General features: G+C 71.4%; 62 protein-coding genes (1 of these 62 cut by a window edge). 39 read left to right on the top strand and 23 right to left on the bottom strand.

The window, feature by feature from the left end:
- The 3 genes from Sya03_RS29755 to Sya03_RS29745 form a co-directional block, all read right to left on the bottom strand.
- Nucleotides 1–885, bottom strand: the 5' portion of a protein-coding gene (locus Sya03_RS29755) for an MFS transporter (protein ID WP_239107943.1). 360 nt of this gene lie to the left of the window's left edge; only the first 885 of its 1,245 coding nucleotides appear in the window; the start codon lies at nt 883–885; its stop codon lies beyond the left edge, outside the window.
- A gap of 20 nt (nt 886–905) precedes the next feature.
- Nucleotides 906–2,429, bottom strand: a complete 1,524-nt coding sequence (locus Sya03_RS29750; RefSeq protein ID WP_370872173.1) for an NAD(P)-binding domain-containing protein — start codon at nt 2,427–2,429, stop codon at nt 906–908.
- Between the two features lie 273 nt (nt 2,430–2,702).
- Nucleotides 2,703–2,852: a hypothetical protein gene (locus Sya03_RS29745; RefSeq protein WP_203941770.1), complete on the bottom strand. Its 150-nt coding sequence runs from the start codon at nt 2,850–2,852 to the stop codon at nt 2,703–2,705.
- Nucleotides 2,853–2,932: 80 nt separating this feature from the next.
- Between Sya03_RS29745 and Sya03_RS29740 the strand changes: the two genes are divergently transcribed.
- Nucleotides 2,933–3,310: an ArsR/SmtB family transcription factor gene (locus Sya03_RS29740; protein ID WP_203941769.1), complete on the top strand. Its 378-nt coding sequence runs from the start codon at nt 2,933–2,935 to the stop codon at nt 3,308–3,310.
- A 183-nt stretch (nt 3,311–3,493) separates the two neighbouring features.
- On the opposite strand, the gene Sya03_RS29735 is transcribed toward Sya03_RS29740, so the two are convergent.
- From Sya03_RS29735 to Sya03_RS29725, 3 genes are read right to left on the bottom strand one after another with little or no spacing between them, the layout of a single operon-like run.
- Nucleotides 3,494–5,143, bottom strand: a complete 1,650-nt coding sequence (locus Sya03_RS29735; RefSeq protein WP_203941768.1) for a copper resistance CopC/CopD family protein — start codon at nt 5,141–5,143, stop codon at nt 3,494–3,496.
- On the bottom strand, nt 5,143–6,099 hold the full coding sequence (locus Sya03_RS29730; RefSeq protein WP_203941767.1) for a M56 family metallopeptidase: 957 nt from the start codon (nt 6,097–6,099) through the stop codon (nt 5,143–5,145). The genes Sya03_RS29735 and Sya03_RS29730 overlap by 1 nt, the downstream gene beginning before the upstream one ends.
- Nucleotides 6,096–6,467 (bottom strand): BlaI/MecI/CopY family transcriptional regulator, encoded by a 372-nt coding sequence (locus tag Sya03_RS29725; RefSeq protein WP_275411492.1) that lies wholly within the window; start codon nt 6,465–6,467, stop codon nt 6,096–6,098. Before Sya03_RS29725 ends, Sya03_RS29730 begins: the two co-directional genes overlap by 4 nt.
- A gap of 240 nt (nt 6,468–6,707) precedes the next feature.
- Here Sya03_RS29725 and lnt point away from each other — a divergent pair, with 240 nt between their 5' ends.
- Nucleotides 6,708–8,252, top strand: a complete 1,545-nt coding sequence (gene lnt / locus Sya03_RS29720) for an apolipoprotein N-acyltransferase (RefSeq protein WP_239107942.1) — start codon at nt 6,708–6,710, stop codon at nt 8,250–8,252.
- Here lnt and Sya03_RS29715 read toward each other — a convergent pair.
- On the bottom strand, nt 8,198–8,698 hold the full coding sequence (locus tag Sya03_RS29715) for a hypothetical protein (RefSeq protein WP_203941764.1): 501 nt from the start codon (nt 8,696–8,698) through the stop codon (nt 8,198–8,200). The two genes, lnt and Sya03_RS29715, sit on opposite strands and share 55 nt — an antisense overlap.
- A gap of 66 nt (nt 8,699–8,764) precedes the next feature.
- Here Sya03_RS29715 and Sya03_RS29710 point away from each other — a divergent pair, with 66 nt between their 5' ends.
- From Sya03_RS29710 to lspA, 11 genes are all read left to right on the top strand, one after another.
- Complete coding sequence (locus Sya03_RS29710; protein WP_203941763.1) at nt 8,765–9,238, top strand: hypothetical protein; 474 nt, start codon at nt 8,765–8,767, stop codon at nt 9,236–9,238.
- A gap of 51 nt (nt 9,239–9,289) precedes the next feature.
- Nucleotides 9,290–9,958 (top strand): thioredoxin-like domain-containing protein, encoded by a 669-nt coding sequence (locus tag Sya03_RS29705; RefSeq protein ID WP_203941762.1) that lies wholly within the window; start codon nt 9,290–9,292, stop codon nt 9,956–9,958.
- Between the two features lie 3 nt (nt 9,959–9,961).
- Complete coding sequence (locus Sya03_RS29700; protein WP_203941761.1) at nt 9,962–10,624, top strand: DUF305 domain-containing protein; 663 nt, start codon at nt 9,962–9,964, stop codon at nt 10,622–10,624.
- Between the two features lie 10 nt (nt 10,625–10,634).
- Nucleotides 10,635–11,081 carry a hypothetical protein gene (locus Sya03_RS29695; protein ID WP_203941760.1) on the top strand — a complete coding sequence of 149 codons (447 nt, stop codon included), beginning with the start codon at nt 10,635–10,637 and terminating at the stop codon, nt 11,079–11,081.
- Nucleotides 11,082–11,340: 259 nt separating this feature from the next.
- Complete coding sequence (locus tag Sya03_RS29690; RefSeq protein ID WP_239107941.1) at nt 11,341–12,303, top strand: coiled-coil domain-containing protein; 963 nt, start codon at nt 11,341–11,343, stop codon at nt 12,301–12,303.
- 59 nt (nt 12,304–12,362) lie between these two features.
- A complete protein-coding gene (locus Sya03_RS29685) occupies nt 12,363–12,947 on the top strand; it encodes a M23 family metallopeptidase (RefSeq protein WP_203941758.1) in 585 nt (194 codons plus the stop codon).
- Nucleotides 12,948–12,960: 13 nt separating this feature from the next.
- Nucleotides 12,961–13,644, top strand: a complete 684-nt coding sequence (locus Sya03_RS29680) for a hypothetical protein (protein WP_203941757.1) — start codon at nt 12,961–12,963, stop codon at nt 13,642–13,644.
- A 38-nt stretch (nt 13,645–13,682) separates the two neighbouring features.
- Entirely contained in the window at nt 13,683–14,186 is a 504-nt protein-coding gene (locus Sya03_RS29675) for a PH domain-containing protein (RefSeq protein ID WP_203941756.1), read from the top strand.
- 102 nt (nt 14,187–14,288) lie between these two features.
- Entirely contained in the window at nt 14,289–14,660 is a 372-nt protein-coding gene (locus Sya03_RS29670; RefSeq protein WP_239107957.1) for an ArsR/SmtB family transcription factor, read from the top strand.
- Nucleotides 14,657–15,313 (top strand): cation diffusion facilitator family transporter, encoded by a 657-nt coding sequence (locus Sya03_RS29665; protein ID WP_203941755.1) that lies wholly within the window; start codon nt 14,657–14,659, stop codon nt 15,311–15,313. The genes Sya03_RS29670 and Sya03_RS29665 overlap by 4 nt, the downstream gene beginning before the upstream one ends.
- On the top strand, nt 15,300–15,821 hold the full coding sequence (lspA, locus tag Sya03_RS29660) for a signal peptidase II (protein ID WP_203941754.1): 522 nt from the start codon (nt 15,300–15,302) through the stop codon (nt 15,819–15,821). The genes Sya03_RS29665 and lspA overlap by 14 nt, the downstream gene beginning before the upstream one ends.
- 44 nt (nt 15,822–15,865) lie before the next feature.
- Here the strand turns inward: lspA and Sya03_RS29655 are convergent, their stop codons facing one another.
- Genes Sya03_RS29655 through Sya03_RS29635 form a run of 5 tightly spaced genes read right to left on the bottom strand, consistent with a single transcriptional unit; the run spans nt 15,866 to nt 17,944 of the window.
- Nucleotides 15,866–16,204, bottom strand: coding sequence for a YnfA family protein (locus tag Sya03_RS29655; protein WP_203941753.1), 339 nt, complete (start codon nt 16,202–16,204; stop codon nt 15,866–15,868).
- 34 nt (nt 16,205–16,238) lie between these two features.
- Nucleotides 16,239–16,520, bottom strand: coding sequence for a mercuric ion transporter MerT (gene merT / locus Sya03_RS29650; protein ID WP_203941752.1), 282 nt, complete (start codon nt 16,518–16,520; stop codon nt 16,239–16,241).
- Entirely contained in the window at nt 16,504–16,947 is a 444-nt protein-coding gene (locus Sya03_RS29645; protein ID WP_203941751.1) for a MerR family transcriptional regulator, read from the bottom strand. Before Sya03_RS29645 ends, merT begins: the two co-directional genes overlap by 17 nt.
- The gene (locus Sya03_RS29640; RefSeq protein ID WP_203941750.1) at nt 16,944–17,276 is read right to left on the bottom strand and encodes a hypothetical protein; all 333 of its coding nucleotides are present in this window, start codon (nt 17,274–17,276) and stop codon (nt 16,944–16,946) included. Before Sya03_RS29640 ends, Sya03_RS29645 begins: the two co-directional genes overlap by 4 nt.
- Nucleotides 17,277–17,329: 53 nt before the next feature.
- A complete protein-coding gene (locus tag Sya03_RS29635; protein WP_203941749.1) occupies nt 17,330–17,944 on the bottom strand; it encodes a methyltransferase family protein in 615 nt (204 codons plus the stop codon).
- A gap of 109 nt (nt 17,945–18,053) precedes the next feature.
- Here Sya03_RS29635 and Sya03_RS29630 point away from each other — a divergent pair, with 109 nt between their 5' ends.
- Both Sya03_RS29630 and Sya03_RS29625 read left to right on the top strand, forming a co-directional pair.
- Nucleotides 18,054–18,383, top strand: coding sequence for an ArsR/SmtB family transcription factor (locus Sya03_RS29630; protein ID WP_203941748.1), 330 nt, complete (start codon nt 18,054–18,056; stop codon nt 18,381–18,383).
- On the top strand, nt 18,383–19,096 hold the full coding sequence (locus Sya03_RS29625) for a cation diffusion facilitator family transporter (protein WP_203941747.1): 714 nt from the start codon (nt 18,383–18,385) through the stop codon (nt 19,094–19,096). Before Sya03_RS29630 ends, Sya03_RS29625 begins: the two co-directional genes overlap by 1 nt.
- 11 nt (nt 19,097–19,107) lie before the next feature.
- Here the strand turns inward: Sya03_RS29625 and Sya03_RS29620 are convergent, their stop codons facing one another.
- The 6 genes from Sya03_RS29620 to Sya03_RS29595 form a co-directional block, all read right to left on the bottom strand.
- The gene (locus tag Sya03_RS29620; RefSeq protein WP_203941746.1) at nt 19,108–19,851 is read right to left on the bottom strand and encodes a cytochrome c biogenesis CcdA family protein; all 744 of its coding nucleotides are present in this window, start codon (nt 19,849–19,851) and stop codon (nt 19,108–19,110) included.
- Nucleotides 19,844–20,446, bottom strand: coding sequence for a TlpA disulfide reductase family protein (locus Sya03_RS29615; protein WP_203941745.1), 603 nt, complete (start codon nt 20,444–20,446; stop codon nt 19,844–19,846). The genes Sya03_RS29620 and Sya03_RS29615 overlap by 8 nt, the downstream gene beginning before the upstream one ends.
- A 25-nt stretch (nt 20,447–20,471) precedes the next feature.
- Entirely contained in the window at nt 20,472–22,001 is a 1,530-nt protein-coding gene (locus tag Sya03_RS29610) for a cytochrome c biogenesis protein ResB (protein WP_203941818.1), read from the bottom strand.
- A 106-nt stretch (nt 22,002–22,107) separates the two neighbouring features.
- The gene (locus Sya03_RS29605; RefSeq protein ID WP_203941744.1) at nt 22,108–22,743 is read right to left on the bottom strand and encodes a vitamin K epoxide reductase family protein; all 636 of its coding nucleotides are present in this window, start codon (nt 22,741–22,743) and stop codon (nt 22,108–22,110) included.
- Nucleotides 22,740–23,384: a DsbA family protein gene (locus tag Sya03_RS29600; RefSeq protein ID WP_203941817.1), complete on the bottom strand. Its 645-nt coding sequence runs from the start codon at nt 23,382–23,384 to the stop codon at nt 22,740–22,742. The genes Sya03_RS29605 and Sya03_RS29600 overlap by 4 nt, the downstream gene beginning before the upstream one ends.
- A 699-nt stretch (nt 23,385–24,083) precedes the next feature.
- Nucleotides 24,084–24,839: a GNAT family N-acetyltransferase gene (locus Sya03_RS29595; protein ID WP_203941743.1), complete on the bottom strand. Its 756-nt coding sequence runs from the start codon at nt 24,837–24,839 to the stop codon at nt 24,084–24,086.
- A 149-nt stretch (nt 24,840–24,988) separates the two neighbouring features.
- On the opposite strand from Sya03_RS29595, the gene Sya03_RS29590 reads away from it, so the two are divergent.
- From Sya03_RS29590 to Sya03_RS29580, 3 genes are all read left to right on the top strand, one after another.
- Nucleotides 24,989–26,083 (top strand): hypothetical protein, encoded by a 1,095-nt coding sequence (locus tag Sya03_RS29590; RefSeq protein WP_203941742.1) that lies wholly within the window; start codon nt 24,989–24,991, stop codon nt 26,081–26,083.
- A 66-nt stretch (nt 26,084–26,149) separates the two neighbouring features.
- The gene (locus Sya03_RS29585) at nt 26,150–26,386 is read left to right on the top strand and encodes a hypothetical protein (protein WP_203941741.1); all 237 of its coding nucleotides are present in this window, start codon (nt 26,150–26,152) and stop codon (nt 26,384–26,386) included.
- 186 nt (nt 26,387–26,572) lie between these two features.
- Nucleotides 26,573–27,619, top strand: a complete 1,047-nt coding sequence (locus tag Sya03_RS29580) for a DUF4240 domain-containing protein (RefSeq protein ID WP_203941740.1) — start codon at nt 26,573–26,575, stop codon at nt 27,617–27,619.
- Between the two features lie 535 nt (nt 27,620–28,154).
- Here Sya03_RS29580 and Sya03_RS29575 read toward each other — a convergent pair.
- Complete coding sequence (locus Sya03_RS29575) at nt 28,155–29,504, bottom strand: tyrosine-type recombinase/integrase (protein ID WP_203941739.1); 1,350 nt, start codon at nt 29,502–29,504, stop codon at nt 28,155–28,157.
- Between the two features lie 1,580 nt (nt 29,505–31,084).
- On the opposite strand from Sya03_RS29575, the gene urtA reads away from it, so the two are divergent.
- The 14 genes from urtA (at nt 31,085) to Sya03_RS29505 (ending at nt 43,471) form a co-directional block, all read left to right on the top strand.
- The gene (gene urtA, locus Sya03_RS29570; protein WP_239107939.1) at nt 31,085–32,488 is read left to right on the top strand and encodes an urea ABC transporter substrate-binding protein; all 1,404 of its coding nucleotides are present in this window, start codon (nt 31,085–31,087) and stop codon (nt 32,486–32,488) included.
- An 85-nt stretch (nt 32,489–32,573) separates the two neighbouring features.
- Nucleotides 32,574–33,458, top strand: a complete 885-nt coding sequence (gene urtB / locus Sya03_RS29565) for an urea ABC transporter permease subunit UrtB (RefSeq protein WP_203941738.1) — start codon at nt 32,574–32,576, stop codon at nt 33,456–33,458.
- Nucleotides 33,455–34,564, top strand: coding sequence for an urea ABC transporter permease subunit UrtC (gene urtC / locus Sya03_RS29560; RefSeq protein ID WP_203941737.1), 1,110 nt, complete (start codon nt 33,455–33,457; stop codon nt 34,562–34,564). Before urtB ends, urtC begins: the two co-directional genes overlap by 4 nt.
- Nucleotides 34,561–35,373, top strand: coding sequence for an urea ABC transporter ATP-binding protein UrtD (urtD, locus tag Sya03_RS29555; protein ID WP_203941736.1), 813 nt, complete (start codon nt 34,561–34,563; stop codon nt 35,371–35,373). The genes urtC and urtD overlap by 4 nt, the downstream gene beginning before the upstream one ends.
- A gap of 1 nt (nt 35,374) precedes the next feature.
- Nucleotides 35,375–36,058: an ATP-binding cassette domain-containing protein gene (locus Sya03_RS29550; protein WP_203941735.1), complete on the top strand. Its 684-nt coding sequence runs from the start codon at nt 35,375–35,377 to the stop codon at nt 36,056–36,058.
- 95 nt (nt 36,059–36,153) lie between these two features.
- A complete protein-coding gene (locus Sya03_RS29545; protein WP_203941734.1) occupies nt 36,154–37,833 on the top strand; it encodes a purine-cytosine permease family protein in 1,680 nt (559 codons plus the stop codon).
- Nucleotides 37,833–38,399, top strand: a complete 567-nt coding sequence (locus tag Sya03_RS29540) for a TetR family transcriptional regulator (protein ID WP_203941733.1) — start codon at nt 37,833–37,835, stop codon at nt 38,397–38,399. Before Sya03_RS29545 ends, Sya03_RS29540 begins: the two co-directional genes overlap by 1 nt.
- Nucleotides 38,396–38,971 (top strand): TetR/AcrR family transcriptional regulator, encoded by a 576-nt coding sequence (locus Sya03_RS29535; RefSeq protein WP_203941732.1) that lies wholly within the window; start codon nt 38,396–38,398, stop codon nt 38,969–38,971. Before Sya03_RS29540 ends, Sya03_RS29535 begins: the two co-directional genes overlap by 4 nt.
- 16 nt (nt 38,972–38,987) lie before the next feature.
- Nucleotides 38,988–39,290 (top strand): urease subunit gamma, encoded by a 303-nt coding sequence (locus Sya03_RS29530; protein WP_203941731.1) that lies wholly within the window; start codon nt 38,988–38,990, stop codon nt 39,288–39,290.
- Complete coding sequence (locus Sya03_RS29525; protein ID WP_203941730.1) at nt 39,287–39,592, top strand: urease subunit beta; 306 nt, start codon at nt 39,287–39,289, stop codon at nt 39,590–39,592. Before Sya03_RS29530 ends, Sya03_RS29525 begins: the two co-directional genes overlap by 4 nt.
- Before the next feature lie 52 nt (nt 39,593–39,644).
- Nucleotides 39,645–41,348, top strand: coding sequence for an urease subunit alpha (locus Sya03_RS29520; protein WP_203941729.1), 1,704 nt, complete (start codon nt 39,645–39,647; stop codon nt 41,346–41,348).
- Entirely contained in the window at nt 41,348–42,028 is a 681-nt protein-coding gene (locus tag Sya03_RS29515; RefSeq protein ID WP_203941728.1) for an urease accessory protein UreF, read from the top strand. Before Sya03_RS29520 ends, Sya03_RS29515 begins: the two co-directional genes overlap by 1 nt.
- Nucleotides 42,018–42,731, top strand: coding sequence for an urease accessory protein UreG (gene ureG / locus Sya03_RS29510; protein ID WP_306891973.1), 714 nt, complete (start codon nt 42,018–42,020; stop codon nt 42,729–42,731). The genes Sya03_RS29515 and ureG overlap by 11 nt, the downstream gene beginning before the upstream one ends.
- Entirely contained in the window at nt 42,731–43,471 is a 741-nt protein-coding gene (locus Sya03_RS29505; RefSeq protein WP_203941726.1) for an urease accessory protein UreD, read from the top strand. Before ureG ends, Sya03_RS29505 begins: the two co-directional genes overlap by 1 nt.
- A gap of 281 nt (nt 43,472–43,752) precedes the next feature.
- On the opposite strand, the gene Sya03_RS29500 is transcribed toward Sya03_RS29505, so the two are convergent.
- The gene (locus Sya03_RS29500) at nt 43,753–44,727 is read right to left on the bottom strand and encodes a glycoside hydrolase family 6 protein (protein ID WP_203941725.1); all 975 of its coding nucleotides are present in this window, start codon (nt 44,725–44,727) and stop codon (nt 43,753–43,755) included.
- A gap of 245 nt (nt 44,728–44,972) precedes the next feature.
- On the opposite strand from Sya03_RS29500, the gene Sya03_RS29495 reads away from it, so the two are divergent.
- On the top strand, nt 44,973–47,225 hold the full coding sequence (locus Sya03_RS29495) for a glycoside hydrolase family 9 protein (protein ID WP_203941724.1): 2,253 nt from the start codon (nt 44,973–44,975) through the stop codon (nt 47,223–47,225).
- A 52-nt stretch (nt 47,226–47,277) separates the two neighbouring features.
- Here the strand turns inward: Sya03_RS29495 and Sya03_RS29490 are convergent, their stop codons facing one another.
- Nucleotides 47,278–48,222: a hypothetical protein gene (locus Sya03_RS29490; protein ID WP_203941723.1), complete on the bottom strand. Its 945-nt coding sequence runs from the start codon at nt 48,220–48,222 to the stop codon at nt 47,278–47,280.
- Here Sya03_RS29490 and Sya03_RS29485 point away from each other — a divergent pair.
- The 4 genes from Sya03_RS29485 (at nt 48,208) to Sya03_RS29470 (ending at nt 53,463) form a co-directional block, all read left to right on the top strand.
- Nucleotides 48,208–49,005, top strand: coding sequence for an MmyB family transcriptional regulator (locus tag Sya03_RS29485; protein WP_306891970.1), 798 nt, complete (start codon nt 48,208–48,210; stop codon nt 49,003–49,005). The two genes, Sya03_RS29490 and Sya03_RS29485, sit on opposite strands and share 15 nt — an antisense overlap.
- A 251-nt stretch (nt 49,006–49,256) precedes the next feature.
- On the top strand, nt 49,257–52,472 hold the full coding sequence (locus Sya03_RS29480) for a hypothetical protein (protein ID WP_203941722.1): 3,216 nt from the start codon (nt 49,257–49,259) through the stop codon (nt 52,470–52,472).
- On the top strand, nt 52,454–52,864 hold the full coding sequence (locus Sya03_RS29475) for a hypothetical protein (RefSeq protein ID WP_203941721.1): 411 nt from the start codon (nt 52,454–52,456) through the stop codon (nt 52,862–52,864). The genes Sya03_RS29480 and Sya03_RS29475 overlap by 19 nt, the downstream gene beginning before the upstream one ends.
- A gap of 326 nt (nt 52,865–53,190) precedes the next feature.
- On the top strand, nt 53,191–53,463 hold the full coding sequence (locus Sya03_RS29470; RefSeq protein ID WP_203941720.1) for a 2TM domain-containing protein: 273 nt from the start codon (nt 53,191–53,193) through the stop codon (nt 53,461–53,463).
- Between the two features lie 74 nt (nt 53,464–53,537).
- Here Sya03_RS29470 and Sya03_RS29465 read toward each other — a convergent pair whose 3' ends face one another.
- Nucleotides 53,538–53,729, bottom strand: coding sequence for a DUF1918 domain-containing protein (locus tag Sya03_RS29465; protein WP_203941719.1), 192 nt, complete (start codon nt 53,727–53,729; stop codon nt 53,538–53,540).
- Between the two features lie 160 nt (nt 53,730–53,889).
- Nucleotides 53,890–54,261, bottom strand: a complete 372-nt coding sequence (locus tag Sya03_RS29460) for a VOC family protein (protein ID WP_203941718.1) — start codon at nt 54,259–54,261, stop codon at nt 53,890–53,892.
- Between the two features lie 232 nt (nt 54,262–54,493).
- On the opposite strand from Sya03_RS29460, the gene Sya03_RS29455 reads away from it, so the two are divergent.
- Both Sya03_RS29455 and Sya03_RS29450 read left to right on the top strand, forming a co-directional pair.
- Nucleotides 54,494–54,697 carry a hypothetical protein gene (locus Sya03_RS29455; protein WP_203941717.1) on the top strand — a complete coding sequence of 68 codons (204 nt, stop codon included), beginning with the start codon at nt 54,494–54,496 and terminating at the stop codon, nt 54,695–54,697.
- Entirely contained in the window at nt 54,678–55,763 is a 1,086-nt protein-coding gene (locus tag Sya03_RS29450; RefSeq protein ID WP_203941716.1) for a baeRF10 domain-containing protein, read from the top strand. Before Sya03_RS29455 ends, Sya03_RS29450 begins: the two co-directional genes overlap by 20 nt.
- Nucleotides 55,764–55,774: the final 11 nt, after the last annotated feature.

Raw genomic sequence — 55,774 nt, 5'->3', positions numbered from 1 at the left:
GCTGAAGACGCCGGCGGTGACGGTGGTGGTCCGGTAGCGGCGTTGCAGGCCGGTGGTGAGCACCCGGCCGGCCACCGAAAGCACTCCGAGCAGCCCGGCGATGCTTGCCGCGAACGCCGGTCGGTGCCCCCAGGAGACAAGCGCGGCGACGAGGTGGACGGTCAACGCACTGATCGCGGCGGTGTGCGCGGTGAATCCGATCGCCAGCAGCCAGAACCCGCGGTCGGTGAGCGCCGCCCGGACTGCCGCCGTGCCCGGTGCCGCGCCGAATCGGACTCGCGTGGCCTCGGCGGGCCTGCGGACGACGAAGGCGTGCAACGGCACGGTCACGGCCTGGACGGCGGCGAGGATGACCAGGGTGGTGCGCCAGCCGTGGACGTCGACGAGCCACCCGGTCAGCGGCAGGAACACGGTGCTGGAGAATCCGGCCACGACGGTGATCGCGAGCAGCGCTCCGGCCCGGCTCTGCGGGCTGGTCAGGGCAATGACGACGGCGAATGCGGCCTCGTACAGGCTGGCGGCCGCAGCGATCCCGATGCCGACCTGCACGAGGTAGAGCTGCCACAAGCTGGTGATTTGCGACCACCCGATCAGCAGCAGGACGCCGGCGGCGGACCCTGCCGTCATCAGGATGCGGCCGCCGTGGGCGTCGAGCCACCGCCCGACCGGCACTGCGAGCACCGCGCCGACAAGGATGCTGGCGGTGTAGGCGCCGGTGACGGCCGTCGTGGTGACGCCCAGGTCTCTGGCGAGTGGGGTGAGCAGGACGGCGAAGGCGTAGTAGAGGGTGCCGTAGCCGATGGTCTGCGTGACCGCCAGCGCGGCCATCACCGCAGCGGGCCGCCCGGACGGCACGTGCCCGCCGGTGTGATGACCGGCGGGCACGACCGATGGTGCGCTGGAACTCACGAGCAGCAGGAGCCGCCGGCCGAGGGCGTGAGGCTGATCAACCCGGCCACGGTGGGCAGCGCGCCAGGCTGTTCGGCGAGGGTGGCGATCTCCAGCGCCGTGTCCGGGTCGAGGCCGATCTCCGCGGCGGCGGCGCGCACGGCGTCGCTGGTGCTGGCTGCGGTCGGCAGCAGCGCCATCGTTGCCGTGGCGAGCTTGCCCGGCACGTCCGGGGCCAGGCCGAAGCGAGCGGCGATCGCGCGGGCGGCGTTCTCCGCGCCGAGGTCGGAGCTGCACACCCCGGTCTCGGGCAGGTCGAGCTGCACGTCGTCGGCGGCCTCGAAGTCGCCGGCCAGGGCGGCGGCGATGGAGCGGACTTGCTCGTAGCCGGTGGCCATGAGGAACGTGGGCGCGCGGCCGTAGGACTTCATGCCGACGGCGTAGTAGTTGGGCTCGGGGTGGCCCAGCTCCTTATAGCCGTGCGGGGGCACGGTGCCGCAGGAGTGCTCGTTGGGGTCGATCACGTCGGCGAGGGTGCGGGTGCAGCCGAGGATCGGGTCGAGGTCCAGCCGCAGCTCGGTGGTGATGCCGTGGTCCGGCCGGAAGCCGGTGGCCGCGACGACACGGTCGGCGGTGACGGTGCGCCCGTCCGTGGCGACCAGCTCGACGCCGGCGCCGGTGCGGCGCACGGTGTGCACCCCGAAACCGGTGACCAGGGTGACCCGGCCGGTGTCGACCAGAGCGCGAAGGCCGCTGCCGAGCGCGCCACGGGCCGGCAACTCGTCGGCGCCCTCCCCGCCGAAGGCGCGCTGCGCCGAGCCACCGCGCACCGCCCACGTGATGCGGGTGCCCGGCGCCGTCTCGGCAAGGCGCGCGAGGTCGAGCAGGGTATTCGCGGCGGAGTGCCCGGAGCCGACCACGACGGTGTGCGCCCCGGCGTGCGCGTCACGGTCGGCGCCGAGAACATCGGGCAGGGCGTGCTCGATCAGGTCGCCGGCGTCGAGCTCGCCGTGAGCCGGCAGCCCGTTGACGCCGAGCGGGCTGGGGCTGCGCCAGGTGCCGGACGCGTCGACGACGGCGCTCGCGATGACGTCCGTGCCGTCGGCGAGGCGCACGACGAAGGGCAGGTCGGCGCGGCCGGCGGTACGGACCCTGTCGACGCCGACCCGGCTGACCGTCGCCACGCGAGCGCCGAAGCGCAGATGCGGCGCGATCGCCGGGAGCTTGGCCAGTGGCTGGAGGTACTCCTCGACGAGCTGCGCGCCCGTCGGCAGGGTCTCGTCATCCGGGGCGGCCCAACCGGCGGCGTCAAGCAACCGTCGGGCGGCGGCGTCGATGTTGTAACGCCACGGGCTGAACAGGGCCACGTGGCCCCATTGCCGCACGGACGCGGCGACGCTGTCGCCGGCTTCAAGGACGAGAAATAGCAGGCCCTGCTCGTGCAGGTGCGCGGCGGCCGCGAGTCCCACTGGGCCCGCGCCGACCACCACGACCGGGATCTGAGGCCCGTTCTGCGCCTGGGCGGCCTGCGAGGCGGTGATGGTGATTGCCGCCGTCGTGCCGCTGGTGTCGCCGCAACAGCCGCCGCCGGCGGTGGTGCTTGCGGTCGTGGCGATGGTGGTGGTGATTTCGACGGGCTGCGCCGTGCTGACCGCCGGGCCACAGCAGCCAGCGCCGTCGGCGACCGCGCCCGCCTTGGCCTGCGGGTCACAGCAGGCGTCTGCCTGCGCAGCAGCCTCAGCGGTGCCGCAACACGGGTCCGCGGCGGTGGTCTTGTCACTCATGGCGGTGATACTCCTCAGCGTAGGACGGGCTCAGCGGATGACGTGGGTCAGCGCGGCAGTGCGGATGCGGTCGTAGTGGGCGGCGGCGCGGCACTCGGCCGTGCAGACCTGCGCGCATGCGTCGCAGAAGGTGACGGCGGCGAGGGTGGCGGTGCGGCGGCGGCGCAGGAAGGCGAACATGACCAACCCCTTTGCTAGACACTCATCTAGGTTCGATGTCGAGACTTGCACGGTACCTAGACGAGTGTCAAGCTAGACGCATGTCGAGTTCGGTTGCTGTGGACGCTAGCCGTGTCGCGCCATCCGGCGGCTCCTGCTGCCCGCCCCTGACCGCACAGGCCCTGACCACGGAGGCAGCCGGGCAGCTGGCGCCGATGTTCAAGGCGCTCGGCGACCCGGTCCGGCTGCGGCTGTTGTCGCTGATCGCCTCGACCGACGAAGTCTGCGTGTGCGACCTGACCGACGCGTTCACCCTGTCCGGGCCGACGATCTCGCACCACCTGCGGGTGCTGCGCGAGACCGGCCTGGTCGACGTCGAACGTCGCGCGACCTGGGCGTACTACCGAATCCGCCCCGAGGCCTTGACGCAGCTGTCGGCACTGCTCGCGGTGAACACAACCGCCCGGGCCGCAGCTTGAGTCACGGCTGACCTCGGCCCAGAGTGCGCGAGGCGCCGTGAGGTCGACGGCATTGACTCTCACGGGCGTAGGCGAGTGCCCGGCACTTCGATGGGCCCGCCGGCCCGGCGGTGCCGAACGTGACTGTGGTCGGCCAGCAGGGTCCGCTCGACCAGCCCGGCGCAGGCCGGTGCCCTTGGTGCGTCAGCGGATCGGCACCGTCCCCGCCACCGTCGACTGCTCGATCTCCGACGTGCGCAGCGTGAAGCGCAGTTCCCAGTCGCCGGCGGTGGGCAGGCTCACCTCGCCGATGGCGTGATTGTCGGTGATGCGCAGCAGGTCCACGGCGATCGGCTCCACGTTCTGCGCCGGCAACGCGGCCGTCGCCACCCACTCCACCACCGGCAGCGGAGTGCCGTCGGGGTTGTAGGCGTACAGGTGGATCGAGTTGTTGCCGACCGTCGCCGGGAAGGCGGTGACCTGCAGACGGAAGCTCTCATTGGTCAGCGTCGCGTCGTACGACGTGGTGACGGCCTGCCCACCGGCCGGCCCGGCGGCTGCCGTCCGGGCCGGTGGCGTCTGCACCAGTACGGCGGTGACCGCCAGGATGACGGCGGTAGCGCCGAGTTCGACGGCGACGGCCCGGCGCACCGGCCGGGTCACGCCCCCGGCGGCCGCTCGTTGCACCAGGCGCCGGGAGTACGCGGCCACCGCCAGCACCAGCGCGACGAGCCCCACCTTGACCATCATCAGCCGGCCGTAGGTGGTCGACACGAGGCCGTCGAGGGTGCCCACCTCGATCAGCGCCTGCGTCGTGCCGGCCAGGACCAGAGCCCCGACGGCGACGGTCGCCCACCGGGACCAGATCGGCAGGATGGCGCCGAGCTCCCGTTCGTCGGCGCGGGGGAGCAGGAAGCCGAACAGCATGACCAGACCGCCCAGCCAGACGGCCATCGCGGCGAGGTGGACCGCGTCGATGACGATCGAGACCGCCGCTACGGGCGACGCGGACGGGTGGCCCGTCAACGGCCACGTGCTCACCGCCGCGACGCCCAGCACGGTCAGGACCGCCAGGTCGCTGCGGGACTCGCCGCCCGTGCCGGCGATCAGCGGACGGACCAGGAGCGCCGCGGCGCACACCACGCCGATCCGGACCAGCATCACCGCGCCGAACGTCGACCCGAGCACGCCCTGCAGATCGGACCAACCACCGCCGAACAGGCCGGTGCCCGTCGTGTACGGCACCTGCAGCCACAGCGCCGCCAGGGCCGAGGCCAGGGTCAGCCCGAACCCGGTCCACACGAGCCTGCCTGGCGCACGACGCTGCAGCCGGTGGGGCCACAGCAGCGACAACACCATCACCGGCCCGATGATCAGCAGGAGGCCGGCGTATCCCAGGTACTTCGCCACGGCGATGGCGGTGCGTACAACGGGGTCGACACCGGCTGACGTGTCGTCGGCCGCGACGGGAGGGGTGGACGCTACGCCCACCGAGTACGGAAAAGCGCCGGCGATCGGGTGGCTGTCGGCCGAGATGACCCGGTAGCTCACCAGGTACGTGCCCTGCGCCTCACCGCGCAGACGAATCGTGACGGTAGTGCCCGCCACGCTCGGTTCGCCTTGGTCGGCACGCGAGCCGTCGGGGGCGAGCACCTGGATCCTGCCCGCCACCAGCTGCACCGGTTCGGTGAACACCAGACTCACCGTGGCCGGCGCCTCCGGGACGATGGCGTCCGCGGCGGGATCACTCGACTTCAGCACGGCATGGGCGGAGGCGGGGGAGGCCGGCGTCAAGATGGCGAGCAGGAGTCCGAGAAGTACTCCGGCGAAAGCCGCGCGGGCGGCAGTGCGCATCAGATGCTCCAGACGCACGACGACAATGCGGGGTACCACCGGCAGGCCGCGGCCATCACCAGCGGCACCACGGGCAGTGCAGCGATCGCGACGGTTAGCCCCGCAACAAGGGCCAGCGGGAGCCGGCGCGGCGGATGCAGCAGCCGGCCGAGCCGCTCCGCGGTGTCACCGCCGTCGCCGGCCACCAAGCCGACCGGGACGCCCGCCGGCCCGGCGTGCGGTGTCGCCATCGTCACCAGCGCGCGGGCGAGGTCGATCCGGGGATGGCGAGCGGCGGCGACCTCATCGGCGCGGATCTCGACCAGCCGCATCACCTGGGCGTGCGCCGTTCGCAGCATCGAGGCCCGCGGCGCCATCAGCGACAGGAGCCCGAGGGTGTCCAGCAGCAGTTGGTGCCGGCCGTCGGCATGGGCCCGCTCGTGCGCGAGGACGGCGGTGAGCTCGGCCCTGCTGAGGTGCTGCACCGCACCAGTCGTCACCACGTAGCGGGAGGCGTGACCCGGCAACACGTAGGCGGCGGGGTGGGGATGGTCGATGAGGGTCAGCCGCAGCCCAGCGTGCCGCCGACCGGCCAGCGTGACCATGTCACGGTGCCGGCGGCGCTGCGCCGTCATCGCACGGCCGCCACGCACCACCCTCGCTGCCGCGACAAGAACGACGACGCCGATGCAGACGGTGACCAGGTTGGCCATCACACGGGCTTCCGCGCCGTGGGCGCCACCCATCGCCTGCACGCACCAGAGCACAGCGGTGCAGATGGCGGGAACGCCCGTCCGCATGGGCACGATTGCTTCCGCAGCGGCCGACACGAGCGACAGGATGACCGTGGCGACGGCCGCGTACCAGGCGGCGATGCCAAGGCGCGGCGACCGGTAGACCCAGTCGGCGCCGGGCAGCCATCGCAGGGCGGCGAACGCCACCGCCCCGGCGAGGACGACGAGCGCGATCGCGATCACGACCGCTCCTCGTCGCCTGCGAAGGCCTCGAGCGCCGCCCGCAGCGCGGCGCTCTCCTCGACGCTCAGCCGCTGCACGAAACCGGCCAGGGAGCCGACTGGATCGCCGCTCTCGGACATGGCGTCACGCATGAGGCGGGCGCCGTAGTCGCTGCGCGAGGCGTTCGGCGTGTACCGGAACGCGCGCCCCTCTCGGCTGCGTTCCAGCCAGCCCTTCTTGTACAGGATGTCGACGACGGTCAGCACGGTGTTGTACGCGAGGTCGCGTCCAGGCCGGAGATCCTCCAGAACCTCCCGTACGGTCGCCGGCTCCGCGCGATCCCACAGGACGCTCATGATCGCTGCTTCCAGCTCCCCGAACCCTCGCAATGCAGCGCCCTTCGCTCACGACACGACGGCCAAGAGTAGCTGGCAGGACAAGCCGGCCCGCCGCGGCGCAACCCCGTCCGGTGGACCTTGTCACCTAAACACCTTAGGAGGTTAGGTAGCATCCTCGAGGGCCGCAACCGAGCCGGAGTCAGGGAGGGCCGAACGATGTCGCAGCCGTCCCACGTCGCCCCTCGGAGGCTTGGCCCCGTCGAAGCCGCATTCGGGGCCGTCCTGGCCGGGTTGTCCCTGCTGGTCGCCTTCCCGCCGTACGACTGGTGGGCGGCCGCGCCGGTCGGCGTGGCCATGCTCGCCCTCGTGGTGCGCCGGCGCAGCGTTCGCGCCGGCGCCTCGCTGGGCGCGGCGACCGGGTTGGTGTTCTTCGTGCCGCTGCTGAGCTTCACCGGGCTGCAGATCGGCTGGTGGCCGTGGTGGCTGCTCGCGGGCGTCCAGGCGCTGTTCCTGGCCGCCCTGGGCGCGTACTTGGCGGCCTGCAGCGTCCTGGCCGACCGCCACGCCTGGCTGTGGCCGCTCATCAGTGCCGCCGGGTGGGTCGCGCAGGAGGCGCTGAGATCGCGCGTGCCGTTCGGCGGCTTCCCGTGGGGGCGTCTCGCCTTCAGCCAGGCGGACGCCCCGGCGGTGCGGCTGGCGGCCGTCGCCGGGGCGCCCGCGGTCACGTTCGCGGTCGCCCTGACCGGCGGCGTTCTCGCGGTGGTCGTGTGGCGTACCGCGGTCGAGGGAAACGGTCGCCGGCACCTGCGCTGGTCCGCCGCCTGGGTGGCCGGTGCGGGTGCCGTCTCCGTCGCCGGGCTGCTGGTGCCGGTCGGCGGGACCGACTCCGGGCGTCCGGTGGTGGTTGCCGTGGTGCAGGGCAACGTGCCACGCATCGGGCTCGACTTCAACGCGCAGCGGCGGGCCGTTCTCGACAACCACGTGACCGCCACGGAGCGCTTGGCGCAAGACGTGAAGCACGGCGTGCGCCCGCGCCCCGATCTGGTGATCTGGCCCGAGAACTCGTCGGACATCGACCCGCTGGTCCATGCGGACGCCGCCGCGCGCATCGACGACGCCGCCCGGGCGATCGGCGTCCCGATCCTCGTCGGCGCCGTCCTGCAGGGCCCCGGGCAGGGCAGGGCCCGCAATGCCAGCCTCACGTGGCTGCCGGACGGCGGCCCGGCGGACACCTACATCAAGCGGCATCCGGTCCCGTTCGCCGAGTTCGTGCCGATGCGCGGGCTCATCCGGCGCGTGACGACACTGGTCGACCGCGTGCGCGCAGACTTCGTCGCCGGCGAGAGCCCGGCCGTCACCGACATGGCGGGCACGAAGGTGGGCCCCGTCATCTGCTTCGAGGTCGCCTACGACGGGCTCGTGCGGGACACCGTGCGCAACGGCGCGGACCTGATCGCCGTGCAGACCAACAACGCCACCTTCAACGAAGCCGAAGCGACGCAGCAGCTGGCCATGGTGCGCCTGCGCGCCGTCGAGCACGGACGGGCCGCGGTCATGGCCTCGACCGTCGGGGTGTCGGCCTTCGCCCTGCCGGACGGCTCCCTGCACGACGCCACAGCGTGGAACACCCAAGCCGTCGCGGTCCGAACGCTGCCGGTGGGACAGGCACGGACGCTGGCCACCCGCCTCGGCGCCGCGCCGGAATGGTCCGCGGTCGTGGTGGCCGGGTTCATCCTCGCGGCGGTGGCGCGTTCCCGTCTTCGTCTCCGGCGGGCGACGGCTCAGCGTGCGGTCGTGGAACCGCTGTCCCTGTCAGCAGCCGACGGGCGGTCCTGAGCCGTGGACTGCGCCGGGATCTCGTCCCTCACCTCTTTCGGGGCCTCGACGCCCAGCAGGCTCCCGAACTGGGTGGCCAACTGGCCGCCGCTGCGGCCGGGAGCGCTGAACGTGCGGGAAGCGCCGTCGTCCGTCTGGATCGTCACCGCCACCCGGCCGCCGTCGGCGTTGCTGGCGGCATGCACGACGGACGAGGCCGGGATGACGGTGCCCCGCGGGCCGTCCCGCCGCTCCCGCACGACCGCGGCCACCCACAGCCACACCGCCGCGGCGCCGCCCACCGCGAGCACGACCCCGGCGAGGATCCACACGATCAACCCGAAGGTGTGGTTCGCCTTGTCCTCGGCGTTGATCGCCAGGGCGGTCAGGCCGACGGACCCGAGCACGGCCCCGCCGGCGGCACGCGCCGCCCGGCTCCGTCCCGCGGAGGTGGGAACGACGGTCACACTTCCGTCCTGGAATACGAGCGAGACGATCTGCCGGAAATCGGTGTCAATTCGGGATAGCCGCACATGCACACGGTAGAGGATCCCTTTCGGCGGCGCCCGTCGGCCCGACGGGTGCGGGCATATCTCGCTCCCCGGTTGGTCGTCGGCCACATCGTCGTGATCGGGCTCGTCGCGTTGTTCGGCAGGCTCGGCTGGTGGCAGATTCGCAGCGCACTGGACGGGAGCACGATCAGTATCGGATACGCCGCGCAGTGGCCCACCTTCGCCTCGTTCGGCGTCTTCCTGTGGGTCCGATTCGTCCGCGAACACGTGGCCGCCAAGGCGGCGAGCAAGGTGGAGCCGGACGAGGCCGTACACGCTGTTGACCCGCCGCCACTGGTGTGGACGTTCGGTCAGGACGCCGGTGCGCCGTCCAGAGCGGCACCGTCGCAGACACCTTCGCCGCCCGACGACCCCGTGCTCGCCGAATACAACAGGATGCTGGAATGGCTCAACGCTGACCCACGAAGGCGATTGTCGGACTACCGCCCGTCATGACGACAGGCAATTTCGGAGACCCTTAGCACGATGAAGCGAGAAAGGCGGAGAATGGCACAGTCGCGGGGTCCGAAAATAGGCAGGCGTCCCAAGAAGAAGGCGGTCCCGGTGGCCGCTGCGCGGCCGTGGGGCGTCATCGCCACCGTCGCCGCCGTAGCGGTCCTGGCGGTGACCATCATCGGGTACGCCGCGTTCGCGTCGTGGCGGGGCACCCGTCCGTGGGGCGACCGTCTCGCGGAGATCTCCGGCCTGACCGACTACAAGGCGCAGAAGCCCGCATGGCTCACGCAGGATCACAAGGAGGGTCCGCTCGACTACGCGGTCAAGCCGTCGGTCGGGGGCGATCACAACGGTGCCTGGCAGAACTGCACGGGCGACGTCTACCCGGCGCCCATCGCCGCCGAGAACGCCACGCACAGCCTGGAGCACGGCGCCGTGTGGGTGACGTACCGGCCGGGCCTGCCGGCGGAGCAGGTGCGCCAGTTGGAGGAACGGGTCCGGGGCAAGGACTACACCCTGATGAGCCCGCAGGAGAACACGCCCGGCCCGATCTCGCTGCAGGCGTGGGGCTACCAGCTGGTCGTGGACTCCGCGAGCGACGAAAGGATCGACACGTTCCTGTCGGCCGCGCGGATCAATGCCGGCCCTGAGGTCGGGGCGCCGTGCTCGCGCGGCATCACCGACACCGGTACGGCGCCGCCTCCCTCCGCGGGAGGCTGAGCCGTGCACGATCAGAACGTCGACCCGGCACCTCCGCGACGGCGCGGCCTCGTTGTCCTGCTGGGCGTGGCCGGCGCGGCGCTGGCCGTTGCAGTGGGCCTCAGCATCGGTCTCGCGATGCCGGTCCTGACGGCGCCATCGGACGACTCGAGCGACGTCGGCTTCGCCCGGGACATGTCGACGCATCACGCGCAGGCCGTGGAGATGTCCATGCTGGGCGTGCGGCAGGCGGGTCTGGAGGAGGTCCGCCGGATGGCCCTGGACATGGGGCTGACGCAGCAGGCGCAGATCGGCACCATGCGCGCCTGGCTGAAGCAGTGGAACGTCCCGCCCACCGGCACGGGCCCACGCATGGCGTGGATGCGGGACGGTGGCATGTCGCACGACGCCGACATGGCCGACCAGCCTGCCGAGGACGCCCCGATGCCGGGCATGGCCACCGAGGCGGAGATGGCCCGGCTGGGCACCCTGTCCGGGGCCCAGTTCGATGCGCTCTTCTGTGACCTGATGATCCGTCACCACGCGGGCGGCATCGAGATGGTCGACGCCGTGCTCCGAACCGACCCCGAGGACGAGGTCCGGGAACTCGCCGAGGCGATCAAGGTGGGCCAGCAGAGCGAAATCAACGCCCTGACACAACTGAAGTCCAGGCTGTCGGAGCAGTAGGGTGGCGACCGTGACCTGGGAGGGCGACCGTGGGGCAGCGGGGCGTCGGCTGACGCCGCGGTGGATCCTGGCGTTCCTGGTTCTCGGCCTCGGTGCTCTCCTGCACGGGTCGCAGTGCGGTCTCACCGTCACCACGAGCGCGGGGTCGGCAGTCGTCGTTCATGAAGCGTCCGCCACGCCGATCGCGGTCGTCCTCGCTTCCGGCGACGCCGCCGGCATCCATGTGCCGGACAGCTCCGGAACCGCCGCCCAGCCGGATCCGCACCCCGGTACGGGTGGCTCATCGCACGCTCTGGCGGCCTGCCTCATGATGCTCGCGGCTGTCGCCGTAGCCCTGTTCCGCCTGCGCCGCACCGGTGGTGGCCCGGGGTCGGCCGATGACCGACCGCCCTGGCTGACCATGCTGGTTCCGCAGCTGCTCGCCGTGCCGACGTCCTCGACGGTCCTGCGTACATAGGCCCACCGGCAGCCATCGTCGACGCCCTCCTACGGGGGCCGACAGTCCAGTGCCCCGGTGAACCACGCAACCACCAGCCGTCATGACGGAACGATCCCCCGGCGCTCATCACGCCCAGGCCCGCGCACGCGCGCTTTTGCGGCGACGTGGTGAGTGACGGCCGCGCGCATCGTCCCCGGCGTGTCGGCCAGCACGAGAGGAACCTCAGTTGGCACCAACCCAGCGAAGAGGAGCAGCAGTCCTCGCGCTCGTCCTCGCCGTGGCCACCATTGCCGCCCCGGTCCCAGGTGTCGCCGCCGAACCCAACGATGCGGCTTCCACGACCGACGACGAAGGCGCCCCGAAGATGCTGCGGGAGGTGCTGGACTCCACCGGACGCGGCTACGTCAAGGCCAGGACGGCGCTCGACCGGTCGAAGAAGCGGCAGCTGACGCTGAGTCTTGAGCTGCAGAAGGCCGAGGCCAAGCGGGACGCCCTGCTCCCCGGCGTCCAGCAGATGGCGGCCGAGTCGTACCGCACAGGCAAGGTGACGCCGTTCAGCGTCCTGCTCGACAGCTCGACCTCCGGCGGCTTCCTGGAACGGGCGCAGGGCCTTTACGAGATCAACAGGGTCAACGATGCCCGCCTGCGCGAGCTCAACGAGGCCGTTGCCGCCGCCGGCAAGGCCCAGGCGGACGTCGATCGCGAGGTCGCGGAGGAGCAGCGCCAACTCAAGATCATGACGGAGCAGAAGCGGGCCGCCGAGAAGGCGCTGGCGCTCGTCGGCGGCAAGGAACTGACGGGTGGTCTGGTGGCCGCCACGTCACCGGTCGCGAGGGCCGCGCCGCGTGGCCCGGACGGCCAGTTCGGCGACGAGGGTTGCAACCAGGACGACCCCACCACGGGCGGGTGCGTCACCGCGCGGACACTCAACGCCCTGCGGGAGGCGAAGAAGGCCGGCTTCAACCGCTTCGTCGGGTGCCACCGCACCGGCGGACCCTTCGAACACCCCAAGGGCCGGGCCTGCGACTGGTCGCTGCGCAGCAGGGGTTTCAGCGCCGCCCGTAACGCCGACGAGAAGATCTACGGCAACAACCTGGCCGCCTTCCTCGTCCGCAACGCGGACCGCCTCGGGATTCTCTACGTGATCTGGTACGAGAAGATCTGGTTTCCCGCGACAGGATGGAAGTCCTACGGGGGCCCCAAGGATCACAAGGACCACGTCCACATGTCGATGTTGTGATGGGCGCTCGAAGCTACCGGGGGTGCCGCCGCCTCCGCCGTGACGTCCAGCCGATCGGCGTGAGCGTGCTGGTCGTCGCGGCGCTCGGGCTCGTAGGCGTCGCCGGCGTCGCGGCCGCCAGGGACGGCGATCGACTCGCCGTCCCAGCGCAGTCGGCGCCACCGCCGCCCCTCGACGATCGTGACGCCGCCAGCGCGTCCCGCGGACAGGCCCGGCCGCGGCCCCCCGCCGCCCCTGCCACGCCGCGAGTCGGCGAGTGGCGGGTGCCCCTGACCGACTACACCGTGACGTCGCAGGTAGGGCCGCGCTGGGGCGGAAACCACGACGGCATCGACCTGGCGGCGCCCGCGGGCACGCCGGTCGTCGCCGCGCATGCCGGGATCGTCACCGAGGCCGGGTACACCAGCGACTACGGCTTACGCGTCGTCGTGGACCACGGCAGCGGCACCACCACGGTGTACGCCCACTCCTCGCGGCTGCTGGTCGGCGCGGGACAGCAGGTCCGGCCCGGCGACCCGATCGCACTGGTCGGCGAGACCGGCAAGGCATTCGGGCCGCACCTGCACTTCGAGCTCCGCGTCAACGGCCAGGCCACTGACGTGCCGTCCTACCTGGCCCAGCGCGGCGCTGTTGTCGGACGTTGAGCACGAGGAACGGATGACGGACAACAGGACGGAACGCCGGCACGACGACGTCCAACCCGGCCCGACGCTCAGTGTGCTCCGGCTCAACCTCGTCAACCGGTACGTCGCGCAGAGGTTGCTGTTCCGGGGTGGACTCGAACGCAAGCCGGTGAACGCGTCGGTGTTCCGGCTCGTGTGGCCGCTGCTCACCCAGCGCCGGCTGCTCATGCCCTTGATGCGGCCGAAGGGCATCACCTGCTTCTACAGCAGGGCGCTGGTCCGGCGGCTGGCACGGCTCATCGGCGACCGTCCCTGCCTGGAGATCGCAGCCAGGGACGGCACGCTGTCGCGGTTCCTCGCGGCCGAGGGCGTGCGCATCACGGCCACCGGCGATCACAGCCGGCATCGCACGGCCGAGCACCCGGACGACGTCCTGAACGAGGACCCCAGGGTGGCGCTGCGCGCGCACCAACCGCAGGTGGTGCTCTGTTCCTGGCCCCCGCCCGGCAACTCGTTCGAGCAGCACGTCTTCCGGACTCCCAGCGTCGAGCTGTACATCGTCGTCAGCACCCGCGACGAGTCTCTCGCCGGCGACTGGGACGCCTACCGGGACCAGGCCGACTTCGTGCGGTTCGCAGATCCCCAGCTGAACAGGCTGGTCCTGCCGCCCGAGATCGAACCCGCCGTGCTGATCTTCCGCAGAGTGGGGGAGCAGTGAGCACCGACCCCCGCCACCAACGGCCGCAAGGAGACACCATGCCCGCCGCCTCGCCGCCGAACGTTCCCCCCGTGCGGGTCCGCCCGCGGGCAATCCGGATCGTGGCCTGTGCCGTCGCGGTCGTCATCGCGGCCGCGTTCGTGGCGTCGAGCAACACGTTGACCGACGAAGCGGCGTTCGCCGGGCGGCTGATCGATCGGGCCGGCTGGCCGCAGGCGGCGAGCGGCCTGCTGCTGGCCGCGGTGGTCGCCGTGGCGCCGTTCCGGATCGCCGCCGACGCCGACGCCGACGGCATCCACGTGCGGAACCTGGTGCGCGAGTTCACCGTGCCGTGGTCCATGGTGCGGGCGGTGCGGTACCACCGGGGAGCGCCGTGGGCCTCGCTGCAGCTGACAACGGAGGAGGTCGTCACGGTGCTCGCCGTCCAGATCGCCGACGGCCAGCGCGCAGTGGAGGCGATTCGTGGGCTGCGCGCGCTGCACGCTGCCGCCCAGCAGCGGTCCGGGGATCCGGACAACGGTGCTGCGGAGCCGGCTGAGTGATGACGATCTGGCTCGGCCGGCATCGCGGACGTCGACGTACTCGTCAATTCTGTCGCGAAGTGGCAATGCATCGCTGTCCTCCGCTATCATCGCTGGGTGGCGATGATAACCGACACGACGGGGATGCAGCCGGCCGACGACTTGGCTCCCGCCGCGGCACTCTTCCGGGGTCTCGCTGACCAGACGAGGCTGGAGATCCTGCGACGGCTGGCCGGTGGGGAGTTGCGGGTCGTCGACCTGACGGCCGAACTAGGAATGGCGCAGTCCACCGTCTCGGCACACCTGGCGTGCCTCCGAGACTGCGGCCTGGTGACCGGCCGGCCGGAAGGACGGCAGATGTTCTACGCGCTCTCACGCCCGGAACTGCTGGACGTGCTGCGCGCCGCCGAGCAACTGCTCGCCGCCACAGGCGCTTCCATCGCGCTGTGCCCGACATACGGCTGCGGCGAAAGCGACATGGAGGAGGGGCGATGACGGGTCAGCCGACCGCATTGAGCGCTGCCGAGACCGAACGCCTGACCCGCCGCGGCCTCCGCCTCGCGCAGTTCACCGTCGCCTACAACGTCGTCGAGGGCGCGGTGGCGATCACCGTCGGTCTGCTCGCCGGCCTCGTTTCTCTCGTCGGATTCGGCCTGGATTCCGGCATCGAGTCGGCGGCCTCCGTGCTGGTGGGCCTGCGCCTGGCCGCCCGGCTCCGCCATGGCGAGGCGGATGAGGCAAAGGAACGGCGCACGCTCAAGGCCGTCGCCGTCACGTTCTTCGTCCTGGCGGCCTACGTCGTCTTCGAAGGCGTGCGCAGCCTGCTCGGCGACGAGGAGCCGGACGCCTCGATCGTCGGTCTCGTGCTCCTGGCCGCCTCGGTGGTCATCATGCCGGTGCTGGCTGCCGCGAAGCGCCGCGTCGCCCTGCAGCTCGGCGGCGACCGGCTCATCCTGGCCGACGCCGCCGAGACCCGCATCTGCGTGCTGCTGAGCATCTCCACCCTCGTCGGGCTCGGCCTGTACGCACTGACGGGCGCGGCATGGCTGGACCCGGTCGCCGGATTCGTCATCGCCGCCTTCGCCATCCATGAGGGCCGCGAAGCCTGGGAGGGTGAGCTGGTTGAGGACGACGATGACGACGACTGAGCCGAACGCCCGGCAGGCGCCGCGGCGGGTGTGGCTGCGGCGCGCGTCGATGGCGGGCATCGCCGCCGGCGTCGTCGCGGCGGACCTGGGCGTCAAGGCTGCCGCCGAGACTTTTCTGGCCGGCGACGGGGTCCGGCTGGGACCACTGTGGCTGCACCTGAGCTTCAACCCGGGAGCGGCCTTCAGCCTCGGCGCGGACGGCCCGGCCTGGTTGGTGCCTGCCCTTGCTGCGCTGGTCGTGGCCGGTGTCGGGATCTACGCCTGGCGCGCCGGACCGGCCGCGAGCCGGCTGACGCGGGCGGCGCTCGCGATGCTTTTCGGTGGCGGCCTGGCCAACCTGGTCGATCGGATCGGTGACCGGGTGGTCACCGACTACCTGGACCTGGGCTGGTGGCCCTCGTTCAACCTGGCCGATGCCGCCCTCTGCATCGCGGTCACAGTGCTCGTCGTGACCTCTTTTCGTGGTACCGACGGTGACCGCCACGCCGACGACGTTGCCGAACGCTGAAGCTGGGATCGTCCATCAGGTTGAGCTGCGCCGCCGAGGTGCGCTCAGCTGGGCGTGCGTGGCGCGTACATGATGACCGCGACACCGACGACGCAGATCGCCGCGCCGATGACGTCCCACCGGTCCGGCCGGAACTTGTCGACGACCATGCCCCATGCCAGGGAGCCGGCGACGAACACGCCGCCGTAGGCGGCGAGGATCCGACCGAAGTTCGGGTCCGGCTGGAAGGTGGCCACGAAGCCGTAGGCGCCGAGCGCGAGGACGCCGGCGGCGATCCACCACAGGCCGCGGTGCTCCCGCCAGCCTTGCCACACCAGCCACGCCCCGCCGATCTCGAACAGTGCGGCGACGGCGAACAGCAGGATGGAGCGGGCGACGGTCATGCCGGAAACCTACCCGGCCGGCCGCCGCCGCTGATCATGCTGATGCGCTGGTGGTGGCGCACGCGCAGCCGGTACCGCCGCCGCATCCGCCGTGGCGGCGGCGCCGGCGTGACCACCACCAGGCCGCGCCGGCGAGGGCTACGAGGGCGACGGCGATGCCGGGCATCCAGGCCCCGGCGGCCGCCCATCCGGCACCGGACAGCACCCCGGCGGCCAACAGCAGCGGGATGGCACAGCACGCGGCGCATGCGGCGCCGGCGAGTCCGGTCAGGCCGGAGGGCAGCACCCGGCGGGCGCGGTCAGCGAGCGTCGGCATCGGGGTCTCCTAGAGCGATGGTGGCGAAGGGGATCGGGCAGCAGGGCTCACCGGCACATGCCACGAGGTCGTCGCAGCCGGCGTCGAGGGCGGCCCGCAGGGTCCCGGCGATGACCTGCAGGTCGGCGATCTTCGCCTCGATCTCGGTCAGCTTGGTCCGGGCGCGGGCCTGCAGGCCCGCGTCGGGGCGTCGTCCGTGCCGGTGGCGGCCCGCTTCGAGCAGGTCGGCGACTTCGTCGAGGGTGAAGCCGAGCCGCTGTGCCGCCTTGATCACCCGTAGGGCGGTGACGGCCTCGGCCGGATACAGGCGGTGCCCGCCGAGGCTGCGCTCGGGCTCGGCGAGCAGGCCGCGGCGTTCGTAGTAACGCAGCGTCTGCAGGTTCACGCCCGCCGCGGCGGCGACCTGGCTGCTGCGCAATCCGGTCATGCCGCCATGCCTGTGGCCGCGCGTTCGGCGAGCGCGTCGAGGACATCGACGTGCGCGGCCGGAACCTGCACGTCCAGGTGCAGCGCGCCGGCGCCCTGGGTGCCGGGCGCGGCGAACGTGAACGTGAAGAAGGAGCAGCAGGCGGTCTCCCGGCCGGCCGTGGTCTCGGCCGCGGGGTCGAGGTGCCACCGCAGCCGCGTCGGGGCCATCCGCCGCTGCGCCCGCAGCGCAGTGGCGAAAAGGTCGTCGAACTCGGCCAGCCGCAGCGGACGGTCAGCGGTGGGCAGCGTGCATGCCTCCGGCACCCACGCTTCGTCGTTCGTGGTCATGCCTCGACGGTAAGCCCGTACCTAGGTACAGGATGCAACCCCGCGAGCGGATCTCACGCGGTGCGCCGGCCGATGCCGGGCAGAAAGCGGCCGACCCGCTGTTCGTAGGCAGCGTAGGCCTGCCCGTGCTGCCGCCGTAGGTACGGCTCCTCGACGAGCCGGACCTGCAGTTCGATGGCGATGATCGCCGCGATCAGGCCGCCGACGGCGATGGCGTTCGGCACGGTGAGCGCGATGCCGGCGGCCGTGACCATCATTGCCGTGAAGATGGGATTGCGGGCCACGCGGAACGCGCCGCCGGTGACCAGGGGCGGGGACTCACCGGGATCGACACCGATGCGCCACGAGGTGCCCATGGACGTCTGCGCCAGAACGGTCGCCGCGATGCCCGTCACCATCAGGGCGATTCCGACGGCGGCCGCCGCGGTGCCGTCGAGGGGCGGGATGGTCGGCATGCCGAGCAGGGACGCCACGGGCGCGGCCAATCCGGTGAGCAGGGCGGCAGCCATCAACAGCGTGGCGGCGCGCTGCCAGCCCGCCGCGAATCGGGGGCCGATGCGCAGGCCGGTGTCGCCGGTACGCCGGTACTGCCGCAGCGTGGCAAGGCCGAACGCCAAGGCGAACCAGACGACGTACAGCGCGAGCGCCGTGATGGCCCGTGCCGTCATCGCGGTGCTCCGCCGCGGCCAGTTGCCTGCGTGTATCGCCCTGTATGCATGACTCAGTCCTCGCCGTCGTCGAGTTGATTGGTACAGCATATGCTGTACCGTCGTCCTCGTGGAGACCCTGGTGAACGGTCAGGCCCTGGCTCGGTTCGGGCACGCCCTGTCGGACCCGACCCGTGCCCGCCTGCTGCTGGCCCTGCGCGAAGGCCCGGGCTATCCGGCCGAGCTGGCCGAGAGGCTGGGCACCACCCGGCAGAACCTCTCGAACCATCTGACCTGCCTGCGAGGGTGCGGCTTGGTCGTGGCCGTGCCCGAGGGCCGGCGGACCCGATACGAGCTGGCCGACGCCAACATCCGGCACGCGCTGGGTGACCTGCTCGGGCTCGTCCTCGCCGTCGACCCGGCGATCTGCCCGGACGCGGACGAGAAGGGCTGCTGCTGATGGCGGGGGAGCCGCTGCTGCAGATCCGTGCCGCCGGTCCGGCACCCGCTCGCCGGGAGAAGCTGGCCCGCCGCGTCCGCCTGCTCGTCGCGGCGACGATCACCTACAACGTCATCGAGGCGATCGTGGCGATCACCGCCGGCACGATCGCGTCGTCCACCGCCCTCATCGGGTTCGGGCTCGACTCCGTCATCGAGGTGTCGTCCGCGCTCGCGGTCGCCTGGCAGTTCTCCGCCCGCGACCACGAGACGCGCGAGAGGCTCGCGCTGCGGATCATCGCGGTCTCGTTCTTCGCCCTCGCGGCATACGTCGGCGTGGAGTCCGTGCGTGCGCTCGTGACGGGCGAACGTGCCGAGCACTCCACGGTCGGCCTGGTGCTGGCGGCGGCGTCGCTGCTGGTCATGCCGTTCCTGTCGTACGCGCAGCGGCGCACCGGACGGGAGCTCGGCTCCCGGACAGCTGTGGCCGATTCGAAGCAGACGCTGCTGTGTACGTACCTGTCCGCGGTGGTGCTGGTGGGGCTGGCGGTGAACAGCCTGTTCGGCTGGTGGTGGGCCGACCCCCTTGCCGCACTCCTGATCGCCGCGGTGGCCGTCAAGGAGGGCCGGGAGGCGTGGCGCGGCGACGCTTGCTGTGCCGTTCCCGCGGTGTCGAAGGCCGACGACGACGCCTGCGGGTGCGCGCCTGGTTGTTCCTGCTGTGCTCCGTCCTGACCCGCGCCCGGTCAGATGCCAACCTGGCCGGGCCCGACCGTGGCCCGGAGCCAGATGGTGAAGGCGGACCACCAGCCGGTCATCAGCAACACGCCGACGACGATCATCAGCGCGCCCCCGACCCGGCTGACCGTCCGGCCGTGCCGGCGCGCGACCGCGATGGCTTTCATCGCCGCGCCCAGGCCGGCCGCGACGAGCATGAACGGTGCGCCGAGGCCCGCGCAGTAGGCGATCGCCAGCACGACCGCGCGGTCGACGGTGGCGTCGACGGCGGCGAGCCCCAGCACGGCCGACAGTGTCGGGCTGACGCACGGCACCCAGCCGAGCCCGAACACGACGCCGAGCAGCGGGGAGCCGGCCAGCCCGGGGCTCGGCATCCACCGCGGGCGGCGCTGTACCTGCGCGATCGGGAGCAGGCCGAGGAAGCTGACGCCCATCAGGATGGTGAGCGCCCCCACACCGATCTCCACCGCGCGGGCATGCTCGAACAGCAGCCGGCCGACGTTGGCGACGAGGACTGCGGTAAGGAGGAAGACCGCCGTGAAACCGGCGATGAACAGGACCGTGCCCGCGACGGCCCGGCGCCGCTCCCCGGTGGCCTCCGCGCCCGTCATGCCCGCCACGTAGGAGACGTAGCCGGGGACGAGCGGCAGGACGCAGGGCGACAGGAAACTCACGAGCCCCGCGAGGATCGCCACGCCGATCGCCGGTAGCAGCGACCCCGAGCCGGCGATGCCGGCGAACATCTCACCCACCGCGCGGTTCCTCCGCGACGGAACGGATGAGCGGCTCCAGCTCGCGCCGCGTGACGGCCTTGCGCAGCACCGCGGCGACGCGGCCGTCGCGGTCGATGAGCACCGTGGCGGGGATCGTGTTGGGGGAGACGTCGGCGAAGCCCAGCACCACCCGGCCGGCCGGGTCGAACAGGCTGGGGTAGAGCTCGCGACCCTCGACGAACGACTTCGCCTGGTCGCGGCCGTCGCGGATGTTGACGCCGACGAACCCCACGCCGAGGTCCTTCGTCGCCGTGTACGCGTCGTTGAGCTCGCCGGCCTCAGCGCGGCACGGCGCGCACCAGGACGCCCAGAAGTTCACCACGACGACCATGCCGGCGACCGTGGCCGGATCGAAGCGGCTCCCATCCAGGACCTCGCCGGTCAACTCGGGGGCCGGCTGCCGCTTCGCCGGCTCGTAGGTCACGACGGCGCCCGCGGGCACGCGCCCGTCATCGATGGACCGGACGAGTCCGTTGCCCTGCTGTCCGGTGGCCTTCGGTGGGCCGCCCGCGCAGCCCGCCAGAACGGCGACGACCGTCAGCGCGCCGGCGAGGACCCGGAGGGTGCGGTTCACGTCGACTCCCGTCGTGGGTGGAGGGTCATGGCGTCGCGGCGGCTGTGGGGCTGTCGGCCTGACGTCCGGCCGCACCGGTCGCGTCACGCGCACGGTTCACGAGCCCGGCGAACTCCTGCTCGAAGGCGTCGTAGCCGGTTCGGGGCAGGCCCGCGGCGCTGATCTGACATCCGCCCGGAGCAGGGGTGACGCGGAACCACACGCGGCGCCGGCGGAGGCTGAGGGAGACCGTCAGCCCGGCGAGCATCGCGACCGCACCCGCCAGGGCCAGAGGTTCGCCCGGGTCGTGCCGGACCGCCACGGTGATCCAGCGCTGGGTGCCCAGGAACTCGAGCGTCGAGCCGTCGTCGAGCGTCCACGCCTCGCCGCGCCGCAACAGCTTGGCCGGGGTGTCGAGCTGCTTGAGCCTGCCGTCGTCGAGCGCGCGTTGCGGCAGGGCGTACACCGATTGCGGGACCCCGGTCTCGAGGCCGAGGTTGCCGCGGTAGGCGGTGAGCAGCACGGCCGGGTCACGCTCGGTGGGGTGAGCGGAGATCCCGGGCGGGCCCCCGGCGGGCACGGTGGGTACGTAGACGCCGGCGAAGCCGACCTGGGCGTCCTTGGAACGGGCGCCCGTGCGGGTGTCGGCGTTCGCGTCGGGGAACAGGGCGACGCCGTCACTGGTGAGCATGCCGTCCGCCGGCAGGAACGGCACGACCGCCGTCTGGGCACGCCCGGCGCGGTCGGTGTAGCGCAGCTGAGGGGCGTAGCCGTGCCCGAGCAGGTAGACGTTGGCGCCGTCGAGGCGCAGCGGCGAGTTGACCTCCAGCTGGTACGGCCGCTGCTCACCGTCGACGCCCGACCACGCGACGTCGGCGCTGAACGTCGTCGGCTGGCCGGCCTCGGTGAACTCGGCGGTGAACCGTTGCAGCTCGACGCAGTAGCCGGGCACGTCGGCCTGCGTGAGCCGCGGGCCCAACCCGTACTCGTCGAACTGCTGGACGCTGGTGCAGAAGGCGTGGTCCGGGCCCGCGACGACCAGGCGATTGCCGTACCAGCCCCAGCCGTACCCGATCGCGACGCCGACCAGGACCGCGAGCACGGAGAAGTGGAACAGCAGGTTGCCGGTCTCGCGCAGGTACCCCTTCTCGGCCGCCACCGCCACCGAGCCGTCGTCCTCGGTGCGCACGTCCACCCGGAATCCGCGCAGCGTGCCGCGGATGACCTTCGCGGCCTCCGCGGCCGGCAGCGCCGCCGCGCCGACCTCGGCGTGTGCGGGGAGCCGGCTGAACACCTTCGGCGCGGTGGGCGGCCGGCGGAACATCGCGGTCGCGTGCTCCCGCATCCGCGGCGTGAGGCAGCCGACCAGCGAAGCCATGAGAAGCAGATAGATGCCCGCGAACCACGGCGACGCGTAGACGTCGAACATGCCGAGCCGGTCCCACCAGCGGGACAGGTCCGGGTTCGCGCGCCGGTAGGCGTCGACCTTCTCGATGCCGAGGTTGCGCTGGGGGACCAGCGAACCCGGGATCGCGGCGAGCGCCAGCAGGAAGAGCAGGACGAGGGCGGTCCGCATGCTGGTCAGCCAGCGCCACCAGCGGCGCGCCAGACTCACCACGGCACGCCCCCTCCGCCTGGAGTCCTGTATTCCCTAAGCAGCTTAGGTGATGGCAGGTGGCGGATCAGAGCAGGGTGCGCCAGTAGGTCCAGAACGCCTGGCCGATGAGGGCCGTGAGAATCAGCAACCAGATCGTCGGGACGGCACTGTGCACCCGCGCCGTGGCCCCGCCGACCCGGCGCAGCCGCCCGCCGCCGCCCAGGTGGCCCCGGTCGAGGTTGTACAGCGTCGTGTAGCAGAACACGACGATCATCACGACCCAGACCACCATGCAGTACGGGCACAGCGCCCCGATGCGGTACACGCTCTGGAAGAAGAGCCAGTGCACGAAGACGACGCCGAAGAGCACCCCGCCCTGGAGCGCCAGCCACCACCACCGCGGCAGGCGAATGCCGGCCAGCAGCGCCACCCCGGTCGTCGCCACCACGGGGAAGGCGGCCAGGCCGATCAGCGGGTTCGCGAAGCCGAACACCTCTGCCTGGTCGGTCGTCATCACCGACCCGCAGGAGAGGATCGGGTTGATGGAGCAGCTCGGGACGTAGGTCGCGTCCTTCAGCAGCGCCATCTTCTCCACGGTGAGGACGAACGCCGCCGCGGCGCCGAGTACGCCGCCGACCGTGAGGACCCAGCCGAGCAGCCGGTCGGTCAGCGGTCCGGCCGCTGGCACCTCGACCGGCGGCCGCTGCGTGGTCGCGGTCACTGCGCGAGCAGCTCGTCGACGGCCGCCTTCAGCCCGTCGTAGGTGGGATCGCCGGTGAACTTCTCGCCGTTGATGAAGAACGTCGGGGTGCCCTGCACGCCGAGCGCCTGCCCGTCCGTGAAGTCTGACTGCACGCGGGCCTTCACCTCGGGGCTCGCGACGTCCGCGCGGAACTCCGCCATGTCGAGGCCCAGCTCCTGGGCGTACTGCTCGAAGGTGGCGGTCTGCGACTGCTGGTTGTGGCCCCACGCCTGCGCGTTGTCGAAGAGCTTGACGTACATCTCCTCGAACTTGTCCTGCCGCGCCGCGGCCTCGGCGGCGTGTGCGGCGTTGAAGGCGTTCGGGTGGCTCTCGATGGGGAAGTACCGCACCGCGTAGGTGATGCGGTCGGCGTACTCGGCGCGCAGCTTCTCGACGTGCGGGTACGCGGCCAGGCACGACTCACACTCGAAGTCGAGGAACTCGACGACGGTCACCTTGCCGTCGGGGGCCGTCGAGAGGCGGTGGCTGTCCGCGCGGACAGCGGCGTCGACGGCGGCCGAGGGTTGTGGGGACGTCGCCCGGTTCACCAGAACCACGCCGAGGACGGCCACCAGCGCCACCGCGAGAGCGCCGAGGGTGACCTTCAGGTTGGTGCTCATGCCAGGCTTGCGGATCTGCCGGGCGGCCTTGCCCGCGCTCGCCTTCGCGCCCGGCTTTCCACCGGTTGGACGGCTCGCGCCGGAGCCGCCCTTGGCGGTGGGACGCTTACGGGCGTTGGACTTGTTGGCGGGCACGGCTTCTCCTGTGGTGAGTTGCTGGGACGCGATGAGCGTCGGATCGCGTGGGCGCAGAGACGATTCATGCAAAGTCAGCTGTACGAAGCCTGGGAATGGAGTCTTGGTTGTTCAGAATCACGGACTGGCCCTCGTCGGGTCGCGCCCTGGCCCAGTTCGTCTTGGCAGTGAGCTGCGCTGATCCCCGGACGGCCGCCCATCGCCAGTGAGCGGATGAGCGTAAAAGCCTCGGGAACCTGCGGCAGGTCGGAACACCGTCACCCCTCGATCCCGGACCCTGCGCCCATCGTTGTGCCGCTGTCCCATGACATCTCCCGCTTGCGACTGTCGCATGGCTCCCAAGGAGCTTAGGTGATGGCGGCTGGCCTCAGAAATGCTCCCTCCGAGCGCTGCCCTCGGGCAACCGAGCCGGCGGCAAGGCTCGTCAGCCATCCGTGACGCGCGTCCGCGACGCCTGGACCCTCGCCCGGCAGTCGACCCAGAAGAGCGCCCTGCAGACCGCGCTGGACACCTTCGCCAGCCTGATCGATCGACGCATGCCGTGGACGCGTGCCAGGCAGCTCATCAGGCCGGCTGGCCGGCGCCGTCGGCCCAGTGGACGAACAACCGTTCTCCTCGGAGTGGGTGGATCGCGAGCGGGAACGTGACGAGATGCGCGAGGCTGATTCCTTGCCGGGACGCGAGCACCGTGAAGCCGAGCCGGGTGTAGTAGTCCTCAAGGTCGCTGTTCTTGTCGATCTGTCCGTAGATGGCGTGCCATCCCAGCCCGGTGTAGAGCTGCACGCACGCGTTGATCAGGGCGGTCCCGATGCCGTGGCCGCGGGCCGCCTCGTCGACCGCGACGCCCTTGATCTTGATTACGGTGTGGGCGGCCAACAGGATCTCCGGCAGTGGCACCCCCGCCTGTATGGCCTGGCCGAGGACCCGTACTGGTGGCAGGGACATCAGCACGCCCGCCACGGCGCCGTCGGCGTCGACGGCCACGAGCAGCGACGACAGCGCCATCATCAGGTCGTCGGCGGACTTCGCGCCCAAGCCGGTCAGGACGGGCTCTGTGCGACGTTGGCGGTGGGCCTGCAGCAGCCCCTGCGCCAGCATCGGACTGCCGAGCATGAGGGCACCGTCCTCGCCGATAGTGGGCTCGGCCAGCGGGAGCAGCCGCAGGACGGCGGCGGCATCGGCGGGCTGGGCGAGGCGGATCCGGTACCCCGACGGCCCGGCCAGCCCGGCCAGGTCGACCGCGGGGCGCAGCCGCCGCGCGGCCGCGACCCGGCGGCGATCCGGCGTCCGTTTCCGGCTCTTGCTCTTCGGCACCAGCACTCACATCCTCGGTCGCGACGGCAGTCTGCGAGCACTGTAGGTACGCGGTACGACACTCTTCGATATCGTCGCGGTGACCTATCGCCGACATCGGACCCTCACGGGTCCACACCGGCCGCACCTCGCGGCGGCAGAAGGGTGCTTTGCCGATGACCGACACCAACACCCCGCCCGTCGCCTACCGGTTCGACGCCGCGGACGTACCGGTGCTGCGCCGGGAGCTGGCCGACTGGTACGGCGGCCCGCAGGGGGTCATGTACTACCGCAACGCGATCGAGCTCGGCCGGCAGGAGGTCCGCCCTCCCGGCCCGCCGGATAAGGTCGCGGCCCTGCTGGCCGGCGCCGAGGCGACCCGGCTGCGCGAGGGCGACCTCTGGTACGTCGACGAGGACTTGTGCGCGCTGCTCAACGCCGCGCACGCCAGCATGCCGGTGTTCGCCCCGCGCCCGTCGGACCTGCCCTCGAAGACCGGCTTCGCGGTCTTCGCCGAGCCGATCTTCATGTACCCGGGGGAGGAGGCACACGACGACGAGCTCGCCGACCGGCTCGCGCCGCGGCAGCGCAGCGCCGAGTACGACCGGATGCTGGCCAAGCTGCGCGCCGAGCAGGAGGCCATCGTCGCGGTGTCCTGGGGCCCGGTGACCAACCCGCACTGGACCGCCGGCGGGCTGTGGATGTCGTTCTACGCCGCGTCCGCGGTGCACTTCGCCGACATGTTCGACGACCCGGCCGCGGCCCGGCGGGCCCGCGGGCTGCTGCCCCGGCTGATCGTCGACAACGAGGCCACGATGGCCTGGCGCCCGGACGGCACCGACCCGCAGCCGTACCAGCTGCCGGCCCTGGCCGACAGCCGCGGCACGTTGAGCTGGGCGCGGCTGGTTTTCGCCGCCTTCCAGCTCGCCGCGCAGGTTAACCTGGCTGAACGCGAAGAGCTGCCCACTCCGCGGCCGGAACGCCGCCGGGCGCAGCGCGCCGGTCTGCCGGAACGCGACGTGCGGATCGTGCGGCTGCGCCGCAGCCTCACCGCCGCCCGAGACGCCGAGCACGACGCGGCCGGCGGCCGGGAGTGGCGGCACCGCTGGGTGGTGCGCGGGCACTGGCGCAACCACTGGTACCCGTCGCTCAACGACCACCGGCCGCTCTGGATCGCCCCGTACCTCAAGGGGCCAGCCGATGCGCCGCTGCTCGGCGGCGAGAAGGTCACCGTCGTCACCGCCGACACACGCGCAACGGGCGCGGGCTAACGAGCGAACTGGAAGAAATTCTTGACGTCATGGAACAGATCCTCGCCACGCTGTCGTGAGGAGAGCATGACCGCGAGCACCACGACGATGGACGAGACGATGACCGACGAGCACAGGGACGGCGAGTACAGGTTTTCCAACGTGCTGGAGCCGGAACACGAACACGCGACGCCAGAGATGTACCCCCGCCTTGGAAAGATCGCGCGCCATGTCGGCCACTGCAAGTGGCGGACGCTGACCTGCATCGGAAGTCGGTCGGTGTCGCCCTCCCCCGGCTCGCGTCGACCGGCTTGGCTGTACTGATGGCTGTACAGCCATCTGATCCGTAGAGGCAGGCAAGGCGGACTCGTTCGCCCCTCACCTTGTCGCCGCCGTCGGGTGGGTGTGCTGCCGATGGCCGCGCGTGGCGGTCCGCTGGGGTCAAGCTGGGGTCACGGTTCGGAGTGTTCCGGCGCCCGGAATCCGGTGGTGGGCCATACCGTCTTCGTTGTGATAGACGACGACGCCTTTTGGGCGCTGATCGGCACGTTGGGTCGTGACCCGGACGACGATGACTTCACGCGGCTCACGGACCGGCTGGCGAACCGGAGCGCGGAGGACATCACGGGCTTCGCCGACCAGCTCGCCCTTGCCCTGTATGCGCTGGACACGCCGGCGCACTTTGCCGCCGTCCGGCCGTTCGTCGCCGGTGACGACTCGTTCCTGTACGTACGGTGCGCTGCCGTGGCCGCTGGCCGTAAGGCGTACGAGAAAGCGGCCGGCCAGCCGAAGTCGCTGGAACGCTTCGGCGACCGGGACGCCGAGCCGCTGCTGACGGTGGCGCCCGAGGCGTTCGAGCGCGCCACCGGCATGCTGTGGGAACACGAGACCCCGGTCAGCTATGAGATGGGCAGCAACGCCTCCGCCTGGGGCGCCGTCCTCGTACCGGCCGAGCCCGACCTGCCCCGCTCGTGGTTGACCATGATGTGTGGCTGGGGGCTCGGTGACTGGCCGCCGCCGGCCTACGGCCAGCTCCTCGACCATGTGATGCAGGCGTTGGCCCATGACCCGGCCTGGGAACGGTGGTGGTCGGCCGCGGGCGTCCCGGAATGCGAGCTGTCGCTGATCCACGACCGATCCGGATTTCCCACGCCCGGCACGACTTTCAAGAAGGGCCGCAAGCGCATCGCAGCGGAGTTCGTCCGCAACCCGGCGCCCTTCACCAGCGACGACCCGACCGACCTGCTGCCCCACGCGGTCGACGAGGTGGTCTCCATGCTGGCGGCGGTACGGGACCGATTCGACCTTCCGCCGCTGCCCCCGGTGGACCTGCCGCCGCTACCAGCTGACATCGGGCGCGGCTTCGCTGAGGAGGAGCCGTTGCCGCCGTTGCCGCCGGAATTGTTCAAGCGCGTCACCCGGCAGGGCGGACTCAAGCCGGAAAGCATCGCGGCCTACTACCGCCACAACCCCAACGCGGAAGGGGCGGACTTCTGGCTCAGGCACCTTCCGTCGCTGACGGAAATTCCCGACCCTGACCAGCACGCGGGCGGATAGGCCATCCGATGTGCCGAGGCGCTTGCTGCTTTCTCGCTGCCTGCTGACCCTCAGGGCCAGCATCGCGCTGTCGATGAGAAGCGTGCTTCGGTGTCAGCGATGGGAAGGCAGGTCGATGGACCTGGTCTACGGCCTTGTCGTCTTGAGCGGCGGATGGGCATGGTTCCGACTCAACCAGTGGATTGTTGAGCGGAAGGGCCTTGATCACCGCCCATGGTTCGTACCGAGCCTCTGGGGCCCGGTTGGCACGCTGTGCATCGTCATGGCGCACCCGCGAGGTTGGTCCCGACCTACAGATCAGACGTAGATCAACGTCAGTGCTCGCTATTGATCACGATGTGTCGCACGTGGGAGTCGCGGGTTGCGCGTCGTCGTCGCCCGGGTCCAGCGCCGGTGCGTAGTCATGAGTTCTGCCTCGACATCGGTCGGTCGATCTGGTCCCGCGCGATGCCGGCGCGAGCCAGCGGGTGCCGACGGCGGGCCGATGGCGCCAGCAAATGGGAGCGGGTGCGCAGTCCTTGATCGGGATGCCATTCTAGGTTGCTCGGCCTCTGATCCTGGCGAATGCGTCGACCGCCGTGTCGTCGGCATCGGGCAAGGTGTGGAGGTACTGCTCGGTGGTGGAGATGCTGCCGTGCCCGAGCCGCTCCTTGACAACCTGGAGGTCCGCGCCGCCGGCGAGCAACCACGAGGCGTGCGCATGTCGCAAGAGCTGCATTCTGATGGCCACGTCCAGACCTGCCTTGGCCAGCGCCGGGCAGACGACCGAATCGCGAAACCACCGGCGCGGGATGTGGCCGTCGGTCTCCCATCGTCGTTGCGGCCGCGGTTGGTCCTTGCCGCGGGACCGGCGCTCAGCGCGGTAGTCGGCGTACGCCCGGCGGCAGTACGCGCAACGGCATGGCCCGGCCGCGTAGGCGCTGAGAGTTCCGTGTCGGTACCGGCGTCCCGATCCATTCGGCTCGGTGAGGCCGAGGTCTGCGGGAATGGCGGTCGAGGTCCGCGCCGGTGGACCGGGGACGCGATACAGGAAAATCAGGTCATCGGGGGCTAGAGCCCGATCGTCAACGCTCGCCTGGAGCTTCGCCGTGATGGCTCCGCTGAGCCTGAAGCGCCGCCATTCCTTGTCCTTCGGGTACTCCTTCACGAGAAAGCGACCGCCGACCGGGTGGTACTTCGGGTTCACCTCGACGACCGTCCGGCTCACGGTGACGATGCGGTTGGCGAAGTCGATGTCTCGGGGCCGCAGTTCGGTGAGCTCGCCCCATCGCATACCGCTTTCGATGTCGGTCTCTACCATCAAGCGCGACATGTCATCGGGCAAACAGCCGTAGAAGGCATCGAACTCTGCCGGAGTGATGATGCGCAGCGGCTTCCTCGGCACCGTCGGCGTTTTGACCCCCTTACAGGGGTGGAGCACCGTCACCTGATCGTTGAGGGCGGTCGTGAAGATGGCGCTCAGAATCGTCTTGGTGAGCCGGATGGTCCTCGGTGTCATGCCCCGTGCCTGGAGCAGGCCAACCCACTCGCGCACGTGCGAGGGCAGGATCTCGATCATCTTCATGTCGCCGAAGTGGTTCAGGATGTGCGCGTAGATGGTGTAGGTGTAGCCCTCGCGCGTGGTTGCCTCCATGACGTGGTTGGGCAGCCACTCGTCCTCGACGTACCGCCGGAAGGTCTGGCGGCCGCGCGCCGGATCTCCTGCGCGGCCCTCGGCGACCTTCGCCTCCGCGCGTTGCCACGCCTTGTTGGCCTCTCTCTTGCTCGTGAAGGTGCCGGCCGACCGCCGCCTGCCGCGGATGTCGTCGTAGTAGGCGGTGTAACGGACCGACCCGTCGACCCCGACGCGCTTCCGAGACTGGCCCATGCGGACCCCCAAGATCATCTGACCCTCATTTGACCCCGGATCTGGCGTACGTCCGCGGACCTCGGAGACATAAGGCGTCATGAATGTATAGGCTCTGAGCTGCACTCTAGCGGCGTGACATCAAGGTCGGAAGTGGCCGATTGAACCGTTCGTCGCGGCTGGGGGTCAAGGGGTCGTCGGTTCAAATCCGGCCGTCCCGACAGCAGATCAGGGTCGTTGAAGCGGGATTATTCTCAGCTTCAGCGGCCCTTTTCCGTGCCTGCATCCCGGTCGCATGTCGATCAGACCACCCGCCGCGGGGGACCATCTGGGGACCGGCGGGCCGACAGGTGGGGGCTCAACGCCGTACCGGCGGCATCGATCGACTGCCGGTCCGGCCGGCATCCCAGCGTCCGCCATTCATGTCAGGCCGGTGTGCCGCAAGTCGTGCCGCTGCAGGCGTGTGGGCCTCAGACATGGAGGAGGCCGACAGTTCACCGCAAGTCGTAGCCGCGGGGATCGCTCGGGGATCACGCGCCATGTGCGCACGGAAGGACGACGAGGCACCGCCGTCCTGTGGCGCGCTCGTCGAGTGGTGTCTTGATCCGGTCAACAGCGGCTCCTTGATTGGTCGGCTCCGACCCCATGTACGTCACTACGAGTTCGACGTAGCTCGGGTTGGCGAGGGCTGGCGGCCGCTTGTCGCGGACTGTCACGAGTGGCTTTGGCATCGTTTCCCGACTCCGAGCTGCTTGCGATCAAGCAAGAGGGGGGAGCCCTCTCGTATCGGGCGTTCCGCGCCCGTGGATTGACGGCCGGCGGACTTGGTCGGCCGATGAGGAAGCCGAACTCGACGCAATCACCGAAGAGTCCGGGCAGCGTTCTGAGGCGATCTGCGAGTGGTGTGGCGCGGCTGGCAGCTGCGCGCTTGGCGAACATCGGAACTCACGCTCTGCGACGATCGCTTCCCAGATCCGCCCGTGCGTCGGTCGTGACGTAAGACAGTCGTGGCTCCCGGCGCCGGGGACCATGTGGGGGCCACACGCCATGCGCGAGGTCGAACACACCGAGGTCACGTAGGCGTCAGCCATCCGGTCACACGCGTCCTGTGCTGGCAGACGGCGGCGCTTACGTTCTGGGCGTCCAGGGGTCGTGGTGCAAATCCGGCCGTTTCGACAGCAGAGCAGGCCGCTTGCGCCGTTCGCGTGCCTCGGCGAGCAGCTGGATAGCCGTGATCTCGTGGCGGTTTCTCACGGTACGCGCGCCGGGACTCGACCGTGGAGCGTGCTGTTTGATGTCGGCTCGCCCCAGGAGGCTTCGAGCACGTCGACGCTGACCTCGTCAACGACTCGGTCGTGAGTGCGCCGTCGTTCGAGGATGCGCCGGCGTAGTCGCGGGTCGGCGGCGATCGGTCGAACTGCCGCGTCCCGCGGGGCCTCCGTCCACGCGGGCGAACTCACCCTCTCTGGATGGCAGGAGTGTGCCGCGCTCGCCGCACCCGCGCAGCCGGTGACAGAACTCTGACATGGCCGTCCGTCCAACTTGGGTGACCGCTCAGGCTTTTGCACCTCAACAGGGCCGCGGTTACAGAGCTGGAACGGTCGAGAAATGTCAGAGCAATGACGCTCGCCCAATCTTCTCGCAGCTGCAGCGGCCGGCTGTGCCTCGCCTGCGACACCGGGCGCGGTGCTCGTCACGCCTCCTTCACCAGGAACGGAGTTCCATACATGACCACCACCAGGAACCGGCGGCGTTCGCTTGCGGCCACCGGCGCGATCGCGACGGTCGTCGCCCTCGTGCTCGCCGGATGCGGCGCGCGCGCCGGCGACGGGCAGCCTGCCGCCGCGTCGGCCGGGCCCAGCTGTGTCGACACCTCCGGCAGTACCGTCAAGCTCGGCTTCCTCAACTCCCTCACCGGCGGCATGGCGATCTCGGAGAAGACCGTCTCCAATGTGCTGCACATGGCTGCCGACGAGATCAACGCCGGTGGCGGCATCCTCGGGAAGAAGATCGAGTACGTCCAGGAGGACGGCGCCACCGACTGGCCCACCTTCGCGGAGAAGGCCGGGAAGCTGCTCACCCAGGACTGCGTCGCCGCGATCTTCGGCGGCTGGACCTCGTCGTCCCGCAAGGCTGTGAAGCCGGTCGTCGAGAAGCACAACGGCCTTTTCTTCTACCCGGTGCAGTACGAAGGCCTTGAGGCGTCGCCGAACATCTACTACACCGGTGCGACGACCAACCAGCAGATCATCCCGGCGATGGACTTCCTCGCCTCCAAGGGCGTGAAGCGGCTCTTCCTCGCGGGTAGCGACTACGTCTTCCCGCGTACCGCGAACGCGATCATCAAGCTCTACGCGGCCAAGCTCGGCATCGAGATCGTCGGCGAGGAGTACGTTCCGCTCGACAAGGACGACTGGACCAGCCAGGTGGCGAAGATCGTGGCGGCCAAGCCCGACTTCATTTTCAACACCATCAACGGCTCGTCGAATGTCGGCTTCATCAAGGCCTACTACGACGCCGGCCTCAAGGCGGCGACGACGCCGATCATCTCGGTGTCGATCGCCGAGGAGGAGGCGCCGGCCATGGGCCACGAGGTCACCGGCCACTACGCGTCGTGGAACTACTTCCAGTCGCTCAAGACCCCCACGAACCCGAAGTTCATCCAGAGCTGGAAGGCCTATCCCAACAGCAGCGGCGTCACCTCCGACCCGATGGAGGCCGCCTACATCTCGCTGTACCTGTACAAGGCGCTCGTCGAGGCGGCCGGCTCGTTCGACGTCGACAAGGTGAACGCCGCGGCCAGGTCGAAGCCGATCACGTTCGATGCGCCGGAGGGCACGGTCACGCTCAACGGCGAGAACCACCACATCTCGAAGCCGGGCCACATCGGACAGATCAACGCGCAGAACCAGTTCGACATCGTCTGGTCCTCCGGCAAGTTCATCGAGCCGGACCCCTTCCTCAAGGGCTACGACTGGTTCCCGGCGGCCACCCGCGACCAGCTCGTGAAGTCCGCGGGCTGACCCTCCTAACGCGGGGTCGCCTGCGACAGGCGGCCCCGCGTACCCGGACCCGGATACCCATCCCACGCACAGAGAGCGAGAGCACGTGGACGCACTGATCCCACCGCTGCTGAACGGCAGCGCACAGGGTGCGTTGCTCCTGCTCGCCGCACTGGGGCTCTCGCTCACCTTCGGTCAGATGGGCGTGATCAACATGGCCCACGGCGAGTTCCTCATGATCGGCGCCTTCACCGCCTACCTCGTCCAGCAGGTCGTCCACTCGGCCAACCTGTCCGTTCCGGTCGCGTTGCCGGTCGCGTTCCTCGTCGCCGGCCTGCTCGGCCTTCTGCTGGAGGTCGGCATCATTCAATGGATGTACCGCAGGCCCCTCGACACCCTGCTCGTCACGGTCGGTGTCAGCCTGATCCTGCAGCAGGCGGCACTGCAGGTCTTCCCGTCCCAGGGCGTCCCGGTGCAGAAGCCCGACTGGCTCGACGGGCAGGTGAACATCCTCGGCTACGAATGGCCGTTGCGGCAGGTGTTCACCATCCTGCTCGCGGCGGTCTGCGTGGCCGCGCTGGGGGCCTGGCTCAAGTACTCCTCGTTCGGCCGTCGCATCCGGGCGACCGTGCAGAACCGGGACCTCGCCGAGACCGCGGGGATCTCCACGCGCACCGTCGACCGCCTGACCTTCTTCATCGGGTCGGGTCTGGCCGGGGTCGCCGGCGTGGCCGCGTCGCTCATCGGCGGCACTAACTCGCAGATGGGCATGCAGTACATCATCCCGGCCTTCCTCGTCGTCGCCGCCGGCGGCATCGGCCAGCTCAAGGGCACCATCATCGCCGCGTGGGCGGTGGGTGTCTCCCTCTCGTACTTCGCCGACTGGACGACCGGCAGCCTCGCGCAGGTGCTCGCCCTCATGCTGGTGATCGTCTTTCTGCAGCTGCGCCCGCAGGGCCTGTTCACGGTGCGAACCAGGAGTCTCGTATGACGAAGCTGAAGCCCCGGCTCTCCCTTCTCGGCATCGGGGTGTTCGCGGTCCTGCTCCTCGGGGTCGCCCCCGTCGTGCTCACCGATCACTGGCTCGGCAACCTCGGCAAGTACTGCTGCTGGGCGATCGCCGCCGTCGGCATCGGCCTGGCCTGGGGCCGAGGCGGGATGCTCGTGATGGGGCAGGGGGTGTTCTTCGCCCTCGGTGCCTACTCGATGGCCATGCACCTCACGCTCGAGAGCGCCGGTGACGGCGTCCCGGGGTTCATGGTGCTCTACGACCCGCTCGCGCCGCTCCCGGCGTTCTGGGAGCCGTTCCGCAGCCCGGCGTTCACCCTGGCGGCGGTCGTGCTGCTCCCGGTGATCGCGGCCGGCATCCTCGGCTTCGCGCTGTTCAAGCGTCGCGTGAAGGGGGCGTACTTCGCGATCCTGACGCAGGCGCTCACCGTCGCGCTCGCCACTCTGATCAGTTCCACGATCCGCGAGACGGGCGGCGACACCGGGCTCAGCGACTTCAAGTACTTCTTCGGTTTCGTGCTGAACGACCCGGCGAACAGGACCCTGGTGTACCTCATCGCGGCCGGGCTGCTCGTCGTGTGCCTGCTCGTGGTGTGGCAGCTGTACCGCAGCCGCTTCGGTGAGCTTCTCGTCGCCACGCGGGACGCGGAGGAGCGCGTGCGATTTCTGGGTTACGACCCGGCCAACATCAAGCTCGTCGCCTTCGTCATCTCGGCGCTGATGGCGAGCATCGCCGGAGCGATGTTCGTGCCCATCGTCGGCATCATCACCCCGGCCGAGATCGGCGCCGCCGCCTCGATCCTCATGATCGCTGGCGTCGCCCTCGGCGGCCGAGCCTCGCTCTTCGGCCCGGCCCTCGGCGCGATGGCGGTCGGGTGGGGGCAGTCGAGCCTCGGCTCGGCCTGGCCCGACGGCTGGACCTACATCCTCGGTCTGCTGTTCGTCGTCGTCATCCTCTTCTTCCCGAAGGGGCTGTCGTCGGTGCTCGGCAGGTTCACGGCAGCGCGCCGCAGCCCTGGCGAACGACCGCCCGCCGCCGTGAGCGCCGAGGCGACCGCTGCCCCGGAGCTCGAGGGGGTGAAGGCGTGACCGCCGCCTCGCTCGTCGTCAAGGATCTCCACGTCGAGTTCTCCGGGTTCGTCGCGGTCGACGGCGTCTCCTTCGACGCGCACCTCGGCGAGGTCCGGTTCCTCATCGGCCCGAACGGCGCCGGAAAGACGACCTGCATCGACGCCATCACCGGGCTCTCGAAGGCCGCCGGGTCGGCGAGGATCGGCGAGCAGGAGCTGCTCGGCCGGCCGGTGCACAAGATCGTCCGGCTCGGGGTCGGCCGCACGTTCCAGACCGCGAGTGTCTTCGACGAGCTCTCGGTGCTGCAGAACCTCGACATCGCCGCCGGACGCCATCGCCCCTCGGTCTCGCTGCTGCGGACCCGGCGTGGCGTCGACCCCGCAATCGCGCAGGCGCTGGAGGAGACCGGACTCGCCGACGAGATCGCCACGCCGGCCGGCATCCTGTCGCACGGCCAGAAGCAGTGGCTGGAGATCGCGATGCTGCTCGTGCAGGACGCGAGGGTGCTGCTGCTCGACGAGCCCGTCGCCGGCATGAGCCAGGACGAGCGCACTGCGACCGGCGAGCTCCTGCAGCGCCTCGCGGCGAAGCGCATCGTGCTGGTGGTCGAGCATGACATGGACTTCATGCGCCGCTTCGCCACGCGCGTGACGGTGCTGCACCAGGGCAGGGTGCTCTCGCAGGGCTCGGTGGCCGACGTGCAGGCCGACGGCAAGGTGCAGGAGGTCTACCTCGGCACGGCGGGCGCCGCGACCACGGCCGACATGTTGGCCGTGCCCGACCTGCCGGGTGTGGCGGCCGGGACGCAGAAGCAGGAGGTTGACTGACATGCTCGAGCTCACCGACATCGAGGCCGGCTACGGGCGCACGCAGGTGCTGCACGGCGTGACGGTGCCGACCGGGAAGGTCGTGGCCGTACTCGGTCACAACGGAGCCGGCAAGACGACGCTGCTGCGGGTCGCGATCGGGCTCGTCAAACCCACCAGGGGCCGCGTGGTGTTCGACGGCGAGGACATCGCGTCCCTGCCCCCGAACAAGCGCGTCGCTCGCGGCATGGCGTACGTGCCGCAGGGCCAGCAGGCGTTCGGCCAGCTCACGGCGCTGGAGAATCTGCAGCTCGTCGCCGACGGGCGCCGGCGCGGCAAGGCCCTCATCGACGCGCAGTTGGCTCGCTTCCCCGCGCTGGAGAAGTTCGCGACCCGCAAGGCCGGCCTGCTCTCCGGCGGGCAGCGCCAGCAGCTCGCGATCGCCCGTGCCCTCATCACCGAACCGAAGCTCCTCATCCTCGACGAGCCGACCGAGGGCATCCAGCCCACGATCGTCGCCGAGATCGAGCAGACCATCATGCAGCTGTCCGACGAGGGCATCGACGTGTTGCTCGTCGAGCAGCACATCGGCTTCGCACTCGAGGCCGCCGAGCACTACGTCGTGCTCGCCTCGGGCTTCGTCACCCAGACCGACTCGGGTGGCTCGGCCGCAACCTCCACGGTGCGAGCCGCCATGGCGATCTGAACCGGGATGACCATCGACGTTGCAGGTCCGCAATGCTGCCGTAACGCCGGAACCGGAGGATGCCCCACGCGAGCTCGCGTCAGGGGGAAGCCACTGTGAGCAGGACGGACAACGCGCGCGCGGCCGCGGAGGACAGCCTCGAGGACTACGCCTTCCGCTATGTGCCGCGCACCTTCCGGCGCTGGAGCGCGGCTTCCGTCGGCGCGACCGCCCTCGGGTCCATCGCGTTCCTCGCCGACTTCTCGATCGGCGCGAGCATCGGCATCGACCACGGCACCGGCAACGCCGTGCTCGGCATCCTGTTCGCGTCGGTCATCATCGTCGCGGTGGGCGTGCCCGTCGCCTACTACGCCGCCCGCTACAGCCTCGACCTCGACCTCATCGCCCGCGGCTCGGGCTTCGGCTACTACGGCTCGATCATCACGACCGTGATCTTCGCGGGCTTCACCTGCATCTTCTTCGCCCTGGAGGGCGCCATCATGGGGCAGGGGCTGCAGGTGGCGACGGGGATGCCGCTGTGGCTCGGCTACCTCGTCTCGACCGTCGTCGTGATCCCGATCGTCATCTACGGCATGCGTGCGCTGGAGCGTCTGCAGTTCTGGACCACGCCGCTGTGGCTCGCCCTCGCTCTGCTGCCCCTGCTGTGGATCCTGATCCTCGACCCCGAGGCGGTGCGCGCCTTCACGTCGTACACCGGCAACTCCGACGGCGCGATCAGCTTCGGCGCCGTCGTCTCGAGCGCGGCCGTGTGTTTCGCCCTCACCCCGCAGCTGGCCGAGCAGATCGACTACATCCGCGCCATGCCGCCGCGGACGCCGTCGAACGCCCGCTCGTGGTGGACGTGGTTCGCCGTCTCCGGACCGGGCTGGGTCGTCTTCAGCGGCACCAAGCAGGTGATCGGGGTGTTCCTCGCCGTCTACCTGCTCGTGGAGGTAGACGGCGCCGCCGGACACCGCGCCACCGAACCGGTCCAGCAGTTCGTCGGCATGTACCAGACCCTCGTCCCCGACTGGCTCGCCATCGTCCTCGCCCTCGTGCTCATCGTGATCGCGCAGGTGAAGATCAACGTGACGAACGCGTATTCGGGCTCGCTCGCGTGGTCGAACGTCTTCACCCGGGCGGCGAAGCACTACCCGGGTCGCACGATCTTCGTCCTGGTCAACCTCGTGTTCGCGTACGGGCTCATGATGTTGGACGTCTACACGTTCATCTCCTTCGTGCTGAGCCTCTACGCGAACGTGGTCATGGCGTGGCTCGTGACGATCGCCACCGACATCGCGATCAACAAGTGGGTGCTGCGCATCTCGCCCCGCTTCCCCGAGTTCCGCCGCGGCATGCTGCACGACTGGAACCCGGTGGGGCTCGTGTCGGTGGGGCTCGCCTCGGTGCTGTCGCTGCTCGCGTTCGCCGGCCTGCTCGGTGCCGCCGTCCAGCCGTTCTCGGTGCTCATCGCAATCGGCGTCGCGTTCGTCGCCACGCCGGTCATGGCGGTGGCCACGCGGGGGCGCTACTACCTGCGCCGCCGATCCGACGGCATCGACTCACCCCTGTTCGACTCCCACGGCAACCCCTCGGGCGAGCGGCTCCGGTGCCACGTCACCGGATACATGTTCGAGCGGCCCGATATGCTGGCGTCGGCCCAGCGAGGACCGAACGGCGAGGTGCAGTACGTCTCGTCGCTGGCGCTCACGCTCGACAAATCCGATCGCTATGTGCTTCCGCCGGAAGTCACCGGCCCCCCGCGCTGGGCGGCCGCGCGAGGCAGGGAGACGTGATGGAGGAGTCGGTCGACACCGCGACCGCGATACTCGCGAGCGCCGCGGCTCTGCTGCGTCAGCACACGTTCGACGACATCTCCTACCGTGCGCTCGCCGACGAGGTCGGCATCTCGGAGCGCACGGTCTACCGCCAGTACCCGACGCGTGCGCATCTGCTCGCCGCTCTCTCGACCTGGATCGAGCAGGCCTTCTTCCCGCTGCCGCCGTTCGTGACCCTGGCCGACTTCCGTACGGCCGTGCACGAGCGCTTCCGGGCCTTCGACGCCTCACCCGCCTACGCCTACGTCGGCGCCCGGGCGTCCGCGATCTCGCTGACGCTCGACGCCGAACCCGCCTACATCACGCGTGCGATCGAGGCGATGCTCGACGTTGCCGCGCCGACGCTCAACCGACGGGATCGGCGGCGGGTCGCGGCATCCCTGCGTTACTTCTCGTCGGCGATGTTCTGGGCGCGCCTGCGCACGGGTTTCGACCTGGATGCCGGCGAGATCTGCGACGCGTTCGATCGCGCCGTCGGCGCCGTGCTTGCGCGGCTGCCCGACCGGACGCGGGCGCAGCCGTGACCGGGTCGACGGCCGTGGCGGCGCTGAGCGGCACGCAAGCGGCGATCCTTGCCGCCTACGCCGAGCTGATCGAGGAGGTCGGCAGCGACGACGTGTCGTACCGGCTCGTTGCGCGCCGGGCCGGCATCGCCGAGCGTACGGTGTTCCGCAACTACCCCACGCGCGTCGATCTGCTGCTGGCGACCGCAGCGTGGATCGACGCGACGGTGTTCGCCCGCGAGGAGTCGCACTCGATCTTCGACATCCCCCTCGCGATCCGCGACGCCATGCAGCGCTACGACGCGCGGCCGGAACTGGCGCACGTCGTCGCCGAGGCGGCGATGCGCGGCGTGAGCGGCGCGGCGCCGTCGCCTGGCCGGGCGCAGCTCGAACGGCTGCTGGACGCCGAGGTGTCGTCCCTCGACGCGGCGCAGCGCAGGGCGGTCGTCGTGGCGCTGTCCCACCTCGACTCCGCCGCGGCCTGGGTGACCTTCCGCCGCGAGTTCGGCATGGACTCACGTGACATCGCGGACGCCGCCGCCTGGGCGGCGGAGGCGGTGCTCGACGGCATCCGCGACCGCGTCGCCCCGTAGGAGCTCGGAGGATCTGGTGTTTCTGACCCCACATGAGCAGGATCGCCTGCTCATTCACGTCGCCGCGGACGTGGCCCGGCGCCGCCGGGAACGCGGGCTTCGGCTCAACCACCCCGAGGCGGTCGCCATCATCACCGCCTTCCTGCTGGAGGGGGCACGCGACGGCCGGACGGTCGTCGACCTGATGGAGGCCGGCCAGCAGGTGCTCACCCGCGACGACGTCCTCGACGGCGTTCCCGAGATGCTGAAGGAGGTGCAGGTGGAGGCGACGTTCCCGGACGGCACCAAGCTGGTGACGGTGCACCACCCGATCCGATGATCCCCGGCGAGGTGCTGTTCGGCGGGGGCGATGTCGTCATCAACGCCGGACGACCGGTGACGACGGTGACGGTCACCAACACCGCCGACCGTCCCGTCCAGGTCGGGTCGCATTACCACTTCGCCGAGGCGAACCCGGGGCTGGAGTTCGACCGGGCCGCGGCCTGGGGGCAGCGCCTGGCCATCCCGGCGGGCACAGCGACGCGGTTCGAGCCGGGCTTGACCTGCGAGGTCGACCTGGTTCCGCTTGCCGGCTCCCGTGTCGTGCCGGGCCTGCGCGGCGAGTGCGGAGGCGCGCTGTGAGGGCGACGGGCGACCGCGGCGAGGCCCGCAGTCGGCGATGGAAGGTGGCACCGTGAGCACCGTGGACCGGGCGCGCTACGCCGCGCTGTACGGCCCGACCACCGGCGACAGGATCCGGCTGGCCGACACCAACCTGCTGATCGAGATCGAGGCCGACCACTGCGCGGGCGGTGACGAGGCGGTCTTCGGTGGGGGCAAGGTGATCCGGGAGTCGATGGGGCAGTCCCGGGCGACTCGGGCGCAGGGCACCCCGGACACGGTGATCACCGGCGCGGTGATCCTCGACCACTGGGGCATCGTCAAGGCGGACGTCGGCATCCGCGACGGCCGTATCGTCGCCATCGGCAAGGCCGGCAACCCGGACACGATGGACGGCGTCCACCCGGATCTGGTGATCGGCCCGGGCACCGAGGTGATCGCCGGCAACGGCAAGATCCTCACCGCGGGCGCGATCGACACCCACGTGCACTTCATCTGCCCGCAGATCGTCGCGGAGGCGCTGACCGGGGGAGTGACCACCCTCGTCGGCGGCGGCGTCGGACCGGCCGAGAGCAGCAAGGCCACCACCGTCACCGCCAACGCCTGGCACCTCGCCCGGATGCACGAGGCGATGGACACGTTCCCGGTCAACGTGCTGCTGCTCGGCAAGGGCAACACCGTCTCGGAAGAGGCGTTGTGGGAGCAGCTGCGCGGCGGCGCGGGCGGCTTCAAACTGCACGAGGACTGGGGTACGACGCCCGCCGCGATCGATACCTGCCTGCGGGTGGCCGACGCCTCCGGTGTGCAGGTGTCCATCCACACCGACACGCTGAACGAGGCGGGGTTCGTCCAGGACACCCTGCGCGCCATCGCCGGGCGGGCGATCCACTCGTACCACACCGAGGGCGCCGGCGGTGGCCACGCGCCCGACATCATCACGGTGGCGAGCGAGCCCAACGTGCTGCCGTCATCGACCAACCCGACCCGGCCGTACACGCAGAACACGCTGGCCGAGCACCTCGACATGCTGATGGTCTGCCACCACCTCAATCCGGCGGTACCGGAGGACCTCGCGTTCGCGGAGAGCCGGATCCGGCCGTCCACGATGGCCGCCGAGGACCTGCTCCACGACCTGGGGGCCATCTCCATCATCGGGTCGGACTCGCAGGCGATGGGCCGCATCGGCGAGATCGTGATGCGCACCTGGCAGACGGCCCACGTGATGAAGGCCCGTGTCGGCGCCCTCGCCGAAGACGGCGCTGCCGACAACCACCGGGCCCGCCGCTACGTCGCCAAGTACACGATCTGCGCGGCGATGGCCAACGGCCTGGAGTCCGAGGTGGGTTCCGTCGAGCCCGGCAAGCTCGCCGACCTGGTGCTGTGGGACCCGGCGTTCTTCGGCGTCCGGCCGCAGGTGGTGATCAAGGGCGGGATGATCGCCTGGGGCCAGATGGGCGACGCGAACGCCTCCATCCCGACCCCGCAGCCGGTCCTGCCCCGCCCGATGTTCGGCGCGTACGGCAACGCGGCCGCCGCCACCAGTGTCGCGTTCGTGGCGCCCGCCGCGATCGAGGCCGGCCTGCGGCTCGACGTGCGGCGCCGGCTCGTGGCGGTCTCCGACGTGCGTTCCCGGGGGAAGGCGGACCTGCCGGAGAACAACGCGATGCCCCGCATCGAGGTCGACCCGGACACGTTCACCGTCCGCATCGACGGCGAGGTCGTGGACCCGGACGCGGTCACCGAACTGCCCATGGCGCAGCGGTACTTCCTCTTCTGATGGACACCACCGCTCTGCTGCTCGCCGACGGCCGCTTCCCGTCCGGCGGGCACGCGCATTCGGCCGGGCTGGAGGCGGCCGTGGCCGCCGGACAGGTCAACGGGCTGCCGGAGCTGGAGACGTTCCTGCGGGGCCGGCTCGCCACCGCGGGCCGGGTCGCCGCCGCGTTCGCCGCCGCGACCCGGCGGGTGGCCGCCGACGAGCCGGAGCCGGCGGCGACGGTCACCCTGCTCGACGAGGAGCTCGACGCCCGTACCGCCTCCCCGGCGCTGCGGCGGGCGTCACGCCGCCAGGGCCGGGCGCTGCTGCGCGCGGGCCGGGCCACCTGGCCGGCGCCGCTGCTCAACCGGGTCCCGGCACACCCCGACGGCTACCACCACCCGGTCGCGCTCGGTCTCACCGCGGCCGCCGCCGGCCTGTCGCCGGCCGACGCGGCGCTGATCGGCGCGTACGGGGTGCTGACCGGCCCGGCCAGCGCCGCGGTCCGGCTGCTCGGCCTCGACCCGTACGGCACCCAGGCCCTGCTCGCCCGCCTGGCGGGCGCCTGCGACGCCGTCGCCCGGGCCGCGGTCGCCGACGCCGCCTTGCCGCCGGCCGACCTGCCCGCGCACACCGCACCGCTGGCCGACATCCATGCCGAAAACCACGCCACCTGGGAGGTGCGTCTCTTTGCGTCCTGAGACTCCGCACGACGAGACCGTTCCGCACAGCCACCCCGACCCGTCCGTCGACCCGCACGCCCCGCTCGCCGACGGCGGCCGGGCGTTGCGGGTCGGCATCGGCGGCCCGGTCGGGTCGGGCAAGACCGCCCTCGTCGCGGCCCTGTGCCGGGCGCTCGGCGACGAACTGCGCCTGGCCGTCGTCACCAACGACATCTACACCACCGAGGACGCCGACTTTCTCAAGCGCAACGGCGTGCTCGCGCCGGAACGCATCCGCGCGGTCGAGACGGGCTGTTGCCCGCACACCGCGATCCGCGACGACATCTCCGCCAACCTGGACGCCATCGAGGACCTCGAGGACGCCCTCGGGCCGCTCGATCTGATGCTCGTGGAGAGCGGCGGGGACAACCTCACCGCCACCTTTAGCAAGGGCCTGATCGACTACCAGATCTTCGTGGTCGACGTCGCGGGCGGCGACAAGGTACCGCGCAAGGGCGGCCCCGGCGTCACCACCGCCGACCTGCTGGTCATCAACAAGACCGACCTGGCCCCGATGGTCGGCGCGGACCTGTCGGTGATGGACCGCGACGCGCGCGCCCGCCGGGGAACACTGCCCACGATCTTCCTGTCGATAGCCGAGGACAGGCAGGCGCAGCCGGTCGCCGACTGGATCCGCCACCTCGTCGGCCACCGCCGTCCCGGACAGGTCACGGTCGGCTGATGCGGGCGCACGCCCGGCTCAGCGCCGAGGCCGACGGTCGCGGGGGTACCCGGCTGAGCCGGCTGCGGGCCGAGAGCCCCCTGCTGCTGCGGCAGACCGGCGCGACGGGCGGGACGGTCACGGTCCACCTGGTCGGCGGCGCCGCCGGGCCGCTCGGCGGCGACGACCTGCGCCTCGACGTCGCGGTCGGCCCGGGGGCGGCGCTGTGCCTGCGCACGGTCGCCGCCTCCATCGCCCTGCCCGGCCGCCGCGGCGAGCGCTCCCAGTACACGGTGTCGGTCACCGTCGCCGCCGGCGGAGTCCTGCACTGGCTGCCGGAACCCACGGTCGCGGCGGCCGCCTGCCACCATGCTGCGCTCGCCACCGTCGACCTGGAGCAGGGCGCGTCGCTGGTCTGGCGTGACGAGCTGATCTGCGGCCGCCACGGCGAACAGCCCGGCGACCTGACCGTCTCCACCCGGGTGCGGTACGCCGGCCGCGCCCTGCTGCACCAGACACTGGAGATCGGTCCCGGCGCCGACGGGTGGTCCGGGCCGGGCGTGCTCGGTGGTGCCCGGGCCACCGGTTCCCTGCTGCGGGTGGCACCGCACGAACCGCCGGTCGCACCGCGACTGCTGGGTCCGACGGCCGTCTGGATGCCGCTCGCCGGACCGGCCGCACTGATCACCGCCACCGCCGACACCAGCCAGCGGCTGCGCGACTACCTGGACGCGGCTCTGCCGGCCCTGGCCGACACCTGAGGCGCAGCGGGATGGACACCGTCACTCGGCCGGGCAGGCTGAGGAGCGATGAGGGCGTACGCGGCCGGCGGCAGCCCAGCCCTCCTGGGCGGGAAGCGCTGCCGGCGCCGACTTCCACACCTCGACGCCGGCGCGCATCTGCAGGTCCAGCTGCGCGACCGTGACGTTGCTCGCCCGGCGGCGGCCGGCCCCTGATGGCGTGTTCCTCGGTGGGGGAGGACGGTACCGCGATGCCCTACGGAGCCACCGAACGCGCAATACGGGAGCGGATGCTCGTCATCTCAGTAGCCGTAGATCAGGTTGTACGCCAACTGGGGGTCGAAGGAGCCGGCGGGGCTGCCCGGGGCGGTGCCGCAGGCGCCATCTGATTCTCCGGGCGCCTTGATCCAGAGCAGCAGCTCCGCACCGCCGCCCTTCTGCGGCGGTGTGCCGATCCGCCGACCGGCCGGGTTGCACCATTGACCGTTGCTGCCGTTGCCGTTGCGGCTGGTGTCGATGACGTAGGAGCGCTGGTAACCGTGTCGGGACAGTGCGGCGTTGACCGAGGAGCCGTAGGTCGCCGATTGGCCGGTGGTGTAGTAGTTCGAGACGTTGACGGAGAACCCTCGCACATTGGCCAGGCCGGCGGCGTGCAGGCGGCCGGCCATGACGTTCGCGGCGACCCAGCCGGCGTTGCCGGCGTCCAGGTAGGCCCAGGTGTTGGGCGACCGGTCGCGGAACTGGGTGCTCGCGAACCGGAGCAGGTCGTTGCGGGTCGAGATGGCCGCCGCGTCCATGCAGGCGAAGTCCCCCAGGGCGTCCGGTTCGACGATGACGATCGCCGGCCGATCCTTGATCGCGTCGGCGAACGCGGAGATCCACGTGTAGTAGGCCGCGGGGGAGCCGGCCCCGCCGGCGGAGTGGCCGCCGCAGGCGTCCCGCCCGGGCAGGTTGTAGGCGACGAGCACCGGTAGGCGGTCGGCCTGGTCCGCGGCGCCCACGAAGGCGCCCACGGCCTGGCCGATGTCGCCGGACCAGTTGCCGAACCACCGGGCCATCGGCCGGTCGGCGATGGAGGTCTTGATGCTCGCGGCGCGCCCGTCCGCCCGGTGGCTCGCCACCCAGGTGGCGGCGGACGTGTTCGGGTCGACGTAGAAACCGTTGGTCAGGGCGAGCGGATCGCCTGCGGCCAGGGCGGGCGACGCGCCGGCGCCGACGGCGGCGCCGGCGAGGACGACGGCAAGAGCACAACGCAGGGCGACGGGGGCATGGCGCACGGCAACCTCCGAGCAGTGGCTGGCTGAGGACGTGCGGTCGCTGTTTGTAACACGCCTGCCACAGCGCTGGCAACAATCTCGATATATCTGCCGACGGTATTGACGGATGACGAACTGATGTCGAACGATGGGAACGCTCCCACACCGTCGGCTGAGGACGTGTGGTTTGCCCTGTCACCTCAAGCGAAAGTGCTACCGCCGGGTCCCGAAGTGCGACCCGAGGAGAACGGAAGGGGCGTGGCCCGATGAAACGGCGCCGGAACGCCGTGCTGGGATGCGTCGTCGTCCTGGCCGTGGCGGCGTCAGGCGGCGTGGTGTCCTCTGCGGCCCACGCCGACGAGGTCGAGCTGATCGCCAACGGCACGTTCGACGACGGCACCGCGCCGTGGTGGTCCACCCCCAACGTGCGCGTCACCGGCGTCGACGGTCGTCTCTGTGCCGAGGTTCCGGCCGGCACGGTGGCCAGCTACGACGCCATCGTCGGACTGGATGCCGTTCCCCTGGTCGCCGGTGAGCGGTACCGGCTGACGTTCTCCGCGTCGGCGGACGCCGCGCGCCAGCCGCGCGTCCTGGTGCAGCTGCCGGTCGACCCGTTCACCCCGTACGTCGAAGTGCGGCCGCAACTGGGCGCCACACCGGTCGACGTCCGGCACACGTTCACGTCGACGGTCGACCTCCCCGCGGCGCAGGTGCAGTTCCAGCTCGGTGGTGCGGCCGAGGCGTGGACGTTCTGCCTCGACGACGTGTCGTTGCTGCGCGGCGTCGGCCCCGACATCCACCAACCCGACACCGGCCCGCGAGTCCGGGTCAACCAGGTCGCCTACCTGCCCCACGGGCCGAAGAACGCGACCGTGGTCACCACGGCGGTCACCGCGCTGCCGTGGCGGCTGAACAACGCGCGGGGCGTCGCCGTCGCGACCGGGCGTACGCGTCCCCGCGGTGTCGACCAGTCGTCCGGTCAGAACGTCCACTCGGTCGACTTCACCCGGTACGTCGCCAAGGGGGCCGGGTACACGCTGGTCGTCGACGGCGAGACCAGTCACCCCTTCGACATCAGCAGCGCCGCCTACGAGAGGCTGCGCGTCGACGCGCTGAAGTTCTACTACACCCAGCGCAGCGGCGTAGCCATCCGGGAGGACCTGCGGCCCGGCTACGGCCGGCCCGCCGGGCACGTCGACGTCGCGCCGAACAGAGGCGACCGGGCCGTGGGTTGTGCCCCCGGTGCCTGCGCCTACACGTTGGATGTCACGGGCGGTTGGTACGACGCCGGCGACCACGGCAAGTACGTCGTGAACGGCGGCATCTCCGCGTACCAGCTGATGAACCTGTGGGAACGCACGACGCTGTCCCGCACCGGCGAGCCGCGCCGGCTCGGCGACCGTAACCTCGCCCTGCCGGAGAGCGGCAACGGGGTGCCGGACGTGCTCGACGAGGCCCGCTGGCAGCAGGAATGGATGCTGAAGATGCAGGTCCCGGCCGGGCAGCCGCTCGCCGGGATGGCGCACCACAAGGTGCACGACGTCGCGTGGACCGGCTTGCCGCTGATGCCCCACCAGGACCCGCAGCCACGCCAGCTCTACCCCCCGTCGACGGCCGCCACTCTGAACCTGGCCGCGACGGCCGCTCAGGCGGCCCGCGTCTTCCAGCGCCACGACCGGACGTTCGCCCGGCGCAACCTGGCCGCGGCCCGAGCGGCGTGGGCCGCCGCGCTGGCCCATCCGGCGGCCTACGCCCCGGCCGAGTCCGTGGGCGGCGGCCCGTACGACGACACGGAGGTCTCGGACGAGTTCTACTGGGCGGCCGCGCAGCTGTACCTGACCACCGGCGAGCGGCAGTTCCGCACCTACCTGCTGGCGTCGCCGCTGCACCGCGCCGACGTGTTCGAGCCGGGCGGCTTCTTCTGGCGCGACGTCGCCGCACTGGCCCGCCTCGACCTCGCCCTGGTGCCGAACGGACTGCCCGATCGCGGCCGCATCCGTGCCTCCGTGCTCACGGCCGCCGACCGCTACCTGGCCACGCAGTCGCACCATCCGTACGGAGTGCCGTACGCCCCGGCCGGCAACGTGTGGGAATGGGGCTCCAACTCGGCCATCCTCAACAACGCCGTGGTCCTCGCCGCCGCCTTCGAGATCGGACGCCAGGAACGGCACCGCACGGGCGCTATCCAAGCGATGGACTACATCCTCGGCCGCAACGCCCTGAACCAGTCGTACGTCACCGGCTACGGCGAGCTCTTCGCCAAGAACCAGCACAGCCGTTGGTACGCCAACCAGCTGGACATGACGCTGCCCCACCCGCCGAACGGGACGCTGGCCGGCGGGCCCAACTCCAACATCCAGGATCCGGTGGCACAGGAGAGACTCGCCGGGTGCGTGGCGCAGTTCTGCTACCTGGACGACATCCAGTCCTGGTCGACGAACGAGTTGACCATCAACTGGAACGCCTCGCTCGCCTCCGTGGCGTCGTTCGTGGCCGACCAGGACGACGGGCGCGGCTGACCGACGGCGTGGCAGGCCGGGAACCGGCCGCCGCGGACCAGGCGGCAGACTGCTACAGGGCGGCCGGTCGGATCCACGGGTCGATGATCAGGTCGTCGAGTCCGATCGCGGCGAGCTTGTCGTACAGCGGCTGCGTCAGCTGGACCATGTTCACCCGTATCCTGCCGTTCTCCGGGCTGGTCGTGTAGATGCCCGACGCGCGGTCGGCCATCAGTGCCCCCACCGCTTCGCCCGTCGTGGCCTGCAGCCTCGCCTCCGCGGCGATGCTGTGCCCGCCGGGCGCGGCGACCACGCAGAGGTTCTCGGTGTAGATGGCGGTCAGCGCCTTCCGGGCCTGGTCCACGTCGCCGCGTACCACCCTGACCACCTGGATGCGGGCGTTGCCGACGTGCGTCGCGAACGGTTCGGCGAACTGGTCGGCGTGGGCGCTCAGGTAGTCGTCGACCGGTCCGTCGAGGCCCTTGTGCAGCCAGTCCTCGCTCTGCGACCAGCCACCGGCCGGCGCCGCGCACGGCGGGGTGTCCGGCAGGGTGTACTCCCCGAGCAGGCCGGTCGACGGAGGCGAGTAGGGCATTCGCTGAATGTCGGACAGCCCGTTCGGGTGCCACCGGCCGCGCAGGGTCGCGCCCCTCGTCGGTTTGATGCCCGGCACCCGGATGCCCGGGGTGCAGGGCGGGTCGATGATGGCCGGGACCGGGCCCGGCGAGCACATGACCTCGTCGTCGACCGGGCCGCTCGCCTCGACGAGATCACCGTCCCTGACGATCAGCCCGGCCGGTCCGGTGGGCGGGATTCCCGGTCGTGCCGCGGCGGTCGCCGGGGCCGGTGCCGGCTCCGAAGGTGTCCGGTGGGTGGTGAGTCCCAGCGCCGCCCCGACCGCGAGCGTGGCGGCCGCCGCGCCGACCGGGAGCAGCCAGGCGGGCCGGGTCGTGTCCCGCTCGGGTTCGGGCGCGGAGGCCGGGTCGTCGATCAGTACAGGTTCATGATCACCAGGCATGATCGTCCCTCCGCCGGCTCCGTCGTCCGCGTGCTGGTCGACGGTAGGGGGTGGTCGAACGAGTTGGCGTCCCCCGAGCCAGCCGACCGCGGGCCCGAATGGGGGAGGGCCGGTGGCCGCAGTGCTCAGTGGGGCGCGCTGTACTCGGGTGCACGGTCGCTCAAGGTCTCAGCCCAGCTTGTCAGCCGGTTCCTGCTGCCCGCCGCTGACCAGATCCGCTCGACGACGCCCAGGGAATGGCGACGCTCGGTCACGAAGATGGGCGGCACCTCCAGCATCGGGAAGTGCCCTCCTCGGCCGGCGGCGTTCCAGTCGCCGGGCCGGGGGAACCGCCGCTGGACCTGGCGCCGGGGGAAGACACCGCCCGCGCCGTGGCCGGCCGGCGGGTGGGCGGCTTGGAGGTCACCGGGCCTGATCGTGACGCTGCGCGCCGCCGGCGCCGACTTCGCGCGCCGGTGGGCGGAACACGAGGTCGCGGTGCACCGCAGCGACCGCAAGACGTTCGGGCACCCGCGGGTCGGCCGGTTCACCACGGACCGCGAAACACCGGCACCGAGGGCCCGACGGCGGTCACGGCTGATGACCCCTTCGCCGGTACGGGCGTCGACACCTCCGTCACTCGCGAGTGGACTCCCGCGCGGCACGCGTCCGTCCTGTGTACGCCGGTCGCCGGTCCGGGCCACTTCGGACGTCCGGGCGTCCCGCATCGCTGCGCTGAGCGCGCCGTGTTCGGTCCACAGCCGAATGCGACCGACGGCCCGGCGAGTCGACCCGGGTGCGTGATCTTTCTGCCGAACCGCGGCAGTGGCCCTGTCGGTCCACGGCCGAGGGCTTTGGGCCCTGTGAGGAGCGTCCCGGAACCAGCATGGTGATAGGTGATGCGTTGCCGGGAGGTGTGCGGCATGACCGGGCGGAAGCGGCGTCTGCTCATCGGTTTCGTGACAGCGCTGTCCCTCGTCCTGGTGGTTCTCCTCCAGCCCTTCGCCAATCCTCGTGCTCTTCGTGCCGGGGGTGGCGGTGGGAACCAGGCGGCGTTGACAGCCCTTTCCTATCAGGCCGCCGCGGTCGAGGCGCTGCCGAATTGGCGCGACCGGGAACGCGTCGAGCTGAAGACCATGTACCTGCTCGGGTACCGGCAGAGCCATCCGGCGGCGGGGCCGCACGAGTTGTACACGGCGACGCTGGAGTTCGACAGCGCCTGGAGGAAGGTGTCGAGCAGCCCGACGGCGGAGCGGATCCGCGACCGGTACGAGGTCGTCCACCTGCTGACCGCGGTCGTCGACGAGATACCGCTGCCCGGCAGAGCCGCCGCCCTGCAGGTGCTGAAGAAGGTCGGCGAGGAGTACCTGCGGCTCTACGATGAGCCGGCCGCGATGGCCGACGCCGCCCTGCGGGACCGGGTCGCTGCCGACTCCGTCGCTGCAACCGTCGACCGCACCGGCATCGTCAACGGCTCCGGTGACAGCTTCGCTCTGCTCCACGCACTCGCCGGCGACGACCCGGCCCTGCTGGAAGCCGCCGAGCGTGCGATGGCCGAACTGCCGAGCCTGCGCGCGGACCTGCCGACGTTGATTGCCGGCAGTCCGTTGCTGCGTCAGCTCGACCAGCTCGGCTTGCTCAAGGGCGACGTCGCGGAGATCAAGGCGAACCTTGACCGGTACGCCGCCGAGGTCGGCGGGCGGCTCTCCGATCTGGTCACCGTGGCCGGGCAGATCCGCACAGACACCAGGTCGATCAGCGACAAGCAGGATGCGCTGCTCGCCTACATGACCAACGCGGATCTCAAGCGGCAGATCGAGGCGGCGGAGGCGGTGGAGTATCAGGCCCGGGTGCAGGGCGCCGCGGCCGCCGTGGGTCTCCTCGCGTCGATCGTCGGCCTGGCGAAGCCGGAGATCGGCCAGGTCCTGCAGACCAGCGGCACCGCGGTGATCCGCGTCGTCGAGGCGATAGGGACGTTCCGGGACGCCAGCAGGTCCCTGGACCTGCTGGACAAGATCCATCAGCAGACCGCGGGTGCCCGGCTGATGTCCGGTGTGCGGCTGACCGCCGACGTGTTCAGCGCCGTGATGTCGGTGGTCACCGTCATCACCGGCCTCACCCAGGGCGACCCGGTGCTCGGCGCCCTCACCGCCCTGCGCGACGAGCTGCGACAGTTCCGCGAGGAGATGGACGGCCGGCTGGATCAGATCGACGCGAAGCTCGGCGACATCCAGGACGACATGCTCAACGGATTCACCGCCCTGCTCAACGCCGTGGGTCAGGTCGGCGCGGGGGTCACCGCGATCCACGACCGGGTCCTGGCGTTGGCGGACCGGATCAACCAGGTGGAGCGGGGCGTGTACGAGACCGCGGTCGCGGTGCAGCGCGCCGACGTCGTCCGGGACCTGGACCGGGCCACCAGCACGGTCGGACAGAGCGCATTCAGCTATGAGAGGTTCGTAGACATCGAGAGCCGCCTCTTCACCGCGGCGACGGACCAGGCGACGACCTCGCCCGCGGTGCGCGGCCCGGACGGCGGCGCGGCTTCGACCCCGCCCGATCGGGACGCCGCGCTGGCGGCGGTCGAGGCGGAGCTGGCCCGGTTCCCGGCGGGTGCGAACATCCGGTATCTGGCCGAGGACATCCCGCGTCTGCTGGGGGTGCCGGCCCTGGCCGGGCGGCCCGCGGCGAACCCGGTCAGCTGGGCGTTGGCGGCGCAGGCCTGGGCGGACCTGGTGCGCGCCTGGCCCGGGTACGCGGCCCGTGCCCCGGGGCTCGCCGACCGGGCCGCAGCCCTCGCCGCGGTCGGCACCGGCCTCAACGCCACGGTGACGTCCCTGTCGGGGCCCGCGGGGAGGGTTCTCCTCACCGCGCTGCTGGACCGCTACGACCAGGAGCTGACCGCCCTCTCCACCGGCGCGCAGGAGGTCGTCGCGGCGCACTCCGCGCCGGTGCCGACGATGCCGAAGGAGCAGCTGTGGCTGTTCACACCGCTGCCCCAGGTGCCGCGCGCCCTGCTGCCCTCGTCGAGGACGATCCCGGTCCACAACAGCACCTACGAGATCGCCAAGCCGGTGCCGGCGGACTTCTACAGCCCTGTCGTCCAGCTGGCGCACGTGCTGCAGCACCGGAACCCCGCCAACCGGTTGCTGGGGAACGCGAACGTGCGCCTGGAGCCGGTGTGGGAGGAGCTGACGTACACCAGCACCCCGCAGCCCCGCTCGCCGTCCGACCCGTTCCCCCGGTACGCCGTCACCGCACGCGGCTACCCCGGGGCGATCGTGCACGAACGCGTCGGCGAGCGGGAGTGGAACAGCTACCACCTGGACTACAGGCAGCTCGGAGAACCCCAGGTGGCGGGCCTGGATCAGTGGTCGCTGCAACCGGACCACGTCCTCCTCACGCCACCGGTGGTGTTCCTGGAGCGGGTTCCGTGGTCGAAGCTCAGGACCGCCTGGGGGAGCGGAGCGATCCTCTCCACGTTGATCTTCGGCGACGAGATGAGGAAGCGCATGGCTCCGTTGAACGCCGCGGTGCAGGCCGAGCTCGCCGCGATGCGCGCCGAGGCTCATCAGGCGGTGGCGGCCGCCATGCGCCACGGCACGCTGGCCGACACCACGGCGCGGCTGTCCAGCATCTCCGCGCTGGTCCGCGAGTACGGCACGGTCGGGCTCCCGCGGACCCTCGGCAGCAGCGACCTGCTGGCCAGTGTGATCACCGGCAGCAACCAGTTGTACACGGAGACCGGCGTGCATCAGTTCTCCGCAGTGCTGACCACGCCGGCGGCGCCGGAGGACACCACGTACCGGGTGGCCGGCCTGGTGTCCGAGGCCTCGGCCCGGTCCGCCGCGGTGCGTACCGTGCTGGACAGCTACTACGCCGCGGCCGCCGCCGGCGACGTGCGCGAATCGGTGCCCGTCGTCGACGCCACCGTGACCAAGCTCGACCTGGCCGTCGCGGCGGTCCAGCGGGCACAGGAGGAAGCCAGCCCGGTCAGGGTCGCCGAACGCGGCCTGGCCGCCGGTGACGTCGACGCCGCTCTGGCCGCGTTGCTGGCCGCGCCCGACCTGGACCCGGCCGCCGTCGCCCGGCTCGCCGTGGCCGCGCAGCAGGGCGCCACCATCCGGCAGCAGCAGACGGAGGCGGCGTGGCAGACCGCCGACACCGCCCAACGGCAGGACATGACGCGCGCCGCCGTCGCCGCGGACGTGTTGGCGCGGGTTCTCGGAGCGCAAGGATCGGGGGCGGAGCAATGGCTCGACACGCACTGACACGCCGGCGCATCGGCACCGGCGTCGCCGCGTCCCTGCTGCTCCCCCTGCTCGCCGGCTGCCCGCCCGGCGGCGGCGGTGAGGACGCGTGGGTGACAGGCGTCGGCCTCCGGCCCGCCGGCACGGTGACCTGGAACAGCTACGCCGGTGCCACCAGCTATCAGCTGGTGGTCCGGGCCGAGGACACCGGGCGGCCGCTGGGCACCTGGGCCGGATCCACCACATCGGCGCCGTGGACCTTCGGCGACGAGGGCCGGTTCGTCGTCGTGGTGTTCGCCCTGCGCGACGGCCGGGTGCAGGCCACCAGCCGGGTCCAGGTCGTGAACCTCCCCAGCCCGCGGACCGGGGCGTCCGAACGCCCGGGTGGTCGTCAGGCCGGTGCGGGCACCTGACCAGGACGCTCAGGACGGGTCCTGACGTCGCTCGCGCACGAGCCGATGGCGTGAGCCGGGGAGGCCGGTCAGTCGTCGCTGTCCTTCGGATCCTGGGACACGACGATCCAGTTCGCATCGATGACCGGTGTCCGGTTCGCGCCGTTGGCGTCTTTCGCCGGCGCCACATGCAGGCCGGCCGCGCGCCAGAGGTCCTGCCCGTCGACCCTCCGGCCGATCCGGCGGCGGGGGTGCGGGTGGGGGCGGTCAGCGGCGCGCAGGGGTCCTTCGGCCGTGCCGGGGGCGGTGCCGTGCGCCGCACAATCGGGGTGGAGGAGGGAGGAGTCATGACCACACCTGCCGCCGATCTCCGGGAGGTGGCCGTCACCCGGTTGCGCAAGAAGCGTGACCTGCAGGCGCACGTGCTCGCCTTTGTCCTGGTGAACCTGTTCCTCAACGGGATCTGGCTGCTCACCAACCCGGGCGGTTTCTACTGGCCGATGTTCCCGCTGTTCGGCTGGGGCATCGGGCTCGCGTTCCACATCTGGGACGTCTACTCGCCGGCGGATCCGCCCGAGGACCAGGTTGCCCGGGAGATGGCTCGGCTGGCCCGGCACTAGCGCTGCCGGCCGGCTCGCGCCGTGGGACCCGCGCCTCTGTGCGCGGGTCCTGGTGCCTGGCCGCGGCTGTGCTGTCAGGCGGGAGCTGGTTCGATGTGCGACTCCGGGCCGGGGAAGACGAGCGCGGTGTGTCCGTTGTCGAGCCAGCGGACCTCGTACGGTGGGGTGCCGTCCGGGTGGCGCAGCGCGGTGATGACGCCGACGCGCTTGACGTCGCCGACATGCAGTCCGTTGCTGACCAGCCGGTCGCCTACCTGTGCCTGCATGGTGACCTCCCAGGGTGTGACCGACGTCCGCCGCGCCGCCGTTCCCGGTCCGGCCGGGGCCGCCGGCGGGCGTCCGGACACAGCGTCCCGCTGCCCGCCGGGGCCACGGCAGGGCCGAAAGTCCCGGCCCCACGTCTGGCCGCCGGCCGGCCGGCGGTGCTCAGCGGATCGGGCCGGCGGCCTGGAGCAGCCCGATCACGTTGCCCTCCGGGTCCGTGAACAGGGCGAACGACGCCTGGTCGTTGATGGGTGTCGGCGGCACCAGCGTGGTCCCGCCCAGCTCCCCGATCGTCCGCAGCATCGCGGACAGGTCGTCGACCTGCACGTAGATCGTCACGTACGGCGGCATCTGGTCGTGAGCGTGCATGAGGCCGCCGCCCAGACCGCCGTCGGCCGCCCGCACCGTGCGGTAGTGGGGGCCGGCGTCCTCGATGGCCCAGCCGAATGCCTGCTGGTAGAACGCGCCCAGCGTGGTCAGGTCCCGCCCGCCGATCTCCCAGTGCACCACGGGCCGCGCCTCGGTGTGTGCCACGGTGCTCACCTCCGTCTTCGCCTCGAGGCCAGTCTTGGTCCACGGCGGCGCCGTCCGCCAGGGTCCTCCGGCCCGGCTTACGGCGCCGGGCGCCGGCTCAGGTCGATCGGCCCTGGCGCGGGCGCGATCGGCGCGGTCGACTGACGGTGTGGCACTGCGTGGGAGGTGTGCCATGGCCCACCTTTTCCGGCAACGGACGGCCGGTGAACCGCCCCGGACCGTGGTCGCCGGTGTGGCCGGAGCCCCTGCCGTCGGCGTCGTGCTGGCGCGGGCCCTGGGGTTCGGCCGGGAGCCGGTCGCGGCGCGGACCGCCGGGACGACCGGCCTGGCCGGTGACCGGGACGGCGCCGTCGTGCAGGGCGCGTACCGCTCCGTCGTGCCGGTGGGCGACATCCGACAGTGGAGGAGCCACCGCCGTGACGACGCGACGCGTTGACCGGCCGCAGGCCGTCGCGACCCTGTCCGACGACCTCGGCGTCCTGTCCGCCTACCTGACCGTCCGGCCGGGCGCGGCGGACGCCGCGCGGCTGGCCGTGGACCAGCAGCTGGGCGACCTGACGGGGCGGACGGAGGTACGGGAGCGGGTGCGGGACCTCAGGCCGGTCTTCGACCGCCTGCTGGACCCCGCGCTGCCGGGCCGGGGCCGCGCCGTCTTCGCGCCGCTGAGCCGGCCCGGCCTGCTCGTCGCCTTCACCCAGCTCCCGCTGACCACGGCCGCCGCGGTGGACGACATCGCGCACCTGCGGCCGCTGGTCGCGGCGCACAGCGCCGGGCGCCCGGCCGGCATCGCGGCCGTGGCGGCGCACGGCATCCGGGTCGTGGAGGTGCGGCTCGGCCTGGCCCGGGACGTCGGCACCACCCGCTACACCGCCCCGGGCCGGTACGACGGGCTGCGCGACGGTGTGCAGCAGGACGTGCGCCTGCGGCGCGTCGCCGAGCACGTCCACCACTTCCTGCGCGGCGCCGGGGCGCACCTCGCGACGACGGCGGCCGAGCGCCACTGGCGTCACCTCGTGGTCACCGGCGACGCGGAGCTGGTGGCGGCCCTGGCCGGTGGACTGCCCGGCGGCGCCGACCCCGGGGTGGTGCGCGCCACGCACGTCGCCGCCGACGGGATCTCGGCCGACGCCGTCGCGGCGCTGGTCGCCGGCGAGCTGACCGACGCCCGGCGCCGGGAGGACGCCGCCCTGGCCGGCCAGGCACGCGATGCCGCACTGGCCGGTGGCGCCGGCGCGTACGGCATCGCCGACGTGACCGGGGCCCTCGCCGCCGGCCGTGTCCGGCACCTGCTGCTGGACGACGCCACGCGCTGGCCGGGCTGGCGCACCGCCGACGGTCGCCTGTGGCCCGCGCACGAGACGCCGCCGTCGCCCGCGCTGGGCGTCGCCGACCTGTCCCACCGGCTCGTCGTGCAGACCTACCGGCAGGGCGGCGAGGTGACCGTCCTGCCGGCCGCGGCGCTCGCGGCGGCGGGCGGTGTGGCGGCCCTGCTGCGGTGGTGACCCGTCCGAGG

It is taken from the genome of Spirilliplanes yamanashiensis (genome assembly GCF_016863475.1).
Classification (GTDB): Bacteria; Actinomycetota; Actinomycetes; order Mycobacteriales; family Micromonosporaceae; genus Spirilliplanes; species Spirilliplanes yamanashiensis.
This window is presented reverse-complemented; position numbering and strand designations above follow the sequence as displayed.

Coding starts and splice junctions, on each gene's coding strand:
- Sya03_RS29745 (WP_203941770.1), bottom strand. CDS start 2,852: ATGTTCGCCTTCCTGCGCCGCCGCCGCACCGCCACCCTCGCCGCCGTC.
- Sya03_RS29740 (WP_203941769.1), top strand. CDS start 2,933: ATGTCGAGTTCGGTTGCTGTGGACGCTAGCCGTGTCGCGCCATCCGGC.
- Sya03_RS29735 (WP_203941768.1), bottom strand. CDS start 5,143: ATGCGCACTGCCGCCCGCGCGGCTTTCGCCGGAGTACTTCTCGGACTC.
- Sya03_RS29710 (WP_203941763.1), top strand. CDS start 8,765: ATGCACACGGTAGAGGATCCCTTTCGGCGGCGCCCGTCGGCCCGACGG.
- Sya03_RS29705 (WP_203941762.1), top strand. CDS start 9,290: ATGGCACAGTCGCGGGGTCCGAAAATAGGCAGGCGTCCCAAGAAGAAG.
- Sya03_RS29680 (WP_203941757.1), top strand. CDS start 12,961: ATGACGGACAACAGGACGGAACGCCGGCACGACGACGTCCAACCCGGC.
- Sya03_RS29675 (WP_203941756.1), top strand. CDS start 13,683: ATGCCCGCCGCCTCGCCGCCGAACGTTCCCCCCGTGCGGGTCCGCCCG.
- Sya03_RS29670 (WP_239107957.1), top strand. CDS start 14,289: ATGATAACCGACACGACGGGGATGCAGCCGGCCGACGACTTGGCTCCC.
- Sya03_RS29665 (WP_203941755.1), top strand. CDS start 14,657: ATGACGGGTCAGCCGACCGCATTGAGCGCTGCCGAGACCGAACGCCTG.
- lspA (WP_203941754.1), top strand. CDS start 15,300: ATGACGACGACTGAGCCGAACGCCCGGCAGGCGCCGCGGCGGGTGTGG.
- Sya03_RS29655 (WP_203941753.1), bottom strand. CDS start 16,204: ATGACCGTCGCCCGCTCCATCCTGCTGTTCGCCGTCGCCGCACTGTTC.
- merT (WP_203941752.1), bottom strand. CDS start 16,520: ATGCCGACGCTCGCTGACCGCGCCCGCCGGGTGCTGCCCTCCGGCCTG.
- Sya03_RS29645 (WP_203941751.1), bottom strand. CDS start 16,947: ATGACCGGATTGCGCAGCAGCCAGGTCGCCGCCGCGGCGGGCGTGAAC.
- Sya03_RS29640 (WP_203941750.1), bottom strand. CDS start 17,276: ATGACCACGAACGACGAAGCGTGGGTGCCGGAGGCATGCACGCTGCCC.
- Sya03_RS29635 (WP_203941749.1), bottom strand. CDS start 17,944: ATGACGGCACGGGCCATCACGGCGCTCGCGCTGTACGTCGTCTGGTTC.
- Sya03_RS29625 (WP_203941747.1), top strand. CDS start 18,383: ATGGCGGGGGAGCCGCTGCTGCAGATCCGTGCCGCCGGTCCGGCACCC.
- Sya03_RS29610 (WP_203941818.1), bottom strand. CDS start 22,001: ATGCGGACCGCCCTCGTCCTGCTCTTCCTGCTGGCGCTCGCCGCGATC.
- Sya03_RS29600 (WP_203941817.1), bottom strand. CDS start 23,384: ATGAGCACCAACCTGAAGGTCACCCTCGGCGCTCTCGCGGTGGCGCTG.
- Sya03_RS29590 (WP_203941742.1), top strand. CDS start 24,989: ATGACCGACACCAACACCCCGCCCGTCGCCTACCGGTTCGACGCCGCG.
- Sya03_RS29585 (WP_203941741.1), top strand. CDS start 26,150: ATGACCGCGAGCACCACGACGATGGACGAGACGATGACCGACGAGCAC.
- Sya03_RS29575 (WP_203941739.1), bottom strand. CDS start 29,504: ATGATCTTGGGGGTCCGCATGGGCCAGTCTCGGAAGCGCGTCGGGGTC.
- urtA (WP_239107939.1), top strand. CDS start 31,085: ATGACGCTCGCCCAATCTTCTCGCAGCTGCAGCGGCCGGCTGTGCCTC.
- urtC (WP_203941737.1), top strand. CDS start 33,455: ATGACGAAGCTGAAGCCCCGGCTCTCCCTTCTCGGCATCGGGGTGTTC.
- Sya03_RS29550 (WP_203941735.1), top strand. CDS start 35,375: ATGCTCGAGCTCACCGACATCGAGGCCGGCTACGGGCGCACGCAGGTG.
- Sya03_RS29540 (WP_203941733.1), top strand. CDS start 37,833: ATGGAGGAGTCGGTCGACACCGCGACCGCGATACTCGCGAGCGCCGCG.
- Sya03_RS29525 (WP_203941730.1), top strand. CDS start 39,287: ATGATCCCCGGCGAGGTGCTGTTCGGCGGGGGCGATGTCGTCATCAAC.
- Sya03_RS29515 (WP_203941728.1), top strand. CDS start 41,348: ATGGACACCACCGCTCTGCTGCTCGCCGACGGCCGCTTCCCGTCCGGC.
- Sya03_RS29505 (WP_203941726.1), top strand. CDS start 42,731: ATGCGGGCGCACGCCCGGCTCAGCGCCGAGGCCGACGGTCGCGGGGGT.
- Sya03_RS29495 (WP_203941724.1), top strand. CDS start 44,973: ATGAAACGGCGCCGGAACGCCGTGCTGGGATGCGTCGTCGTCCTGGCC.
- Sya03_RS29485 (WP_306891970.1), top strand. CDS start 48,208: ATGATCACCAGGCATGATCGTCCCTCCGCCGGCTCCGTCGTCCGCGTG.
- Sya03_RS29490 (WP_203941723.1), bottom strand. CDS start 48,222: ATGCCTGGTGATCATGAACCTGTACTGATCGACGACCCGGCCTCCGCG.
- Sya03_RS29475 (WP_203941721.1), top strand. CDS start 52,454: ATGGCTCGACACGCACTGACACGCCGGCGCATCGGCACCGGCGTCGCC.
- Sya03_RS29470 (WP_203941720.1), top strand. CDS start 53,191: ATGACCACACCTGCCGCCGATCTCCGGGAGGTGGCCGTCACCCGGTTG.
- Sya03_RS29465 (WP_203941719.1), bottom strand. CDS start 53,729: ATGCAGGCACAGGTAGGCGACCGGCTGGTCAGCAACGGACTGCATGTC.